General features: G+C 47.1%; 51 protein-coding genes (1 of these 51 cut by a window edge). 24 read left to right on the top strand and 27 right to left on the bottom strand.

Translation table 11 applies throughout. From position 1 onward, the window contains the following. Together B2U56_RS01435 and B2U56_RS01440 are read left to right on the top strand one after the other, a co-directional pair. Positions 1-826, top strand: an 826-nt coding sequence (locus B2U56_RS01435; RefSeq protein ID WP_286951783.1) for a succinylglutamate desuccinylase, incomplete at its 5' end; no start/stop codon positions are given. A gap of 56 nt (positions 827-882) precedes the next feature. Further along, complete coding sequence (locus B2U56_RS01440; protein WP_286951785.1) at positions 883-2,526, top strand: dipeptidase; 1,644 nt, start codon at positions 883-885, stop codon at positions 2,524-2,526. A gap of 63 nt (positions 2,527-2,589) precedes the next feature. Here B2U56_RS01440 and B2U56_RS01445 read toward each other — a convergent pair whose 3' ends face one another. Further along, positions 2,590-3,261 carry a hypothetical protein gene (locus tag B2U56_RS01445; RefSeq protein ID WP_213700134.1) on the bottom strand — a complete coding sequence of 224 codons (672 nt, stop codon included), beginning with the start codon at positions 3,259-3,261 and terminating at the stop codon, positions 2,590-2,592. Positions 3,262-3,383: 122 nt separating this feature from the next. Between B2U56_RS01445 and B2U56_RS01450 the strand changes: the two genes are divergently transcribed. Continuing rightward, positions 3,384-4,757: an MATE family efflux transporter gene (locus tag B2U56_RS01450; protein WP_286951788.1), complete on the top strand. Its 1,374-nt coding sequence runs from the start codon at positions 3,384-3,386 to the stop codon at positions 4,755-4,757. 5 nt (positions 4,758-4,762) lie between these two features. After that, on the top strand, positions 4,763-5,368 hold the full coding sequence (locus B2U56_RS01455) for a DedA family protein (RefSeq protein WP_286951790.1): 606 nt from the start codon (positions 4,763-4,765) through the stop codon (positions 5,366-5,368). Between the two features lie 25 nt (positions 5,369-5,393). Here the strand turns inward: B2U56_RS01455 and B2U56_RS01460 are convergent, their stop codons facing one another. From B2U56_RS01460 to B2U56_RS01475, 4 genes are read right to left on the bottom strand one after another with little or no spacing between them, the layout of a single operon-like run. Further along, on the bottom strand, positions 5,394-7,181 hold the full coding sequence (locus B2U56_RS01460) for a thioredoxin domain-containing protein (RefSeq protein ID WP_286951793.1): 1,788 nt from the start codon (positions 7,179-7,181) through the stop codon (positions 5,394-5,396). A gap of 40 nt (positions 7,182-7,221) precedes the next feature. Next, complete coding sequence (locus B2U56_RS01465; protein ID WP_213700138.1) at positions 7,222-7,527, bottom strand: AzlD domain-containing protein; 306 nt, start codon at positions 7,525-7,527, stop codon at positions 7,222-7,224. Next, a complete protein-coding gene (locus B2U56_RS01470; protein WP_286951796.1) occupies positions 7,524-8,231 on the bottom strand; it encodes an AzlC family ABC transporter permease in 708 nt (235 codons plus the stop codon). Before B2U56_RS01470 ends, B2U56_RS01465 begins: the two co-directional genes overlap by 4 nt. A gap of 12 nt (positions 8,232-8,243) precedes the next feature. After that, positions 8,244-8,867: an HAD family hydrolase gene (locus B2U56_RS01475; RefSeq protein WP_213700141.1), complete on the bottom strand. Its 624-nt coding sequence runs from the start codon at positions 8,865-8,867 to the stop codon at positions 8,244-8,246. A gap of 163 nt (positions 8,868-9,030) precedes the next feature. On the opposite strand from B2U56_RS01475, the gene B2U56_RS01480 reads away from it, so the two are divergent. From B2U56_RS01480 to B2U56_RS01490, 3 genes are read left to right on the top strand one after another with little or no spacing between them, the layout of a single operon-like run. Beyond that, positions 9,031-10,122, top strand: coding sequence for a homoserine dehydrogenase (locus tag B2U56_RS01480; protein ID WP_286951798.1), 1,092 nt, complete (start codon positions 9,031-9,033; stop codon positions 10,120-10,122). A gap of 41 nt (positions 10,123-10,163) precedes the next feature. Beyond that, on the top strand, positions 10,164-13,106 hold the full coding sequence (locus B2U56_RS01485; protein ID WP_286951800.1) for a PD-(D/E)XK nuclease family protein: 2,943 nt from the start codon (positions 10,164-10,166) through the stop codon (positions 13,104-13,106). Then, on the top strand, positions 13,081-16,605 hold the full coding sequence (locus B2U56_RS01490) for a UvrD-helicase domain-containing protein (protein WP_286951802.1): 3,525 nt from the start codon (positions 13,081-13,083) through the stop codon (positions 16,603-16,605). The genes B2U56_RS01485 and B2U56_RS01490 overlap by 26 nt, the downstream gene beginning before the upstream one ends. 4 nt (positions 16,606-16,609) lie before the next feature. Here B2U56_RS01490 and B2U56_RS01495 read toward each other — a convergent pair whose 3' ends face one another. Beyond that, positions 16,610-17,509 carry a YitT family protein gene (locus B2U56_RS01495; RefSeq protein WP_286951804.1) on the bottom strand — a complete coding sequence of 300 codons (900 nt, stop codon included), beginning with the start codon at positions 17,507-17,509 and terminating at the stop codon, positions 16,610-16,612. 138 nt (positions 17,510-17,647) lie between these two features. Here B2U56_RS01495 and B2U56_RS01500 point away from each other — a divergent pair, with 138 nt between their 5' ends. Beyond that, positions 17,648-17,884, top strand: coding sequence for a hypothetical protein (locus B2U56_RS01500; protein WP_286951806.1), 237 nt, complete (start codon positions 17,648-17,650; stop codon positions 17,882-17,884). Then, on the top strand, positions 17,868-19,772 hold the full coding sequence (gyrB, locus tag B2U56_RS01505; protein ID WP_286951808.1) for a DNA topoisomerase (ATP-hydrolyzing) subunit B: 1,905 nt from the start codon (positions 17,868-17,870) through the stop codon (positions 19,770-19,772). Before B2U56_RS01500 ends, gyrB begins: the two co-directional genes overlap by 17 nt. A gap of 77 nt (positions 19,773-19,849) precedes the next feature. Here gyrB and B2U56_RS01510 read toward each other — a convergent pair whose 3' ends face one another. Then, entirely contained in the window at positions 19,850-20,902 is a 1,053-nt protein-coding gene (locus B2U56_RS01510; RefSeq protein ID WP_286951810.1) for a dipeptidase, read from the bottom strand. A gap of 126 nt (positions 20,903-21,028) precedes the next feature. On the opposite strand from B2U56_RS01510, the gene B2U56_RS01515 reads away from it, so the two are divergent. Beyond that, positions 21,029-22,471, top strand: a complete 1,443-nt coding sequence (locus B2U56_RS01515) for a leucyl aminopeptidase family protein (protein ID WP_286951812.1) — start codon at positions 21,029-21,031, stop codon at positions 22,469-22,471. Here the strand turns inward: B2U56_RS01515 and B2U56_RS01520 are convergent. Continuing rightward, the gene (locus B2U56_RS01520) at positions 22,464-23,507 is read right to left on the bottom strand and encodes a P1 family peptidase (protein WP_286951813.1); all 1,044 of its coding nucleotides are present in this window, start codon (positions 23,505-23,507) and stop codon (positions 22,464-22,466) included. The two genes, B2U56_RS01515 and B2U56_RS01520, sit on opposite strands and share 8 nt — an antisense overlap. 103 nt (positions 23,508-23,610) lie before the next feature. On the opposite strand from B2U56_RS01520, the gene B2U56_RS01525 reads away from it, so the two are divergent. Continuing rightward, positions 23,611-24,453, top strand: a complete 843-nt coding sequence (locus tag B2U56_RS01525) for a M55 family metallopeptidase (protein ID WP_286951815.1) — start codon at positions 23,611-23,613, stop codon at positions 24,451-24,453. An 81-nt stretch (positions 24,454-24,534) separates the two neighbouring features. On the opposite strand, the gene B2U56_RS01530 is transcribed toward B2U56_RS01525, so the two are convergent. The 11 genes from B2U56_RS01530 to B2U56_RS01580 form a co-directional block, all read right to left on the bottom strand. After that, entirely contained in the window at positions 24,535-25,224 is a 690-nt protein-coding gene (locus B2U56_RS01530; RefSeq protein ID WP_013049030.1) for a GntR family transcriptional regulator, read from the bottom strand. A 177-nt stretch (positions 25,225-25,401) separates the two neighbouring features. Then, a complete protein-coding gene (locus tag B2U56_RS01535; RefSeq protein WP_286951819.1) occupies positions 25,402-26,400 on the bottom strand; it encodes a uroporphyrinogen decarboxylase family protein in 999 nt (332 codons plus the stop codon). A gap of 59 nt (positions 26,401-26,459) precedes the next feature. Further along, on the bottom strand, positions 26,460-27,650 hold the full coding sequence (locus B2U56_RS01540; protein WP_286951821.1) for a M20 metallopeptidase family protein: 1,191 nt from the start codon (positions 27,648-27,650) through the stop codon (positions 26,460-26,462). 63 nt (positions 27,651-27,713) lie between these two features. Beyond that, positions 27,714-28,808 carry a M24 family metallopeptidase gene (locus B2U56_RS01545; RefSeq protein WP_286951823.1) on the bottom strand — a complete coding sequence of 365 codons (1,095 nt, stop codon included), beginning with the start codon at positions 28,806-28,808 and terminating at the stop codon, positions 27,714-27,716. Positions 28,809-28,970: 162 nt separating this feature from the next. Then, complete coding sequence (locus tag B2U56_RS01550; RefSeq protein ID WP_286951824.1) at positions 28,971-30,500, bottom strand: ABC transporter substrate-binding protein; 1,530 nt, start codon at positions 30,498-30,500, stop codon at positions 28,971-28,973. A 95-nt stretch (positions 30,501-30,595) separates the two neighbouring features. Then, the gene (locus tag B2U56_RS01555) at positions 30,596-31,243 is read right to left on the bottom strand and encodes a hypothetical protein (protein WP_286951825.1); all 648 of its coding nucleotides are present in this window, start codon (positions 31,241-31,243) and stop codon (positions 30,596-30,598) included. A gap of 2 nt (positions 31,244-31,245) precedes the next feature. Continuing rightward, positions 31,246-32,232: an ABC transporter ATP-binding protein gene (locus tag B2U56_RS01560; protein ID WP_286951826.1), complete on the bottom strand. Its 987-nt coding sequence runs from the start codon at positions 32,230-32,232 to the stop codon at positions 31,246-31,248. Continuing rightward, positions 32,229-33,230, bottom strand: coding sequence for an ABC transporter ATP-binding protein (locus B2U56_RS01565; RefSeq protein ID WP_013049037.1), 1,002 nt, complete (start codon positions 33,228-33,230; stop codon positions 32,229-32,231). The genes B2U56_RS01560 and B2U56_RS01565 overlap by 4 nt, the downstream gene beginning before the upstream one ends. A gap of 11 nt (positions 33,231-33,241) precedes the next feature. Next, positions 33,242-34,114, bottom strand: coding sequence for an ABC transporter permease (locus B2U56_RS01570; protein ID WP_286951828.1), 873 nt, complete (start codon positions 34,112-34,114; stop codon positions 33,242-33,244). A gap of 14 nt (positions 34,115-34,128) precedes the next feature. Then, positions 34,129-35,052, bottom strand: a complete 924-nt coding sequence (locus tag B2U56_RS01575; RefSeq protein WP_013049039.1) for an ABC transporter permease — start codon at positions 35,050-35,052, stop codon at positions 34,129-34,131. 518 nt (positions 35,053-35,570) lie between these two features. Then, on the bottom strand, positions 35,571-36,782 hold the full coding sequence (locus B2U56_RS01580) for a hypothetical protein (RefSeq protein WP_286951831.1): 1,212 nt from the start codon (positions 36,780-36,782) through the stop codon (positions 35,571-35,573). 314 nt (positions 36,783-37,096) lie between these two features. Between B2U56_RS01580 and B2U56_RS01585 the strand changes: the two genes are divergently transcribed. The 6 genes from B2U56_RS01585 (at position 37,097) to B2U56_RS01610 (ending at position 43,331) form a co-directional block, all read left to right on the top strand. Then, positions 37,097-38,191, top strand: coding sequence for an Ldh family oxidoreductase (locus tag B2U56_RS01585; RefSeq protein WP_286951833.1), 1,095 nt, complete (start codon positions 37,097-37,099; stop codon positions 38,189-38,191). Between the two features lie 4 nt (positions 38,192-38,195). Continuing rightward, positions 38,196-39,527, top strand: coding sequence for a nickel-dependent lactate racemase (gene larA / locus B2U56_RS01590; protein WP_286951835.1), 1,332 nt, complete (start codon positions 38,196-38,198; stop codon positions 39,525-39,527). After that, entirely contained in the window at positions 39,511-40,467 is a 957-nt protein-coding gene (eda, locus tag B2U56_RS01595; protein ID WP_286951837.1) for a bifunctional 4-hydroxy-2-oxoglutarate aldolase/2-dehydro-3-deoxy-phosphogluconate aldolase, read from the top strand. The genes larA and eda (B2U56_RS01595) overlap by 17 nt, the downstream gene beginning before the upstream one ends. Before the next feature lie 329 nt (positions 40,468-40,796). Beyond that, complete coding sequence (locus B2U56_RS01600; protein ID WP_286951839.1) at positions 40,797-41,810, top strand: methionine ABC transporter ATP-binding protein; 1,014 nt, start codon at positions 40,797-40,799, stop codon at positions 41,808-41,810. Continuing rightward, positions 41,803-42,465 (top strand): methionine ABC transporter permease, encoded by a 663-nt coding sequence (locus tag B2U56_RS01605; RefSeq protein WP_286951840.1) that lies wholly within the window; start codon positions 41,803-41,805, stop codon positions 42,463-42,465. The genes B2U56_RS01600 and B2U56_RS01605 overlap by 8 nt, the downstream gene beginning before the upstream one ends. 65 nt (positions 42,466-42,530) lie before the next feature. Continuing rightward, positions 42,531-43,331, top strand: coding sequence for a MetQ/NlpA family ABC transporter substrate-binding protein (locus B2U56_RS01610; protein ID WP_286951841.1), 801 nt, complete (start codon positions 42,531-42,533; stop codon positions 43,329-43,331). A gap of 90 nt (positions 43,332-43,421) precedes the next feature. Here the strand turns inward: B2U56_RS01610 and dgoD are convergent, their stop codons facing one another. The 8 genes from dgoD to B2U56_RS01650 all read right to left on the bottom strand — a co-directional run bounded on the left by dgoD (position 43,422) and on the right by B2U56_RS01650 (position 51,578). Beyond that, on the bottom strand, positions 43,422-44,573 hold the full coding sequence (gene dgoD / locus B2U56_RS01615; RefSeq protein WP_286951842.1) for a galactonate dehydratase: 1,152 nt from the start codon (positions 44,571-44,573) through the stop codon (positions 43,422-43,424). 15 nt (positions 44,574-44,588) lie between these two features. Beyond that, on the bottom strand, positions 44,589-45,617 hold the full coding sequence (locus tag B2U56_RS01620) for a sugar kinase (RefSeq protein ID WP_286951843.1): 1,029 nt from the start codon (positions 45,615-45,617) through the stop codon (positions 44,589-44,591). 17 nt (positions 45,618-45,634) lie between these two features. Continuing rightward, positions 45,635-46,297, bottom strand: coding sequence for a bifunctional 4-hydroxy-2-oxoglutarate aldolase/2-dehydro-3-deoxy-phosphogluconate aldolase (gene eda, locus B2U56_RS01625; protein ID WP_286951844.1), 663 nt, complete (start codon positions 46,295-46,297; stop codon positions 45,635-45,637). Continuing rightward, positions 46,297-47,085, bottom strand: coding sequence for an IclR family transcriptional regulator (locus B2U56_RS01630; protein WP_013049051.1), 789 nt, complete (start codon positions 47,083-47,085; stop codon positions 46,297-46,299). Before B2U56_RS01630 ends, eda (B2U56_RS01625) begins: the two co-directional genes overlap by 1 nt. A 26-nt stretch (positions 47,086-47,111) precedes the next feature. After that, positions 47,112-48,386, bottom strand: coding sequence for a TRAP transporter large permease (locus tag B2U56_RS01635; RefSeq protein WP_286951846.1), 1,275 nt, complete (start codon positions 48,384-48,386; stop codon positions 47,112-47,114). 1 nt (position 48,387) lies between these two features. Continuing rightward, complete coding sequence (locus B2U56_RS01640; RefSeq protein ID WP_213700711.1) at positions 48,388-48,873, bottom strand: TRAP transporter small permease; 486 nt, start codon at positions 48,871-48,873, stop codon at positions 48,388-48,390. A 109-nt stretch (positions 48,874-48,982) separates the two neighbouring features. Next, positions 48,983-49,978, bottom strand: coding sequence for a TRAP transporter substrate-binding protein (locus B2U56_RS01645; protein WP_286951979.1), 996 nt, complete (start codon positions 49,976-49,978; stop codon positions 48,983-48,985). Positions 49,979-50,099: 121 nt separating this feature from the next. Next, positions 50,100-51,578, bottom strand: coding sequence for a UxaA family hydrolase (locus B2U56_RS01650; protein WP_286951847.1), 1,479 nt, complete (start codon positions 51,576-51,578; stop codon positions 50,100-50,102). 275 nt (positions 51,579-51,853) lie between these two features. Here B2U56_RS01650 and B2U56_RS01655 point away from each other — a divergent pair, with 275 nt between their 5' ends. The 7 genes from B2U56_RS01655 to B2U56_RS01685 form a co-directional block, all read left to right on the top strand. Next, positions 51,854-52,663: a phosphate ABC transporter substrate-binding protein gene (locus B2U56_RS01655; protein WP_286951848.1), complete on the top strand. Its 810-nt coding sequence runs from the start codon at positions 51,854-51,856 to the stop codon at positions 52,661-52,663. A 133-nt stretch (positions 52,664-52,796) separates the two neighbouring features. Beyond that, positions 52,797-53,666 carry a phosphate ABC transporter permease subunit PstC gene (gene pstC / locus B2U56_RS01660; RefSeq protein ID WP_286951849.1) on the top strand — a complete coding sequence of 290 codons (870 nt, stop codon included), beginning with the start codon at positions 52,797-52,799 and terminating at the stop codon, positions 53,664-53,666. Next, a complete protein-coding gene (gene pstA / locus B2U56_RS01665) occupies positions 53,663-54,514 on the top strand; it encodes a phosphate ABC transporter permease PstA (protein ID WP_286951850.1) in 852 nt (283 codons plus the stop codon). Before pstC ends, pstA begins: the two co-directional genes overlap by 4 nt. A 24-nt stretch (positions 54,515-54,538) precedes the next feature. Further along, complete coding sequence (gene pstB / locus B2U56_RS01670) at positions 54,539-55,297, top strand: phosphate ABC transporter ATP-binding protein PstB (RefSeq protein WP_286951852.1); 759 nt, start codon at positions 54,539-54,541, stop codon at positions 55,295-55,297. 37 nt (positions 55,298-55,334) lie between these two features. Beyond that, entirely contained in the window at positions 55,335-56,024 is a 690-nt protein-coding gene (gene phoU / locus B2U56_RS01675; protein ID WP_213700469.1) for a phosphate signaling complex protein PhoU, read from the top strand. A gap of 1 nt (position 56,025) precedes the next feature. Then, the gene (locus B2U56_RS01680) at positions 56,026-56,724 is read left to right on the top strand and encodes a response regulator transcription factor (protein ID WP_213700470.1); all 699 of its coding nucleotides are present in this window, start codon (positions 56,026-56,028) and stop codon (positions 56,722-56,724) included. Beyond that, on the top strand, positions 56,721-57,671 hold the 5' portion of the coding sequence (locus tag B2U56_RS01685; RefSeq protein WP_286951854.1) for a sensor histidine kinase. It continues 813 nt past the right edge of the window; 951 of the gene's 1,764 nt are visible here — the first part of the coding sequence; it begins with the start codon at positions 56,721-56,723; its stop codon lies beyond the right edge, outside the window. The genes B2U56_RS01680 and B2U56_RS01685 overlap by 4 nt, the downstream gene beginning before the upstream one ends.

Genomic DNA, 57,671 nt, shown 5'->3' on the forward strand with positions numbered 1-57,671 from the left:
CCGGAGCGCTTCCACCTGCACTCGTATGGGCGAAGCCTATCCTGACTTTTACCATGTAAAGACCCCATGGGGAATAAAGCGTTTCCGTATGGGAGACCGGTGTACCAACCCCCTGGACTCGTGGCCTGACCCTGAGGTCTACCTCCACTACCCAAGCCGCCAGATGCTGGCCTATATGGATATACGGAATTTGAACCGGACGTGGCCTGGACGGCCCAATGGAGCTATCACCGAGCGCACGACATGGGCAATGACACAGCTTATACGCCGGGAGAAGGTGGATATGGCCGTAGACCTTCATGAAGCGGAGCTCGAGTATCCAGTGGAAAACACCATCGTAACCCATGAGAAGGGGCAATCTGTTGCGGCCATGACCTCCATGGTGCTCACGGCGGAACTCTTCGAAGTGCCCCTGAGCATGGAGTTCTCGCCTCAGGCCCTTCACGGCCTTTCCCACCGGGAGATCGGTGACCATACGGACGCCATGTCTCTGCTGGTTGAGGTGGCGGAACCCATGATAGACCGTATCCGGGGCATTACAGATGAATATCTGCTCATGACTGGCCGGGACGAGTTTGTGATGAAGGCCGGAGAGCACAAGTTGCTCTATGCTCCCATCGACGAGCGGGGCTGGCCCATCGATGTGCGGGTGGGGCGTCATTCCTCGACCTTCCAGAAGATGCTTGAATTCTATTCACTGGAAGCTCCTGACCGCGCTGTCATTATCTCAGGGGTGCCGGGCTATACGGAGGTTATAGAGAACACATTGGGGACATATTTCCATGATCCAAAGCAAGCTCCGCCTGAGAAGGTCTTCTACGATTAGTGAAAAGATAATTGGTTTTCGGAATGGCACCACTACTAAACAAGGAGGGAAAGAGTATGAATTCCAGGATGCTCAGGATAGTAACAACTGTGGCCCTTGCTATTTTCCTCACCAGTACACTGGCGTCTGCATGCACCACCATTATGGTGGGGAAAAAAGCATCTGTTGACGGATCTGTCATGGTAACTCATACGTGCGACGGCTGGTATGATAACCGTGTCAGGGTCATCCCCGGCGAAACTCATAAAGCAGGAGAAATGACTCCTGTCTATAAAGAAATATGCCATGGAACCCGACCAGACAAACCCCTGGTCGAGGTTGGAGAAATTCCTCAGCTCGAAGAAACGTACACCTATTTCCACGTAGGGTATCCCTTCATGAATGAACATCAGCTCATCATAGGCGAAGATACCTGGAGCGGACGGGATGAGAACTTCTGTGACGCTGGCTGGATGATGATCGAGCAGCTTGAGGTCTTCGCACTTCAGCGCGCCAAAACAGCCCGGGAAGCGATCCAGGTTATGGGCGATCTTGCTGAAAAGTACGGCTATGGCGATGGCGGCGAGACTTTGACCGTTATCGACAAAAATGAAGCCTGGATGTTCGATATTTGCGGCCCCGGTCCCCTTTGGACCCCTGAAAGCGGCAAGCCCGGCGCCATATGGGTTGCCCAGCGCGTGCCCGATGATTGTTTCACCGTAACAGCAAACCGTTCCCGAATTGGCGAAATCCACTGGGATGATAAAGAAAACTTCATATATTCTTCCAGTGTAAAAGATTTCGCGAAAGAAATGGGCTGGTGGAAAGAGGGCGAAAAATTTGTTTTCCACAAAATATACAATCCTGTCCCCTATGGGACTCCTTATTACCAGCAGCGCCGCGAGTGGAGAGTCATCAGCCTTCTTGCCCCCTCCCTCAAGATCGAAGAAGATGCGGCTGAAATGTATCCTCTAATGATAAAACCTGACAAGAAGATTTCTGTAAGGGACCTTATGGCTGTGAAGCGGGATTACCTCGAGGGGACTCGCTTTGATCTCACCCAGGGAATAGCAGCCGGCCCCTTCGGAAACCCCAACCGCTACCCAACTCCTAGTAGTGTACGACCAGAAGACAAACAGAACGTTGACTGGACCCGGGCTATATCCATGTTCCGCTGCTCCTACAGCTTCGTAGCTCAAGCACGGGACTGGCTGCCCGATGCTATTGGCGGCATATTGTGGTTCGGAGAAGACGCTCCTCATTCCACAGTGTACATGCCTATTTACGCTGGCGTAACATCCCTACCAAAGAGCATTACTGAGGGGAAACGGGCAGAATTCGATAGGAACTCCGCATGGTGGGCATTCAACTTTGTTTCCAATTGGGCTGATCTCAAGTTCAGCTATATGATCAAGGATATTAAAGAAGCCCAGAAGGCTTACGAAGACGAGTTCTTCATGTACCAGACAGTTGTAGATGAAGAAGCTGCAGCCCTCTACAAAGAGAGTCCTGAAAAGGCCAAGGCCTACCTCACGAAATACACGAACGACAGCATCAACAAGGTGGTTGACGGCTGGTGGAAATTGAGCTGGAAGCTCGTCGGCAAATATTCTGACGGATATATTACCTACCCCGACGGGAAGCAGGATTCTGTAGGATACCCTACAGAGTGGCTTAAGGCTGTTGGTTTCGGAATAGAGGAATCCGAACCCAAGAAATAGGTTTCTACAGATCAAAAAGGGGCTGCAGGAATGTTCAGCAGTCCCTTTTTGATTCCCCAAATATTATTTCGCTAATTTCACTATTACCCCCAAGGGGGTAGGGAAAGGTTCTTCAGGAGAAGGACCTACAGCCTCTCTGGTTTCGTCGAATTCCATTTCATAGAGAAGGCGGCTGATCTCAAGATCCAATGGATCATCGGTTTCGTAGGGAATAGCGAAGCGCAAATACCCAAACTGTTCGGCAAAATAGCTGAAACTCAGATTGCCTTTTTCTTTCATCATGGCCGCAATCAATTTTGCCAAAAACTCCTCGTCATCGAAAAAAGGAGTGGAACTGGCAAGAACAATCGCTTTAAAGCTGCCTAAAAGCATGGACCTGTTCCTGAAATTGCAAAGAGACACCCCTGCCCGAATGGCAAAATCTCCTTCTGTTTGACGGGCTACAAGATCCTCCATGGATTGAGAATAACCGAACACTGCCGTAAATCCTAAAGACAATCCTTTTCCCCGCCCTGGAATGATCATACAATCCCGAAGGAATGGCCCGGCAAAGCCAATGCGTGGGCTGGAGAGGCAAAAAAGTTCACTTCCAAGGGACAAGGAAAGAGATGCCAGAGCAACAAGTTCACCGCTATAAAGATGGTTCACCGATACGGGCCGATAATCCATCCCCATTGGCAGCCACGACGCGATATCCAAATCAAGATTAACGTTCCAGTATGGAAGGTTCTTCATCGTTCACATACCCCCTTCCCGAGAAACAATTTGTATAATATAACGCACTAGCCTTGTCTCCACAAGCGCTGAATTACTGGTCTGCTATACTTAAAAAAATCTTTTGAAATAGGAGGACCTAGATGGCTTACGAATCATCTTTTCTTGAGAAAGAATCTGTTATTCGACTGATTCCGAAGCTATCTTTCCCCGCCATGGCAGGAATGATCGCCCAGGCTCTTTATAATGTCGTGGATGCGATCTTCGTTGGGCGGGGCGTTGGGATGCTGGCCGTTGCCGGAATATCCATCGCTTTCCCCATTCAAATGATCATTATGGCAACAGCTCAAGTTATTGGAGTTGGCAGTGCCTCTATTATCTCACGAAGTCTCGGTGAAAAAAATAGGGACAAAGCAGAAAAAACTTTAGGGAATCTTATGGGCGCAACACTAGTTTTTAGTGCTATAGTGGCAACTCTTGGACTTTATTTTCTGGAACCGGTCCTTCGGATTTTCGGAGCTACAGATGCCATTCTGCCCTTTGCAGCCGCTTATATGAAAATATTGTTTCTGGGATCTGTCTTTTTTGCCTTTTCCATAGCCTGCAACAATGCTGTTCGCGCTGAAGGTAAAGCTTCCTTCGCCATGATAACCATGCTCATTTCCGCAGGGGTTAACATTGTTCTTGATCCCATATTCATCTTCGGGTTTGGAATGGGCATTCAAGGAGCCGCTATTGCTACTGTCATCGCTCAGACATCTTCTGCCCTATGGCTAGGCTGGTATTACATTAGAGGGAAAAGCGAAGTTCCCTTCCTGTTCAAAAACATGCGGCCTAACTATAAGATTCTATACGAAGTGACAGCAATAGGCCTGTCCGCATTCCTCAGACAGGGAGCCGCAAGTATTTCACTGGTGGTCATCAACCGCCAGCTTGCCTTCTGGGGTGGCGATGCTGCCATAGCTGCCATGGGGATACTCCTTCGAATAACCCAGTTTGCTGTCATGCCTGTTTTCGGCCTTGTCCAAGGGCTTCTTCCCATAGTAGGGTACAACTACGGTGCAAGACTCTTTTGCAGGGTTACTACAGCCATGAAGCTTTCTATTGCTATCTCTTCAGTCATCTGTACCCTATCGGGATCCCTTCTCTTTTTTGCTCCCCAGATACTGATCTCTCTATTCACTAACAATAGAGAGGTTATGCCTCTTGGAATCAGCGCTTCCAGATATATGGCCGTCGGCTTTCCCCTTATAGGGTTTCAGGTCATGGCTTCGGGTTTGTACCAGGCCATTGGCAAAACTGTTCCTGCCCTCTTTTTATCCTTGCTTCGGCAAGTATTGATCCTTATCCCCCTCGTTCTTTTCCTTCCGTATTTTTACGGATTGCTTGGGATATGGACAGCTTTTCCCATTTCTGACATACTAGCCGCTATAATAACGCTGGTTCTTTACAGAAAGGATATAAAAAGGCTTTCAACTCTCTGCGCAGAAAAGGCACAGCTGAATAAAGGAGAATAGATTCCATGCTTGAAGCTGCAGTAACATGGCTTGTAATAACAATTGGCAAACTCGGATACTTAGGCATAGTTTGCCTCATGTTCCTTGAGTCTTCCTTTTTTCCCTTCCCCAGTGAAGTCGTAATCCCCCCTGCCGGGTATTTAGCCTTTCTAGGGGAAATGAACCTTTTTCTTGTAATTTTTATGGGAATTCTGGGAAGCATTCTCGGGGCGCTCTTTAATTACTGGATTTCCCTCCGATTTGGACGGCCATTCTTTCAGAAGTATGGACGATATTTCTTTATCAGCGAATCAACCCTGGATAAGGCTGATGTTTTTTTTGCCCAACATGGCCACATCAGCACTCTTATCGGCCGCCTGCTGCCGGGGATACGACAGTATATATCCCTCCCCGCAGGTCTTTCTCGTATGCCCCTTTTTCCTTTTTGCCTTTTCACAGCCATTGGCTCTGGCCTTTGGGTTGCTGTTCTCGCCTTTGTAGGATATTGGGTTGGGAATAATAAAGAGCTAGTCTCCCAATATCTTCATAATGTCACTATTCTGGCTATTGTTCTCTGCCTTCTATTGGGAGGGCTTTATGTCTTCCGTGTGAAGCAGAAAAAATCCCGGTAGGCAAGAATACACCCCAGTACAGGGACTACTCGTCACTTAATGCAAGAGTTGCCATAAGAAGATGAGTATACATCGCAGGAACCTGTTGAACGCTTTGAGCAAAAGCTTCGCCTATACCACGAGCCATTTCATAATATTCTTTATTGCCCGTTCTCTTATTGAAGCGCAACAGATTCATCATGGCAACGGAATTTCCGGAAACCATAACGCCATCTTCCCCACTCCACGGTCTGAAGAAAAGAAGCTCATCTAAGCCCGAGTTCATAAAATATCCGCCCCGTTTCGGGTCGTAAAAAATATCATTCATGGAACGAAGAAGCCTCATCCCTTTCTCACCATAGCCCTCCTCCCCTGTTGCTTCTTCCAGCTCTAAAAGAGCTCTGATGAAGAAGGAATAATCGTTGAGCAACCCCGGAATATGGCCTTTGCCGCCAGCCACAGAGTGGTAGACTTCTTTTTCTTGATAAACAGCCTTTTCCAGGAGAAAATCAACTGCAATTCGGGCTGCTTCTATGAATTGTCTTTCTTCAAAGATCCGCCCAGCAAAGGCCAGGGCCTCAATCATCAAGGCGTTCCAGTCCGTTAGAATCTTTCTGTCACAGTGAGGCCGTACTCGCCTGTTTCTCGCTTCAAAGAGCAGGGCTCGGGATTTTTGTAGGCTTTGATCCAGTTTTTGAAGCTCAATATTATATGTGGCGGCAAGTTCTTCAAGTGAAGCCGAGAGAGCCAGGACATTGCCTTCCCCATGAATGTCATAGGCCTGTAAAAAAAGCTGACGGTCCTCTGAAGGCACCAGCCTGCGGATCTCCTCTTCTGTCCACACATAAAAACGTCCTTCCACTCCTTCACTATCGGCATCCTCCGCTGCAAAGAACACTCCTTCCGGGGATCGCAGGTCTCGCAGAACATAAGCGGCTATTTCAAAGGCTATTTTCTTGTATATATCCCTGCCTGTCATTTCCCAGGCCGCTGTATAGGCCTTGAGAAGAAGAGCCTGATCGTAAAGCATTTTCTCGAAATGGGGGATCTTCCACTCTCTATCTGTAGAATATCGGGCAAATCCGCCTCCCACATGATCCCGTATGCCCCCCACAGCCATACAGTCAAGTGTTTTCTCAACCATTTTGATGGCCTTTTCCTCTTTAAAAATCTTGCCGTATTCAAGTAAGAAAAGAAGAACGGGGGGCATTGGAAACTTTGGAGCTTTCGAAAAACCACCCCACAAAGGATCAAAGTTTCGGCTCAATTCCTGAAAAGCCTTCTTTGCTGAGTTTCTGTCAGGGCATGTCCCCTTTTGATTAGCCATCCCTTTTTCAAGGGCATTCATAATGCTTTCCGCAGACGTAAGCACATCCTCTTTTTGCATCAGCCAGAGCCATTTGACCCGGGGAACCATGTCCATAAGGCCGGGGATCCGGCCCGAAGTTTCTTTAGGGATATAACTTGCGGCAAAGAAAGGTTTCCCATTGGGTGTGAGAAAAAGGTTCAATGGCCAGCCGCCGCTCCCGTTCATAATCAGGCTTACTGCCATACAGACATGGTCAATATCAGGGCGTTCTTCCCTATCGACCTTTATGGAAACGCAGGCATCATTCAGAAGCTGAGCCACTTCTTCATCGCTGAAGCACTCTTTTTCCATCACGTGACACCAATGGCAGGTGGAATATCCTATGCTGAGGAAAATAGGCTTATTTTCTTCCAGTGCCTTTGCAAAAGCCTCTTTACCCCAGGGATGCCAATCTACAGGATTATGGGCATGTTGGAGAAGGTATGGGCTTTTTTCAGTAATTAATCTGTTCTCCTTATTTTTCATCACAACACCTCTATTGGTTCAACAAACGACAAGACTACTGTCAAAATAAGCTCAACGTCACGTATGCGGCAAAAATAGCCGCAAGGACTGACAGAATCAATCCTCCTCGAAACCACGAAAAAAGGGCTGCCGTACCAATGCCCGCTAACGTAGGCATCATCATTTCAGAAGATGATTCTACTATTCCCCTCACAATAAGGACACCGAGGGCCGTGTAGGGAATAGCGAAGAGAATTTTTCTCATAAAAGGGGATACCCTCTTTTCAGAAAGGGCCAAAAAGGGGCACAGCCTGGGAATATAGGTCACCAAAAGCATCCCGGCAATAAGAGGCAAAGAACTTTTCATATCTTATCTCCTTCACAGGAGTCTTTTAAAAGGAAAGGCCCTGCAGTGGAGCTTATGATGATGGCTGTAATAAGTTTCCAGCCATCTGGAAAAAACTTCAAAGCGTCAAGGGCAATATAAGTGAAACCAGATAGGGCAGCGAGAGTAAGGGCTGCCATTGACTTTTTGATTTCTGGCGTAAGTATGGCTGTGAACATGGCATAGAGACCAACTCCAAGGCTGATTTGGACTGTTTCGGGCAAAATTGTTCCCACCACATAGCCTGTCGCTGTTCCCCCTATCCACGCTCCGTGGGAAATTCCATTTAACGCCAGCAAAAATGCAGAGGTAAGCTTGCCCTCTTGCAAAGACGCTACCGAAAATGTTTCATCTGTAATGCCAAAGGCTATAATGGGCAGCCATTTCTTATTTATATTATTGAGACGGGCAGCCAGGGAGGCGCTCATCACCATATGACGCAGATTCAAAAGAAATGTGGCTAAAACAATGTCTCCTGTGGCTATGCCTGCCCTCAGTAGATCAAGAGCCATAAACTGGCTCGCTCCAGCAAACACGAGGATGGAAAAGAGGCAGTTCTCCCCAAAAGGCACCCCTACATTACGGGCTAAAAGCCCAAAGGCCATGCCGATAGGAAAGTATCCTATCACGATAGGGAATCCTGCCTTAAGCCCATCATAAAGGCCTTTTTCTTGTAGTTTGTTCATCTCAAGGAGCCTCTAAAAAAGAGAGAGGATGTCCTCTATTTTGTCGAAGGTGCGCCATGCCCCTGAGATTTCAAGTTCACGAGCTGAGAAATTACCCGTTGTCAAACCTATACCCCGTACTCCTGCGGCCACTGATGTCATCATGTCGAGGTCAGTATCCCCTACATAGAACACTTCTTCGGCTCCTGCGCCTAGAAGTTCCATGCTCTTGTTCAAGATGTCCGGAGCAGGCTTTGGATGTTCCACATCCTGAATGCCTATAATATGCTCAAAAAAAGCATCCAGCTTCTGAGACTCTACTACCGGACGGGCATTCTGACGATTCGATGCCACTGCGAGGCGGATTCCTTTATCACGCAGGGATTCTAAAAGAGGGAACGTGCCAGGGAAGACCCGAATTCCAGCATATTCCTGCTCAACAAAAAAACTTCGGTACTCTGTAAGCCATTCCTCTTTAAACTCACCCCAGAGGTGTAACCATGAATCTCGAATGGGCATCCCTATGGTCTTCAAGACTTCTTCTCTCGTAACATTACGCAACCCATGTTCCCTTGCAAGACGATTCGTGCTATTGGTAATGGCATAGCTGCTGTCTGCCAGGGTCATATCGAAGTCAAAAATAACAGCTTTTACCACGTTCATTCCACCTTACTTTAAAGAATTCTTTTACATAACATAAGAAATCTTTTTGATTTCAGAGCATACTACCCTAACCTAAGGGAAAAATCAAAAATTTTCTTTATCTCTCAGACTTTGTTTACTATTATAGGCTTAAGTTTTCTATAAGGGGGGACTTCTAATGTCATACAAAAAAATAAAACCATTAAGAGCACTTTTTATAGGATTTGGCCATGTGGGCCAGCAAATTGCCAGAATCCTCACCAGAGAAAGGGATAATTTTCCAGGTCTTGCCTCCCTTGACCTCAAGACCATCGCCATTATTGGGAGGTCGAAAGGCAACCTGGTCAATGAAAAAGAAGGAGTGGACCTCCGAAAAGCCCTCGACGAAGTTGAAGAGATGAAAACATTTTCCTCGTCGAACCCTGACAGAAGAGACATTTCCGCACTAGAAGCCGCACGCTCCCTTGACTATGACGTTCTCATCGAGCTTTCCAACCTCTCAATCGAAAACCGGGGGGAACCGGCAATAAGCCATATTCGATCAGCGCTGGAAAGAGGGCGCCATGCTATAACGGCCAACAAGGGACCTGTGGCCTTTGCCTACAGCGAACTCAAGGGTCTTGCGGAAAAAATGGAAACTTCACTCCTTTACGAAACTACTGTTATGGATGGAGCTCCAGTCTTTAACATGGCACGTTGCTGCCTGAAAGGGTGCACTGTCAAAGGAATTGAAGGGATTCTTAATTCTACTACTAATTTTGTTCTTTCCAGGATGGAAGAGGGACAATGCATGGATGATGCCGTAAAAGAAGCTCAGAGGATAGGCATAGCGGAAGCTGATCCAAATTACGATCTGGAAGGATGGGATTCGTCAGCAAAGATCTCGATTCTTGCCAACGCCCTCATGGGAGCATCCATATCCCCCTTCCACGTAGACAGAAAAGGCATTGCCGGTCTGAGCACTGAGGATGTTGAAAAGACTCTGAATTCAGGAAAAAGGCTAAAACTCATCTGCAAGGCCTGGCTCGCGGGGAAGGATGTGAGAGCAAGTGTCAAATTAGAAGAGATTCCTTCGAGACACCATTTTAACCTGGTAATGGGAAGCGGATCTGTAATCACCATCGAAACGGATCTCATGGGACCCATAGTATTAACCCAGCAAAATCCCACTCTTTATGATACTGCCTATGGCGTATTGAGTGATCTTATGACTCTATCGTCCACCATGGAAACCGGTGTGCAAACAGACAGCATTAACTCTTTACTGTAGAATAAGAACGGTCTTAGCGAATTATTCTGGGAGGGTCATCTATGGTAAGTTTGCCCCGTATTGTTCTGTATCAGAGAATCTCAGAACTTGAAAGGGAATTATATACTGATGCTCAAAGGGAACTTTGTACGTTCTTCGTCCCCACAAGTAGAGACAGAAAAATATTGCAAGACATTCTTCTTCCGAAAAGTACGGCAGGGGACAGTTCTCCTATTATCTGGAGATGGGAAGATCTGACCCGCCACCTTGAAATACTTCTCGCGGCCAGTTGCGAGGAGTTGCGTTTTCGACGCCAGATCGACCCACCCGACCACTGGCTAATCGTTCGCTATATTTTACATGACTTCCTGGATGGACACCCTGAGAAAGAGCAGCTGCCTCCCGGAATTCGTCAGCCCGGATTTATTTCTACCCTAGGGGATCATTTCCGCGAATTGCTTCGAGAGGCTATCTCTCCTGAAATTCTGGGGAGGTCCCTCGGCTGCGACGCTTGCCAAAAAAATAATTGTACGAAAACTACCGCCCCAGAAGGCATTTTATGCCGGCTGTTTCATCTTTACGTTGAATATCTGGAAACCTGGCATCTTATGGACAGTGCCCAAGTCACCCTCATAGCCCTTGAGCTTCTTCAGAAAGGAGAGCCATCCCTCCTTCAGTGGATAAGGAGCCGCCGCTTCATATTTGTCGGCTTTCTCAGTTTCAGTTCAAGCCAAATGGCCCTTCTTTCTTATATGTCTTCAATAGGGGTGTCTATCTCTTTATATTCTCCCAACACCGGTATCGATGACTTTTACACTACAGTGGACCAATTCCCATCAGCTCTAGTGGAGGGAACCCGATCTTCGGGCCCCTTCAAGGCACTCCGCATAGTAGCTGGCTCACCTCGAATGGAAATGGAGACTCTGGCTCGGGAACTGGTCCTCTGGAAAAACGAGAAGGGCTATCTGTCAGGCCAGGATATTCTACCTGCCGAAACTCCGTGGCAAAATATTGGCATGGTTTTTGACGCTCCTCTTTTACCTCTCGCGGAAGAGGTACTGCAGCGATATCGCATCCCTTATTCAATAAATGAGGGCCTCACGGTGGGACAAACTGCACTCTGGGATATAGCCCGTCGGATCTGGAATGCCGGTGAACATGGATGGCCTCTCGGAGAAACCTGGGATATCCTTCGCGAACCCTGTCTGGCAGGAAGGGAGATAGCAACTTCACCACCCGCTGATATCTTCACTCTTAATGAGAAAGAGTGGATCGGTTTCTTGGAGCACGCAGCTCCTGAACGAGGGTTAGACTCTTTTAAAAAGATGTGCCTTTTTGCAAAGACCATAAAAAAAGGCGGCACTCCCGTGGAAATACTATCTGCTCTTTATTCCCTGGCTGCAGAAAATCCCTCGTGGGGAAAAGAGCTTTCTCTCTGGGCTATGGACCACCCAGAGTTTGACGAATCTATCCGCCGTCTTCAGGCAGCATTGCGAGAGACAGAACATAAGGTTGAAAGTCTTGGAGAGCTTCAAGACCGTATTGGACCTGCGGGGCAGGTTCGGTTCTCCGGTTCTGAAGCCATCTCCTTTCTTCATCACTGGACATCTATGGCTACTATATGGCTTCCACCGGCGATAAAAGGGGCCCTTTCTCTGTTTATAGGAACTCCTCCAGTTCTTGAAAAAAACTCTCTCTGGATCATGCCAAACATCACTGCTTCCATCTGGCCGGGGAAAATGAGCGAATCCTCCCTTCTTCCCGACAGGCATAAATTGGCGCTGCATGACTTAACAGGTACGGAACGAGGGCACCTCCCCCTTTTAAAAGAAAAAAGAGATCAGAGGGAAGCTCTGTTCAGACGTCTCGTTGCCTGTGGAGAAGATCTGCTTATTCTCTCCTCTCCTTCAACAGATGCCCTAGGAAAACCCCTTCCACCCTCTCCATTCTTAGGAAAAGGGGTTTCTGAGAACTGGATATCCTTCCCTGACGACATGGCTCCTCTGGAGAGGTCACTCAGTCATCTCCTTCCTCAAAACGAAGAAACCATGGTGCAACATGTGGAGATAGGGGAAGACGCTTCGCCCTATGGAGGGATATTACGAGAACTGCCTACGTTCAGAGGTGATGCCCCTGAACCATTGAAAGGACATTTGAGCGCTCTGGACGATTATGAAAGTTGCCCCTTCCGCTTCGTCAACTTGAACGTGCTTAAAATAGAAGAGCCAGCCGAACCTGGACTGGATGTACGAAAATGCGGCAGCACCCTTCACCTTCTCTGGGAAAGGGTGTGGCAAGCCTATGAGCAGACGTCTCGCCCTCTTTCTTTATTGGCCCGACAGTATTGGGAAGAAACCCTGGAGGAAAGTTACCCTGAATTGCTGAGAGTTCCCCAACTTGCCAGACATAAGGAGTTACTTTTACAACAAGTGACAGGGCTGGCTGATCTTCAGCAATCCATGGAAAACAACGGCCTGGCAGGGCTCCGGCTTAAACAGTTCAGGGAATTGGATCTGCCTATTCTAATAGTGGACGGGGTTTCTTTCACTGGAAAGGCCGACCGCATTGAATACCTTCATGACGGAAGAATTCTTATTTTTGACTACAAGCTGGGAAAAAGTAACGGACGGAACAAAAGCTTACAGCTGGCGGCCTATGCCCTGGCCCTGCTGGAAGGGAAAGGGAAGAAAACGCACCTTCCGGTAACCGGCATATCAGGGGGCTTATACCTTTGTCATGGCGATACTTCTGTGGCAGGAGCCATTGAAGGGGAAGACCTCCAGAATATAACCGGGGGGAAAAATGGCCGAAGCAACAATGCCCTGGAAACGCTCTTCCTTGAAGCGCAAGGGGCTCTTGAACGCATGGCTGCAAGTCTGAAGACCGGCGTTTTCCCACCCTCCTATGGTTCGGAAACCTGTCGCTACTGTTCTCTTAATCTTATGTGCAGAAAAAGCGAACTTGGGGGCCGAGGTGAAAATGATGGAAATGACGAAAATGAATAGTGCTTTTACGCAGCTTCTAAAAGAAAGAACTCAGCCAGGCCAATTCAAGGCCATTACTGCTGACGCGCCTCTTGTAGCAGTGAGTGCGGGAGCCGGAACGGGAAAAACCTGGACCCTCGCCTGGCGTTTTATATGGATCCTCGTCACAGGAAGGGCCGACACAAACGAAATCCTTACTCTCACTTTTACAGAAAAAGCAGCTCTGGAAATGGCGGAACGAATAAAAAATCTGCTCTTACAACTTGCCATGGAACTACCGTCCCAAAAGGTTTTTTTTCAAAAGGCGGCAGATCGTATCGATGAGGGGTATATTTCTACCATCCACTCCTTTTCTATGAGGGTTTTGAAGGAGTGCGGCCTGGCAACGGAGCTGGATCCGGAATCGGGAACCGTTGCTCCTCCCCAGGAAAGTCTCTTCTGGAAAGAAACGGAAGAGGCCCTTGACCGATGGGATGGAGACTGGTTTGCCAAAAGCTCCTCCCCCCCATGGGCCCAACGGACCGCTAAGCTTTTCTCTGATCCTCTCTTTATGGATAGTGTCAATACTTTCGGACCAAATGCAACAGTGGATCTGGCTAAGAGCTCCCTCGCTCTTTTTGCCAGCCAGGGGGAGACTCCAGAAGACCTGTGGTTGTGGGGCTCAGACCTTTTTTCCAGAGATCAGGACGCTGTTGACACAGCCAAATTAACGCTCTTTAGGCGATGGGAAGATGAATGGCATCGCTTTCTTCAACCTGAATTGGGCATATTTTACAACCTGAACGAGCTGGGAGGGACTGGTAAACTATGCGGCAATGTCAGAAATCTCATAACCCGATGGCAGCAGCAGCCTTCTAAAGAGAATCTGCCGCACTTTATCCAAAGCCTTATAGAGGGGTTAAAGGGTGCCAGTGGAAAACTTGCTAACGAAATAGCCTTTCATCTGAAAGAACCTGTTTCCCAATATCGCAACCGCCTCATAAAAGAAGAACCTTGGATAACTGTCTTCACTCAGGGATTTGATGAAAAGGAACAGGCATATCGAAGCTGTCTTCTTAGTTTTTCCGCCATTCTCTGGCAATTATGGGATGAATTCCGACGAAGAAAGAACCGTCTCTCTTTCGACGACATGATTCGCTATGCCATGGAAGCCCTTGAACACAGTCCTTCATACGCAGAGCGTTTTAAAGAGATCCTTGTGGATGAGTTTCAGGACACCAACCCTCTCCAGGACCGTCTTATCCAGGCAGTACGAAGCCATAGCCAGCGCCTTTTCATTGTAGGGGACCTGAAACAATCAATCTATCGATTTCGCCATGCAGACCTCTCTCTCTTCGGTTCATACATCAAAAAAGCTAAATACGGACCTGGAGACTATATCCTCCTCGACACAAGCTTCAGAAGCAAAGAAATTCTTGTTCAGGAGGTAAACGATCTTTTTTCTTCAGTCTGGAAAGATGGTCTAGGGCAGGAATTGCCCCTTCCCTTCGAGCCCCTGGAAGTCCCTCACTATCTTTCTACCCATGAGCTCCGTCAGCAATGTACCGTAGATCCCTTCCTCACCTATCTCGAAGGAGGCAAGGAAGGCGAAAAGATACGTGAAGCACGGCTTCGCCAGATTAGGCGGATCGCCCTTCTTTTCTCTCAATATTACGAAGAAAAGCGAACAGTCTGGGATAAACAGAAAGAATGTCTCCGTCCAGTGCAGTGGAAGGACATGGCCATTCTTGTGCCCTCCCGGACAAGCTGGTTCCCTCTTCTAGAAAAGATATTTTTTGAGGAATTTCAGCTTCCCATATACTTTGAAGGAAGTACAAGCTACTTTTCAAGAAGCGAAATACAGGATCTCATAGCCCTTCTCAACTTCCTTGACGACCCTGGAAAGGAACTGTACCTTATGAGCTTTCTCTCTTCACCCTTATCCTCTCTTTCTCTGGAAGAAGTCAGGGATCTTGCCCTCGATGCACCTAAAGGATACCGCCTCCAGGCTTTTCAGGAAAAATGGCCTCATCTTGCGCGGCAAATAGATGACTGGCGTTTGATGGCCCATTTCCTCGGGCCGTCTGCCGTTCTGGCATCCTTTCTTGAGAAAAGCGACTCCTTCCTTAGAGCTTTCCCGGCGTGGAAAAGACGCGGCGTGGCAGCGAACATGCGAAAAGCTATCGATATGGCCCGAGAGTTTGAGGAAGCTATTGGCACAAGCCTTCCCGGCTGCGCCTCTTATCTGAGGGAGGCCATGGAAAGACAGGAGAAGTTTGCGGAACCCGATGTTTCCAACGAGAAAGAAAACGTCATCAGAGTAATGACCGTCCATGGCTCCAAAGGACTGGAATTCCCGGTGCTGGCTGTTCTCGGTCTCGAAAGAACTAGCAGTGAAGGAGAGAAAGGAAGCCTTATGCCATCCCCCAAAATGGGCGTTGCCCTCAGCCATATTCCTGGCGAAAGGAACTCTGGGCAAGCTCCCCTGGCCTGGTCCCTCTCACGCCTTTTTGAAGAACAGGAAGAATATGAGGAATGGCAGCGTCTTTTTTACGTGGCATGTACACGAGCTCAAGATAGCCTCATCTTGTGCGGCCATCTTCCATGGAGAAGGGGCGGATATTCACCGGGGGATCGTTCTTGGCTGAAAATGCTGCTGTCTTGGAATCCCGAACTGCTTCCATTGATAGACGAACCGGCTGCTAAGGCAGGTGTGGCTAAAGAAGAGAGAGAACGCTCTCATAAGTACAGCAGTGTTCCCCTCCCTTCTTCTAAACAACAGTATCTGGCAAGAATCAGCGCCACATCTTTTGCTCTTTTTCAATACTGCCCATACGCCTACCGCATGAAACACCGTCAGGGCCATGAACTGGTCTGGGAGCAGCCTGGAGAATATCCCTCAGAGGGCGGCGCAGATGTGGGAAGTCTGGTCCACTATCTGCTCTCCCAATGGGATTTTGCATCTAAACCTCTTGAGTCTTTCTTTCCTGAAGAGGAGAATTGGGGTGCTTTCACAGAAACACTGCCGGGGAAACTCAGGGCCGTGTGGAAACGCCCCCGAGTACCCTCACATATCTACTCCTGGCTCCTCTCTTTTCAGCAAGGGGCCATCGTCGGCAGAATCCTTAAAAATAACCTGACCGTCAAGAAGGAGGTCCCCTTCCGAGCAGATTTAGTCAACGGCCCGACCATGGTTGGAGCCATTGATCTTCTGTGGCACGAAAATGACATGCTGTTTATTCGGGATTTTAAAATAACCACTATTTCCCAGGTTCCAGAAAACCTTTACAGAGACCAGTTAGCCTTTTATGCCCTGGCCATGAAAAAAACCCTTTCTGTGCCGCTAATCTCTCTCGGTTTCTGGCATCTGAGGGAAGGAACAGAAGAACTTCTTTCTTCTTTAGAAAGGGAGGACTGGGATCAGATAGAAGGAGAGGTCAGAAAAATGGCCCGACAGGCCCTATCCGGTCCCTTTAAACCTGTTAAAGGCCGCTGTTCTTTTTGCCCTTTCAAAGGGGAATGCACATGGCCCCATAAATAGGCTGCTATAGGTTTTCCCAGCTCTTGAATCCTTTGCCCAGAACTTCTGATGCATCATTGACAGACATAAAGGCTTTGGGATCCTTTGCGGCCAGGAAGTGTTTCAATGTTACCATTTGCCGGGGCTCGAGCAGAGCCAGCAACACGGTTCTCTCCTGCCCCGAGAAACCGCCCTCTCCCTGGAGCAACGTAACTCCCCTGCCAAGATCCTTCGTGATGAACTCAGAAATCTCATGGGGATAATTCGTAATGATAAACACCTGCTTGCGCCGGTCAAAAGAACGGGACGTATTATCCACCACTATACCGTAAACATAGAGCGCGGCTACTCCATAGATTGAAGCCTGAATGCCAACAATGAAGGCAGAAAGACCCAGTATTAACGTATTAACACAAATAGAAAACTGCCCCATTTCAATTCCGTAACGCTTACGTAACGCCATTCCCGGAATATCTATTCCGCCGGTAGATCCACCTGCTCTGAAGATAATACCCGTTCCGAATCCCTTGATAACACCTGCAAGAACCGCCGCCATAAACTTATCCTCCAAGTTTAGCTGAGGTATAAACTCAAAGACCTTAACTAAAAAAGCAATAAGGGAAACAGAGTAGCCTGTCCAAATGACAAAACGAGGGGATAGTTCCCGCCATGCCCAGGCCATCAGGGCGCCGTTAGCTGTGAGAAGCACCCATGCCGGAGAAATTCCCCATATGTAGTTGGAAAGAACAGAAAGTCCCGCTACGCCGAGGTCGGGGAAACGATTTGGCATTACAAAAACCACCATGGCAAAAGCTATAAGCACATCTCCCGCCGTAACGGCAAGAAAGGTCCGCCACTCTTTACGAATACCAAAAACTAAACGAAAAAAAGATTCTTTTATAAATCCTTGAAAAAAGCCTTTCAATCACCATATCCTCCTTACTCTTTCATTTATTCTAGAAATGAGCAATCACTGTAACGCAGAGTCTTTGCAAAAGCAATAGACTTCCATATTTGATATAATAATAGGGTTGCAACAACAGAATAGAAAGGATGTGAGGCCGTGTTCATACCCCTGGAAGGTCAGGGAATCATTTCCGCAGAAAGAATCGTCGCCATTGTTCGCCACGGGGACGAAACGGCCATTTACATGAAAGACGGATCTGTAACCGCCACCGGCTTTAAACCAGAAACCCTGTCTAGACGATACCGTTCTTTCGTAAAAGAATCAAGGCGTAAAGCTTCTGAATTTAAGCAAAAGCTCCAAGGAGGAGGTTCCATATATGACAACATCGGCTAAACAGTACACGGCTAAAGATATTCAGGTGCTCGAAGGCTTGCAAGCTGTTCGGAAACGCCCTGGAATGTACATTGGAGACACAGGGCCCAGAGGCCTTCATCATCTCGTGTACGAAGTCGTCGACAACTCGATTGACGAAGCCATTGCCGGCTATTGCGATAAAATCTCTGTCGTAATCTATGAGGATGAAAGTGTTTCAGTAGCGGATAACGGGCGAGGCATCCCCACCGAACCCCATCCTTCAAGCGGCCGTCCTGCCTCTGAAGTGGTACTTACTATTCTTCATGCTGGGGGCAAATTCGACAATCAGGCCTACAAAGTGTCTGGCGGCCTGCATGGAGTGGGAGTTTCTGTGGTCAATGCCCTCTCAGAATGGCTCGAAATCACTATTCAAAGGAATGGTCTGTCCCGTACTCAGCGTTTTGAGCGGGGGGTACCCGTTACAGATCTTTCGGAGGGTGAACCTTCAACCCAGACAGGAACATATGTGAGGTTCCATCCAGATACAACGATCTTCGAAGAAGTAAGGTTTTCATCAGATATTTTATCAGGCCGTCTGAGGGAAATGGCTTTTTTAAACCCAGGCCTTGCCATAACTCTGGAAGACCGCCGCTCTGGCAAATGTGTAGAATTCCACTACGAAGGCGGCATTAAAACCTTTATAGAATACCTGAACAAGGGGAAGAGCCCTCTCTTTCCGGAACCAATCGTAATTGCCGGTGAAAAAGACGGCGCTTCTGTCGAAATGGGAATTCAATACAATGACGGCTACCTGGAGCGCATATTTGCTTTCGCCAACATGATCCATACTATTGAAGGCGGAACCCACGTCGCAGGCTTTAGAACTGCTTTGACCCGCGCTGTCAACGAAGTTGCCCGTCGGGCCAAGATCCTTCGGGAAAAAGACGAGAATCTTTCTGGCGAAGACCTTAAAGAAGGGTTGACCTGCGTTCTCTCTATTAAGTTGTCCAATCCCCAATTTGAAGGACAGACCAAAACGAAGCTGGGGAACAGCGAGATTAAGGGCGTCACGGACTCTGTCGTCTACGAGGGCCTCCTCGCTTATCTGGATGAACATCAGGAAGTTCTGAAGCCGGTGGTGGAAAAGGCTATTCGAGCCCGACAGGCAAGGGATGCCGCAAAGAAAGCAAGAGAACTGGTGCGAAAGACAGCCATGACCGGAATGAACCTTCCGGGCAAACTGGCTGACTGCTCAAGCAGAGATCCTCACGTCTGCGAAGTGTACATCGTTGAGGGAGATTCTGCTGGAGGCAGTGCCAAACAGGGACGGGACAGAGGTTTCCAGGCCATCCTTCCTTTACGGGGAAAGATACTGAACGTAGAGAAAGCCCGTTTTGATAAAGTGCTGAGCAATAACGAGATCAGAACTATCATTCAGGCTCTGGGATGCGGCATAGGAGAAGATTTTGACCACAGCAAGCTACGCTACAACAAAATAATTATCATGACAGACGCTGACGTTGACGGAGCCCACATCAGCACGCTTTTGCTCACCTTCTTCTACCGTTACATGCAAGACCTTATTGATAAAGGGCATCTCTATCTTGCCCAGCCTCCCCTGTATCGCGTACAGCGGGGGAAGAATGTCACCTACTGTTATAGCGAGAAGGAACTGCGGGACATTGTCGATTCCACTCCTGACTCAAGAAGAGCCTCAGTGCAGAGATATAAGGGTTTAGGCGAAATGAACCCCGACCAGCTCTGGGAAACAACCATGGATCCCCAGAACAGGGTCCTCAAGCGGATAGAAGTTGAGGATGCAATGCTGGCGGATGAGTACTTCAGTATTCTCATGGGCGACAAGGTTGAGCCCCGCCGCGATTTTATTGCTGCCCATGCTCACGAGGTAAGGAACCTCGACATCTAATATTATGAAATGATTATGGTCAATAAAGGGGCGCTCTGAACAGAGCGCCCCTTGGTTTTTATTTATTCAGCTGCACCTCAATGGATTGTTTCTTCCAGAAACCTCATGAAATTACCACCTATGATCTTTACAACCTCTTCTTCACTGTATCCGCGGGCCAGCAGCTCCGCCGTAAATTCTACACATTGGCCATATCCTTTGATGCAATCATAGTTAAGGTGGGGGCCAGGTTTTGAGAAATCCCTCATCTCATCGCAAAAGTCAAAGCCAAGCCCTATATGTTCTATCCCTACAAGGTTTCGAATATGGTCAACATGGTCAGCGAGATCTTTTTCATTGAGAAGTTTTTTTTCGGGGTCTCCAACAAAGGAACTGCACACATTCATCCCCATAACGCCTCCGCGGGAAGCAAGCCTTTGTATAAAGGCATCAGGAAGATTGCGCATGGTGAAAGTGAGATTTCGGCAATTTGAGTGGGAAGCCATGACTGGCCCCTCGTAAAAGGCAAAAAGATCTTCCACTCCCTCATCGTTGAGGTGGCTGATATCAATGTACATTCCCAAGTCTACGGCCTTACTCACTACTTTGAGCCCCAAATCTGTCAGGCCGCCTTTTCTGCCTTCCTGGACGGGGCTGAAAAAACATCCGTCAGCAGCATAATTTCTGCGACTCCACGTAAGGCCTGCTCCACGAACCCCCAACTCATAAAAGACTCGCAACAGGGAGAGGTCGTTCCCTATTGGTTCAAGACCCTCAAAAGAAAGAAGAATGGCGAGCTCACCCTTTTTATGAGCCTCTTTGATCTCCTTTGTATTGCGGCAAATAGAGAAAAGCCCAGGACTCTCCTCGATTTCTGAATAAAGGGCGCTTACAAGATCAAGGGCCCGGCGAAGGCCCATCTCTGGCAGAAACTCATCTGGGATAAAAAGGGATGAAATAACAAGCCCCACACCACCCGCCCATAATGAGGGGAGATAGTCTTTTTCTATCACGTGGGTTTTTCCTTCCTGTCGTTTTGCCAAAACAAGGGGAAGCAAATCGAAGTGGGCATCCACAACAAAATTATGCTTATGGAGTTTTTCTGCCTGCTTTAAACAAAAAGTCATATCTTTTTTTGGGCAATCGTTCATAAATAATGCCTCCGTTTTTATAGGTACATGGCTAGGGATGCGAAGTGTTTTTCCCTTAAATTATAGCCCCTCTCGCAAACATTGTTGTATAGTATGTTTATATTATGTTCATTATGGAGGTGCGTCATGCAATTAATCAATGACCCATCACTCTTCAAAGGTCAGCCCCATGTTCGAGGTTTTATGCTTTTTGAAGACACGGATCTCCCTGAAGAGATAACATCATACAGCCATTTAGCCTCTCAGTGGCGCAAAAAAGGCTTTCTTCAGTTCGTCCCAAAGGTAAAAGAACCTGAACAGTGGATTGCCGTTATCGGGTTAGGAAAAAAACCTGATAAGAAATCGGCACAAAACTCCCTCTGCCGGAACATGACCGCAGAATTCGTAAGAAAAGGAACGGCTATGCAGCTCTCATCTTTCATTCTCGACTTGCCGGAAAAGCCGGATGCCTGGGTAAGCAGAGCCATAGCAGAAGGAGCAGTTCTTGGAAATTACCGCTTTACCAAATATCGCACCACCGATCCTTCCCCGGCTGCTCAATGTGAACGTTTTTGTCTTTGCAATGGCGACGCTAGGGCCATGAACCACGGAAGACTTGCGGCAGAAGCTCAGGTTTACGCCCGCAATCTGGCGAATGAGCCTGGGAACGTTATTTCCCCCCTTACTATGGCTTCCCTTGCTAAAGAGATAGCGACACGTCACGGCATGGAGATTACCGTATTTGATGAGCATGAGATTCAGGAAAAAGGTCTTCACGCTCTTTGGCATGTTGGAAAAGGGTCTAAGACTCCCCCGCGACTTGTTCATATGGAGTACAGGCCAAAAGGAACACCCCTGGGGAAAATTGCCCTTGTAGGGAAATGTGTCACCTTTGATAGCGGGGGACTTTCTCTTAAAACAAGTGAAGGCATTATGACCATGAAGGGCGATAAGTCCGGCGCCTGCAACCTATTAGGCATAATGAACATTCTGCCTGAACTGAACTGCCCTTACGAAGTACACGGACTTTTTGGCGCAGTAGAGAACATGCCCGACGGAAATGCCTATAGGCCTGACGATATTATTAAAGCAATGAATGGCAAAACTATCGAAATAAAGAACACCGATGCTGAGGGGCGTGTTACCCTTGCCGACATGCTGGCCTACACTTCCACTCTCAAACCCGATGGAATAATAGACATGGCAACTCTCACAGGAGCAGCCACTGTAGCCTTAGGCAACTATACTGCCGCCCTGATTTCCGACTGGGATGATTTGAGCGCGGATATTTTAGAAGCCGCAGAAAAGGCCGGAGAAAGATTTCACCGCTTCACTATGGATGATGAAAAACTTAGGGAGCAAATAAACACACCCAATGCCGATGTGGCAAACACTGGCGGCCGAGGCGGCGGAGCCATAACTGCCGGAATGTTCTTAAGAGAATTCGTTGATCCCCAAATCCCCTGGGTCCATATGGATATCGCCTCTGTAGATTACTACGACAAGGATTTTGATTGCTATGCCTTTGGCGCTTCAGCCTTCTCTCTCAGAACATGTCTTGAATATCTTATGAAACCTGTCTTTAAATAAAAAAAGACGTGTACTCTTTCAGGGAATGACGCATGTTCCCGTCTCGCCCTCTCGTGGGCTCTGAGCAGATCATGGAGTTGAGAACCGCTTCTTCCGCGGCTTCCACCACAGCCCTGAAGACCATGTCCATATTATTTTCGTTGAACATCTCAAGAGCGCAGACCGGGGCCGTTTCATAGTGAAAAAATCGATTGGCGGTAGAAAAAGCTAAAGCTATTTCCCCGCTTCCATTTCCTATATAGGTTCCTGTTCGTGTAATCCCGACGGAAGAACGGCGGCACAGTCGTTTCAGCTGCCGTTCTGTCATGGGGATATCTGTGGCAATAACAACAATGACAGAGCCCCGATCTTCCTGGGGCGGTTCAATAGAGGCTATCTTCTGCCCTACTTTACGGCCATCCACCAGCAAATCTCCCATTTCTCCAAAGTTGGAAAGAACAAGAACGCCAAGGGTAAAAGCCGCCCTCTCAACCTGGATGATTCTGGAAGCAGTACCTATGCCCCCTTTCAATTGATAACAGGACATACCGCATCCAGCCCCCGCAGCCCCTTCTTCAAACTCCCTGTTTGCGTTGGCTATAGCTGTCAGTACATGTTCTTCCCGTACGTGAAGTCCCTGGATGTCGTTAAGAAAACCATCGTTACACTCGCAAACCACAGGATTCACCGTGCCGGTTTCCCGGCCGATATCACGGTTATCTTTTAGCATATAACGAACGAGAGCTTCAGAGACGGTGCCGGTATTTAATGTATTGGTGAGGAGAATTGGCGTTTCGATAGTGCCCATTTCCTCTATTTGAATGAGTCCCACTGACTTCCCAAAACCATTGATAATGTGACACGCAGCAAAAAGCTTTTCTCTAAATAAATTCCCGCCATGGGGTATCACCGCTGTAACCCCTGTGTTTATGCCTTCTCCCCTAAGGGTGCAGTGCCCTACCTTTACTCCCGATACGTCTGTAATGGAATTGAGGGCTCCCCGTTTCATATGACCTACATGAATGCCATAATCGGAGATACGCTTCTGACCAAGCATCTCTTTCCTCCCCTTTCCAGGCAAAATGGCGAATGTAGTACTCGCACCAGATGGGTACCACGTTTATAATCATTAACAGACATTATAATATATTGTTATAGAGGTGATCTCTTTGAAAATCTATATCAGTGTAGATATGGAAGGCGCCACTGGAATAGTAAGCTCTCTTCATGTAGAGGATAGTGCCCCGGTGGAATATGCTTTTGGGTGCAAAATGCAGCTCCATGACCTGCGAGCGGTAATAGATGGAGCCCTGGAGGCAGGAGCTACAGAAATCATTGTAAACGATTCTCATGAGCGTATGATCAATGTGGACGTTTCTTCACTCCCAGAAAAAGTCCGCCTTGTTTCAGGAAGCCCTAAAGCCCTCGGCATGATTGAGGGAACTGAGGGCTGCGATGGCATCTTCTTTGTAGGGTATCATGCTATGGCTGGAACGTCCGGCGCCATTCTAGACCACACCCTTTCAGTCAACACAGTCTTCAATGTCAAGCTCAACGGCACACCTGTGGGAGAAACAGGGCTCAACGCCGCTGTCTGCGCAGAAAAGAACATTCCTGTAGCCCTCGTTACGGGGGATAAAGCCGTTTGTAGGGAAGCTCAGAGGCTTCTTGGTGAAGATATTACAATCTGTACTGTAAAGGAAGGGCGATCGAATAGCTGCGGCACTCTCTTGCCCCCCTGCGAAACATATCCTCTTTTAAAAAATGCGGCTAAAGAAGCCGTATCGTCCATTCGTGCCCGCAAGGCCCCTGTTCTGAAGATCTCTTTGCCCTACTCCCTCGAACTTACATTTAAACATACTCGCCAATGTGACGAAGTATCCTATATTCCGGGAGTCAATCGCATTGATGGACGAACTGTGATGATGAAAGGTGAATCCATGGAAGAAATGAGGCGATGGATAAGTGCGGCAACATCCCTGGCAGAGTCTGTCAGACTTTAACCATACTTTTTTCGTTTCAATTCAGATTGTCCGGCTTCCTATAGAACTGACACTCTGCCGCGAGCACTCATTTTTAGCACTTTAGTTCTCTGGTGTGACGATGGGCTCCTTTCCTAGTCTCTGGAATAGCAGTTCATACAAATTATCAACGTCTTTTTTTCTCAGACACTGGATAAGCCTTTCGTGGCTTTCCACACTGGCTTTCATCTGCCATTCTTTATAAAGCCACCTGTGAAAAGAACATCCAATCTGGTAGGAAAGGTTTCTAAGCATCTTTTTGGTCCAGTAGCAGTCATCTTTTGCCAGTGAATGAAGATGCATATGAAAGGCCATTTCCTTTTCGGCAAATTCAAAACCTTTCTCATCACCCTGAAGAGAGCTCTCCATTATCATTCGCAATTCTTTATTCAGGGCCTCTGCCCGGTCTAACTCTTCGTCGCTAGGCCCTCCAAGGGCAATTATAGATTCGAAAAGGCTATGTTCAAGGAGGGTGCGCAATTTGTTGATTTCGAAAAATTCCTGTTCACGAAAGTCAGCAACAAACCATCCTCTGTATTTAACAGAAACGATCAACCCTTGCTCTTCCAGCTCCTTCAAAGCTTCACGAATCGGCGCTCTGCTTATCCCCAATATTCGTGAAAGCTCTCTCTCGCTTACTTGATCGCCGCAACACAAGGTCCTGTTTTTAAAGATCTTATCCCTGATATGGGAAATGACAAGGCCTTTTAGCGGTTTCCCTGCATTGGAAAGACTGTTCTTCTCTTTTACCATGATCCCTTCCTCCATTTTATTTGGCCAGAAAAGGATAGATCCGCAGCATGACAGACTTGCCCGCCTGCCCCTAGAAACCATCCCAGACAGCGGACAAGTCCTGTCGCCTTATCAGAAATATCTTTTTAAACACAGCCTTAAATTTCGAGAAAATAGACCTTACAGTAACATCGACTTCTATTGCCTGACAGTTTCAAGCACTGTTCTATATACCAGTTCAAGGCGCTCTTCCGGTGTAGAAGGATCTATAACGCAGCCTGGTCCCAAAATTACTCCTTTTCCATCGCTACGACCAGCTACTTCTCGAACTTCCGCGACCACTTCTTCATTATTTTTGCTAAGCCATTTTTCACCCCAGCTCAGTCCTCCAACAAAGACCTTGTCGCTATAACCACGAACTTCCTCCATGGAGGGACCATCGTCCCGGTCGTGCCAGCTAAGAGCCTGAACGGGATAATCCTGTACCTCCCGAATCATAGCGTTCGCACCGTGGAGATGCAAAACATTAAACCAGGTGGAATTCTTAACGCCATTCAATACCTCTAAGTCATATTTTTTTACGAAGGCATCATGGGTTTCATCATCGATAAGATCCTTTGTGGACATTTGAGTGGCGAAGAAAAGGCCGTCAGTTCCAAGAGCAACTGTAGCTTTTACAAACTCAATAGTTGTCGCCGTAATGATTTCAAGAGCTTTCCTGACCCTTTGGGGATCTTCAGCAATATGCTTTACCAAAAGCTGTGGGCTGCTCAACTTGACAGCAGTTGTCATGGGGCTGAAAACCGTCTGTAAAAAGGGAATTTTTTCGTCCATCATTTCGAAAAGGATGCGCTGGGCTTCCAGAACTATGGCATATTCACCGGCAGTTCCTGAAACATAACGAATGTTGTCCCAATCAGAAACCTTTTCGATCACGGGCTTTTGCGCCACAGGGGCATCTACAAAACCAGGAAAAACATTAAGATCCATCCCGTAGTCAATGGTGGAGTACATTCCAAAAGGCATGAACTTAATGAAATCCAAATCATACTTCTTCTGATAGGTAAGGCTGAGCTCAGCCAGACGTCGAGGATGGCGATCCCTGTTGGGAAAATGCATCCACATACTATAAGGAAGTCTATCTGTTTCCTTGAAAGCAAGCGTACTTTCAATGCGCTGCCTGTGTGTCATTGGCATTCTATAAAACCTCCTGCATTAAATTAAAATTTAGAATCTGCAAATAAAGAATTTTCACCTTACTGGTTCATATCAAGCACAAACTGTACAAAAAGAGCAGCCCCGTAAGGAAGAGCTTCTTCCGGAAAGACAAAATTGCCGTTATGGTAAACAGGATCAGACTCATTCGGTTTCCTTATTCCCAGGCGGGCGAAAACCCCCTCTGGAACGATTTCGAGATATCTGGAAAAATCCTCAGAACCCATGGCAGGAATATCAATGTGTTTCACCCTATCTGATCCCACCACTTTTTCCGCGCTTCCACGAACTATCTCTGTAACCCTGGGGGAGTTTGCCAATGGCGGAACACCATAATGGTAATCAAGCTCTGCCTTACATTTGTAAGTAGAAGCTATATTTTGAACGACGTCTAAAATACGCTTTTCTATGGAGTTTCTCGTCTCTGCGCTCTGACAGCGGACAGACCCGGAAAATTCTACTGCTTCGGGGATAATGTTCTTTGCCGTTCCTCCATGGATCTCACACACAGAGATCACGACGCTGTCTATGGCATCTATCTGCCGGGTAATGATGCTCTGGATTGCCATCACAGAATTCGAAGCTGCCAGAATAGGATCGCAGCCAATTCGGTGAGGATAGGCACCATGAGCGCTTTTTCCAGTTATCTTAACAGTGAAGAAATCAGAAGAGGCCATGGCAGGCCCTCCTCTAAGGGCTATTTCTCCCACATCATAGGATGGGTGCCCGTGGAGGCCCAGAATATGGTCCACCTTGGGATTCTCCAGAACGCCCTGCTCGATCATATACTTCGCTCCACCAAGATTTTCTTCTGCTGGCTGAAAGAGAAGCTTCACCGTTCCTGAAAAATGTCCTTTCAGGGATACCAGCACTTTGGCAGCTCCCATCAGCATTGCCGTATGGCAATCATGACCGCAGGCATGCATAACGCCCGGAACAACAGATTTATCTGGCACATCAGCTGTTTCCTGAATTGGAAGGGCATCCATGTCGGCGCGAAGAGCTGTAACGATCTCTCCACCAGATTTTTCTCCCTTTATGATCCCAAGCACTCCCACGTTTTTTTCAAGGGGGATCATCTCTATTCCCATGGTCGACAGCTCAGATTTTACAAATGCCGTAGTTTCATATTCCTCCATCCCCAGCTCGGGATGTTTATGGATTTTGCGTTTTACATCGACTATATACTCTTTTATATCGAGGGTTTTTTGAAGTATTTCTGAAATCAACACTACCCCGCCTTTCTAAAAATACTGTGTTTCCTCATATGGCAAGGCCCTCTTTGCGCTGCCTAATTACAAAACCTGAAGATGTTTTGGATAATGGTTTATGATTTCACGGCCTGACTCTGTCAGCATGACCAGGTCTTCAATACGAACCCCGAACTTGCCTTTAAGATAGATACCGGGCTCAATGCTGAAGCAATTTCCTTCTACCAGGGGAACATGGTTGCCCTGGGAAATATAGGGAGCTTCATGTCCGTCCATGCCTATACCATGTCCCAATCGATGGTTAAAAGAATCCCCATAGCCGTATTCTGTTATGATGTCCCGGGCGGTCTTGTCTATTTCGCTTGGAATCGCGCCGACTGCCACCTTTTCCTCTGCCGCCAGCTGAGCCTCAAGAACTATTTCATATACTTTCCGCTGCTCTTCTGTGGGGGCTCCTACGAAAAAGGTCCTCGTCATATCATGGCTGTAGCCATCATACCATCCGCCACAATCCACCAGCACAATGTCATTCTCCTCAATGGCACGGTTATTGTCCCTTCCATAATGGGGCTTTGAGCTGTTGACTCCCGTAGCAACACCAGGGACTCGCGGCTTTCCGCCATGAGATTCGTGGAAGTTCATAATAAATTTTATGATTTCGTCTTCATAGAGACCCGGACGAAGATAAACTGCAAGGGATTCCATCATCTTATCGTTCATAGCTGACGCTCTTCTCATGAGCTCTAACTCTTCTTTGCTTTTTATGGAACGCATGGGAGAAAGAAGGGAAAAACCATTGACACACTGTACATTAAGTCCCTCTACTGCTTCAATCATGTCACCAGCTTCAATGCCCCTCGTAAATGCGATTCTCAGATGTCCGTCCAGCCCTACAAGCTGAAGCCCCCGTCTGAAAGCACCCTGAAACCAGTCAACGTCATTCCACTCCAATATGTGCATTTCTTCCCTGACACTCTCTACATCATCCCTATGAAGAGACGGGCAGAGGAAGAAACTTTCTCCTTCTTTGGAAATTAATGCGCCTTTCAAGCGGGAATCAGACCGAAAATCAAGGCCGGTTATATACTTCAGGTCGGAAGATGGGGCAAGAAAAACTGCATCAAGTTTTTGCTCATTCAGTATTTCAACCAATTTTTGAAAACGCTCTTTATGTAGCATAGATTCCTCCCCCTTATCCAAAAATTCGGCGCTAGCGAAGTTCTGGAATGAATTATGTATCAGCGGCATGGGTATTGGGCAGCCTGCGTTATAACCACGGCAGCCCCGTCCTTGAGAATATCTCTTCTCTGGGACGGGGCCAGTAAGAACCTGTGAGTTCGCTTAGTCTTTCAAAGAAAGGTTGCCCAAATAGTTGATCTGGCCATCGGCGAGATCTTCAACTCCAACAAGGTCTCTTCTTACACCGTAAAGCTCGCTTGGTACGGCAAGGGGAACGATTGGATGAAGCTCGTTCAATCCATCCCATACATTCTGAAGAAGTACAACTCGATCGGCTTCATCAACGGTTGTGTTGACCTTTTCAAGAAGAGCGTTCATATCTGGATCATTCAGACGGGCCCAGTTTGCAGAACCGATGCTGCCGGCATGGAAAAGAGTCAGCCAGTAATCTCCGGCGTTACGGCTCGTCTGCATTCCCCACTGGCCTACGTACAGGGCATGCTCGTTACCGTTCATTTTCGTATTGAATGCCCCTGCTTCAAAGATCTGAATGTTCGTTTTGATTCCCACCTGGGCAAGCATGGACTGAATGACTGTGGCTCCGTTTACTCTGTCTTGGAAGTTGCTTGTCCAGAAATCAAGGGTCAGCCCGTCAGGATATCCAGCCTCAGCAAGAAGAGCCTTGGCCTTGGCGGGATCAAAGGGATAAGGCGCAGCGTTCGCAGGGGTGAAGGTGCTCGCGGGCACCAGCGGACCATCAGGCTGTACTGCGTTGTTCTGGTATACAACTGCGCAATAGGCTTCTTTATTAATGGCATACTCTATGGCAAGACGCACCCTTGGATCATCAAGAGGCTTCTTATCTGTGTTCATGCCAAGATATTGAAGTCGAAGGCCCGGGGACGCAACAACCCTAACTTTTTCAGATTCGTTCAGACGCTGATACTCACTTGGAGGAACAGCATAGATCATGTCAACTTTGCCGGTTTCAAGGGCGATCACTCTGCTGCTGTCATCTGGCAGGACAAGAATGTTAAAGTTTTTGAAGCCGGGCTTCTTTCCGTGGTAGTCTTCAAAGGCAGTGAGTTCAATGCGCTCACCCTTGACCCAGCTCTTGAATTTGAAGGGGCCGGTCCCCACAGGGTTTCTGAAGTAGTCGGCACCGCCCTCTTCAACAGCCTTCTTATTGAAGATACTCGCATAGGGGTGTTTCATCGACTCAAGCCATCCGCCTACGGGACCAACGGTCCTCACGATGACAGTGTGCTTATCAATGATCTCGAAGCCTTCTGTGTCAATCTTTTTGCCTTTGGACCCAGCGTGCACAGAATCAGGGGAAGCGGCACGAGTCAAAGAGAAAACGACGTCCTCGGCAGTGAACTCTTCACCATTATGGAACTTCACACCTTTTTTAAGATAGAATTTGTACGTGTGGTCGTCCAGGACTTCCCAGCGTTCGGCAAGAACGGGCACAAGCTGCTTTGTTTTTCCATCCACTGTTACCAAAGGCTCATTGATATGCTTGGCAACGGCAAAGGACATGGTGTCCGTCGCCTGATGGGGATCAAGGCTCTTGGCATCCCCGGGAAGGCCGAGTGTGAATGTTTCCATCACTGCGGCGAAACCAGTTGTTGCGATTAACGTTAATACCGCTACTGCTAACAATAACCGTAAACAAAATTTTCCTTTCACTTTCCGTCACTCCTTATACGAAGATATGTGTGATGCCTTTAAATAAAAGAATTACCACATTGAACACTACCCAGCCTTCTTTTTACTGGGAGATATCAATCAAACTTGTCAGCGCCTTCGTCATCAATGGACGCGGAAGAATTGCCTCCTCCGCGGAAACGATCAAATAGCCTCGCACGCCCAAAGGCGAGAGCCTGTTCAAAGGTGTTCTGGTCGGGGCAATAGATCCGCATAAGGGTTTTTTTCGTCCCCTTAAGGAATATCACTTGAAGACCAGCCGCCGGTTCGAGAGCATGTATGCGCCCCCAGGGAACCATTCTTGTTACACTTTTTGCGGCATTCAGAACTGGCTCAATAGGAAAAGGACGCCAATGCATGCTTTCTCTAAACGAACCCGGGCCCTTTCTTATGCTTTCGCAAAAAACGCCCTCGCTATCAAAGCGAAACAAGGCTACATAACGATTTTGAAAGATCAGAAAACTGATAACCAGAAATGCCCCAATTATAAAAAGGGCGAGAAAACTGGCGAAGCCGACTGCAGCACTGATCTGGATTCGATTCAACGTTTTGCCAAACAACAGTTGCAAAAAGATCAAAAATACAAATGATCCTGCCCATAGGATTGCCAAAACCATCCCCAGATCCATCAGGATAAGGAGATTTGTTCCAATGGGAACCCCTGCAAACCATCTGAGCGTTTCGCTACTTTCAGCAGAACCCTGTTGCTGTGGCTTCCTTGTCATTGTCAACTGTTATTTTTTAAATTTCTGGCAAAATGACAGGAAACGAAATGACCGGGATCAATTTCTGTAAGTTTCGGGGTCTCGTTCATACAAATCTCCTGTCGATATGCGCACCGGGGCGCAAACCTGCACCCTGGCAACGGATTGATGGGACTGGGAACGTCTCCCTCAAGGAGGATCCTGTCCTTTTTCCCATCCAGGTCAATAACGGGAACCGCCGAAAGCAGCGCCTGGGTATAAGGGTGAAGGGGATCCTTGAAAAGGATAGTATTGCCCGCCTTCTCCACCACCTGCCCCAAATACATGACTGCCACTTCATCTGAGACATATCGCACCACGCTGAGGTTATGGGAAATAAAGAGGTAAGTATAACCTCGCTCCTTTTTAAGGTCTCCCAGCAAATTCAGTATTTGAGCCTGGATACAGACATCAAGGGCCGATACCGGCTCGTCAAGAACGATAAACTCCGGGTCAAGGGCAAGGGCACGAGCTACACCGATACGCTGACGACGCCCCCCGTCAAGTTCGTGAGGAAACGATGTTGTGAGACGTTCGGCCAGACCGACAGTATCCATAAGCTCCTTCACCTTATTGTCAACTTCTTTTCGGCTGCCGCATGCCTTATTGATCAGCAAGGGTTCCGCAATAAGCTGTGAAACCGACATCCTGGGATTCAGTGAAGAAAAAGGATCCTGAAATACTATCTGGGCCTGCTTGTGAAACTCTCTTTTCTGAGCATTATTGAATTTCAGAGCGTCCTGCCCCTTGAAGAGAACTTCGCCGCCAGTGGCTTCGATTAGACCGATAACAACCCGTCCAAGAGTAGACTTTCCACACCCTGACTCACCCACCAAACCAAGGGTCTGGCCTTTATTTATGGTAAGGGTTATATCGTCAACGGCATGTAAAAGTCCTTTGCTAACATTGAAATATTTTTTCAAATTCCTTATGTCAAGAAGAGTTTCGGACGTCTGTATTTGCTTTGTCATTGCCTTGTCCCCCCATTCATCCCCAAGGGGAAGAAACAATCCACAAAATGATTTGGCTCATACTCTTTCATCCCGCACGCCTTTTCATGGCAAATATCCTGGGCATAGGGGCAACGGGGAGAAAACCGGCATCCTTTGGGCAAATCCGTAGGATCCGGCATGAGCCCAGATATAACGGCGAGCTTTCCACCTGGCTCGCTATCTAGTTTGGGTACGGCATTAAAAAGTCCTTGCGTATATGGATGCATGGGCTTGCTATAAAGCTGTCGAATATCAGAGTATTCCACCAGACGCCCCGCATACATAATGGCCACCTCGTCGCAGATTTCCGCCACGATGCCAAGGTCATGAGTAATGAGCAGCAAAGAAGTATTGACGATTTTCTGAAGATTCTTTATCAGATCAAGAACCTGGGCCTGAATAGTCACATCCAGAGCTGTCGTAGGCTCATCGGCGATCAGAAGGGTTGGTTCACAGGCAAGGGCGATGGCGATCCCCACCCGCTGGCGCATGCCTCCGGAAAACTGATGAGGGTATTCCTTTCCCCTCTCCGGGCGAATTCCCACAAGAGCCAACATCTCATGAGCCCGTTTCCGCACCGCTTCTCCCTTAAAGTCAGAGTGAAGTGAGATCATTTCCATAATCTGCTCTTCCACTGTCATAATAGGATTGAGAGAAGTCATGGGATCCTGGAAAATCATGGCAATCTTGCTTCCTCGAATATCCCTTTTCTCAGCCTCTGTCATCTTCATGACGTCTTGGCCATCAAAAAATATCTCGCCATTGGTAATCTCTCCCGGAGGGGACTGAATCAGCTGGAGTACGGCAAGGGCTGTTGTTGTTTTACCTGCTCCAGTTTCACCCACAAACCCAAGGGCCTTTCCTCTACGAAGAGAAAGATTTAAATTGTTCACTGCATGCACTATTCCGGAGTCTGTGTTAAAACGTACGGAAAGATTGCGAATATCCAGTAAAGGAATGTTGTTCTTATCGCCCATTCTTATCCTCCTTACCGTTTCTGTTTAGGATCAAGAGCATCGCGCAGCCCATCGCCTATGCAGTTCAAAGCAACAATAGTGACCATTATCGCCAAACCGGGGAAGATGCTTAGATAGGCGCTGTTCCTCAAATACGGACGAGCTGTCGAAAGCATTCCGCCCCATTCAGGGTATGGAGGCTGAATCCCCAGACCAAGGAAACTTAGAGTTGCCGCGAAAAGTATGGCATTTGCAACGCTAAGGGTCGATTGAACAATAAGGGGAGCCATGCAGTTTGGCAAAATATACATCATAATAATGCGGAAGTGGCTAGCCCCCATGGCTCTTGCGGCTTCAATATATTCCATGCCCTTTATTGAAAGCACCGACGCTCTCATGAGACGAGCAAACCTTGGTATAGACGTAATTCCCACAGCTACCATAAGGTTGAACAGGCCTGGCCCAAGGGCTGATGAGATTACAATCGCCAATAGTATGGTGGGGATCGCAAGCTGAACGTCCATTATGCGCATTAAGACGTTGTCTATTCTCCCTCCAAAATAACCAGCTATCGCGCCTATGGCGCCGCCTGCAATTAAAGAGATGGAAACCGCTATCAGTCCAACCTGCAGCGAAATTCTGGAACCATATATCAACCGGCTAAAAACATCCCGGCCAAACTCATCTGTTCCAAGAAAATGTTCCGCGGAGGGAGGCTTGCGGATCATCATGTAATCCTGATCGGCATATCCGTAAGGTGCAATTTGTTCTGCGAATATGGCCATGAATATAAGCACCAAAAGAACAGCAAGCCCAATCATTGCAAGATAATTTCTGCGCAACCGAATAAAAGTATATCTCCACATTGTGTTGTTTTTCATAGAGTTGCTTTTTGATGACGACATTGCAATTCTCCCCTCTATCTCACATGGATCCGAGGATCAACAAAAGCGTAAAGAATGTCCACAGCAAGATTGATCAGGCAGAAGGCAACGGAAATAAATAGCACCCCGCCCTGAATAATAGGGTAATCTCGCATGTTGATGGCCTCCAGCATGAGCCTTCCTACGCCAGAGATGGAAAAAATCGCTTCTGTAATAATCGATCCGCCTAGAAGCATGCCGAATTGCATACTGATGATGGTGAGGATCGGGATCATGGCATTGGGCAAAGCATGGCGGAAAATTACCACGCTCTGTTTCTGCCCCTTTGCTTGAGCTGTACGAATGTAATCAGAGTGTATGACTTCCAGCATGCTGGAACGGGTTATTCTGGCAATAATCGCAACAGCCGAACCAGAAAGGGTAATAATTGGAAGAACCATTTCGCTAACAGTGCTGAACCCCATGGAAGGAAGCCATCCGAGGTGCACTGAAAAGGCCAGAATGAAAAGAAGCCCTGTCCAAAAAGTAGGCATTGAAACCCCTAAAAGGGTCAACAGCGTTGTAAGACTATCGAGAAGGGAATACTGGCGTATAGCACAGATCACTCCCAAGGGAATCCCCACCAGGGTGCTGAAGGCAACTGCCCAGAAGGCTAGTTTCATTGTTACAGGAATACGCGAAGCCAGCTCAGAAGAAACTGAGCTTTTCATAACATAGGAATAGCCAAGGTCAGCATGGAATACGGCATTATAAATATAACGACCTAACTGGACCACGTAGGGCGCGTCCAGCCCATGCTCTGCATTGAAGGCCGCGATGGTCTCTGCGGTTACCTCCTGGCCAAGAGCAATCCTGGCCGGATCACCCGGGGTAAAGTAAAGGATAGTAAAGAGAATAACCATAACGCTTAAAATAACTGGAACAAGCAATAAAATCCTTCGAATCACATACTTAAGCAAAGGCGCTCCCCTCCTTACAAAATATAATTTTCGTCTAGGAAGAAATTACATTTTTTCTCTATAACTTTATCTGCTGGCGAAGCAGTCTTATAAGCCCTCCGCGAGAGCGTTTTGTGAAAATCAACACGATCATATAAAAACCTTCCTATTCGTAAAGGAGATATCTCCTTGGGCGAAACGGGTTTTATAAAACGATAGGCAAACTACATAAGGAAGGCTAAAAAGAATTCAACTAGAACCCCTTTACATGGGGCAGGGAACCAACGAAACAAACTACATGATGTTCGGCTACTAATTTTTCAAAGTTCACTTGTGATAGAAGCAATCTTCGATTTTTTTGATAGAACTTGTCGCAATCTGTCTTTAACACACCGTGGTTTTCTAATGTCTAGCATATAAAAAAGGTAATCTTCTGAAGGTCGACCGGTCGACCACCAGAAGATTACCACCAAATTTTATGCTAGTCAATCTACACTTCTTTTTTTGATGAGCTCCTATAGGTCAGAATACCATGGAGGCTACGCCTTATCCGGAGCATTTTCCCATAACCACTTATTAACATCTTCTCTACTCTCTATTTCACCTTTGGCAGCTGCCTGGCGCAACCCTGTTTTTAGCAACCCCACCAAAGGTCCTTCTTCAAGCCCCAGCACTCGTTTCAATTCTTTCCCATCTGGGAGAAAATCAATACATTTAAGCCTCAACACAACACGATTGTACGTCAACAGATTTTCTCGCCATACATCTGTAGGCTTTCCCGAAGACGATAAGAACGCATGGGAAAGGTCAAAAAGTTTTCTTATTATATCTTCTCCCAAAGAATCGTATACAGCTATTGCTCTGTCCAAGGGAAGAGGCTCAAGAAAAAAAGGAAGATTCTTAATGAGAGCAACAATTTCTTCTCTGCTGACAGAAGGCCACGACCAACTCAGAAGCAATTCATTTACAAAATCATAATTCAAATGCTGAAATAAGGCGGCCACCTGAACAGACTTGTCTCTCCTCTGTTCCTGGGCAGACTGGAGCGAGAGGAAGGAATGGAGAAGACAGTCTCCCTCATAAATACTTCCGGCCTCCAGACGCTGCCCCCAGAGCTTTTCAAGAAAGGGAAAGAAAACAGCCATTAAGCCATGGCTTCTTACAAATCGGAAAAAAAGAAAACCGTCGCCATCAAATGCCCTCGCAACTTCATGGCCTATACGCTCTTGAGATACGCCCGTAATATGAGAAGCAAAATTTTCAACGGCAAGTGAGGAATCACCATCGATCCTTAATCCATGAGTAGAAGCAAAACGGCATAAACGAAGGGCACGTATGGGATCATCCTTTAGGCGATGCAGGGGATTACCATTAAACCGGAGAATCCCTTTTCTTAAGTCTGAAAAACCATCAAAGGGATCGTAAATATGGCCCTTACTGTCAAGTGCCATGGCATTTACTGTAAAATCTCGCCGTGCCAAATCCTCCTCAACAGGCTTGTTTCTCAGAGGAAACACGTCAAAAGCCTCCCTATTGAAAGATATGACCGCCGTTTGCTTCTGAGCTTTTCCTACAATAACCGCCCCTGGGAAAACTCTCTGGATCTCCTTTTCTCCGCCAGAAACTGCTAAATCCACATCTGAAACAGACTGTCCTAAAAGATAATCACGAACTGCCCCCCCTACAATCCAGGCCTTAATCCCTTCTTTTTCAAAAAAACGAAGGAGTTCCAACGCATTAAATAAAGACACCTCGTTACCCCCCTCCTCCAGCAACATCGCTAGAAAAAAGAAAGACTCTCTTACACTAAAAGAGGACAATGCTATCTTATTCGAATATTGGAAAAACAACATTAAAAATCTCCCCAAAATGGTGCCAGGTCTTGAAACTGTGCATTAGTGTACAGTTTCAAGACCTGGCACCATAATACGAACCGATATTCCGCCTAACGGATAACTTTCCTTGACTTCTCCCCCTTTATTCTCTTATATAACTAGTATCGGATCTAAAATTTCAGCATAAATAATGAAGCTCTATATTTATAGAAAGAAGAGGTGTCACCCCTATGTCTTCCCTGTATAAACGTGTTGATTATCAAGCGCTGATTAACTTCTCTGCCGATGTGCTGCAGAGGATAGGATACCCGAGAAACAAAGCTGAAATTACAGCTAAAGTACTTGTAGAAGCAGACGCACGAGGAGTTGCTTCTCATGGTGTAACCCGCCTCAAGGTCTACAAAAACGAATTGGAAAGCGGCCATGTAAAGCCTCTGGCAGACCCTGAGATTGTTTTCGAAACCCCTATATCAGCCGTTATTGACGGACACTATGGTATTGGATCCCATATTTCTCAATTTGCTATGAAAATTTGTCTTGAAAAAACCCGCAAAAATGGTACTTGTTACGTTTCTGTTCGTAACTCTAATCATTTCGGAATGGCAGGTCTTTGGGCCGAAATGGCTTCAAGTGAAGGGTTCGTTGGGAGTGCTTATACCAATACCATCCGATGCGCAGTGCCAGCCCTGGGCCGTCAGCGAATGCTTGGAACAAACCCCATAGCAGTTTCTATACCCACAGATGAAGAAGAGCCTTTCCTTCTTGATATGGCAACAACAACAGCAGCTCGTGGGAAACTGGGTGTCTATAAACGCCGGGGTAAAGATCTTCCTGAAGGCTGGATAATAGATGAAGAAGGAGAACCCATCTCTGATGCACAAGCCGCAACAGACCTTCTGGCTGATCCTACACGGGAACTTGGAGGTCAAGTATTTCTTGGCGGTTCCGGCGAAGAAATGGGAGGACATAAAGGGTACGGGATGGGGCTTTTGGTAGAACTCCTATGTGCTCCCCTTTCCATGGGCAGCTGGACACGCGACGTTTTCCAGACTCCTGACGCTAATGTATGCCACTTCTTCTCCGCATTCCGTCTCGATCTGTTTGGAGATCCAGCACCCATAAGAACCTATGTGGGAGATATTCTTCGCGCCCTTCGAAACAGCGCTCCTCTTCATGGGGAATCCCAAGTATATACCCACGGCCAAAAAGAAGCTGCCCGCCGAAAAATCGCCCTAGAAAAAGGAGTGGAGATAGACGAGGCCACATGGTCTATGCTCAACGGCCTCGCTAGAGACTTCAATTTTGCTTCTTTAGAAGAACGGTGAGGGCATGAACATTTCAGTTTCCTTCACTTATCCTGATTTTGAGGGTATTTCTATCCCTGAAGAAAATCTTGTGGCTATATTAAGTCCCGCTTGTCCTCCGAAACCCTTTGCAGACGATATGGATGCCATCAATCGAGGTTTAGATTCTCCAATAGGGGCTCCTCGGCTAGAAGAATGTGTAAAAGCTGAACAGAAGATACTGATCCTTGCAGATGACAACACACGTAACACTCCAGCACATATTATTATTCCGGAAGTCATTAAACGGCTTAAAAAAGCGGGAATCCAATCCAAGAATATTTCTATTATGGTTGCCCTTGGAACCCATCGCCCAATGACAGAAGAGGAACTGGAGAAAAAGTTCGGTTCACAGATTCTTCAGAATTTCACAATCCTGCAACATGCCTGGGACGACCCTGATCAGCTTATAGAACTTCGTCCCACAGAAAACGGGACAGAAATATGGGTGAATAAAGCCCTTCTCGAAGCAGATTTTGTTATAGGGATAGGGCACATCACCCCCCATCGGGTGGTTGGCTTTTCAGGGGGAGCAAAAATTGTCCAGCCAGGTGTGTCAGGCGGAATTACCACGGGGCAAACCCACTGGGTAAGCGCCCTTTACGACGGCGAAGATTTTATAGGAAAGATCGACACCCCTGTCCGCAGGGAAATGAACGCCGTAGGGCTGGCTGCGGGTTTGAAATATATCGTTAACGTAGTAATGGACGGAAACGAAGAGGTCTATCGCTGCGTTGCCGGTGATCCAATAGAAGCCCACAAGGAGGGGTGCTCGGCCTCGAAAGAAATTTATGGGGCTCCACTACCATGTTTGGGAGACATAGTTATTGCAGAGTCTTTCCCGGCTGATGCTGAACTCTGGCAAGCGGCAAAAGGCATCTATTCCGGAGATTTAGCATTAAAAAAAGACGGAATTTTAATCCTTGTTACACCTTGCCCCGATGGTGTAGCACAGGGACATCCGGAACTCACTGAAATCGGGTATCTTCCCTTCAAAGAAATTAAACAAATGGTTGATGAGAAAGAAATTGACGATCTTACGCTGGCCGCCCACATTTCCCATGTAGGGCGCATCGTTCGTGACAAGGGGAGGGGGATACTTGTTTCTCGCGGAATCGATAAGGAAACCACAGAAAAACTGGGGCTCCTTTGGGCTTCCACCCCTCAGAAAGCATTAGAAATGGCCTTTGAGCTTAAAGGTTCTGACGCTCAGGTCGTGGTATTAAAAAATGGAGGAGACATATTGCCTCTACTCAATTCAATGATTAAGAATGAAAAACAAAAGAAAGAAGAGGATACTTATGAGTACTGTCCTTAACACTATTGGAAGATGCGGTCTCGTACCTGTTATAAAACTCGACAGGTCAGAAGATGCCCTTCCCCTGGGTGAGGCCCTCATCAAAGGAGGCCTTCCTGTAGCAGAAGTAACCTTCCGCACAGATGCCGCAGAAGAATCTATAGAACAACTTACTTCCCACCTCTCTGACCTTCTTGTTGGAGCTGGAACCATACTTACAGTTGATCAGGTCAAAAAAGCAGTAGATGCCGGGGCAAAGTTTATTGTCTCTCCTGGTTTTAATCCTACAATAGTGGACTACTGCATTGAGCATAAGATACCTATTACGCCAGGCGTCAATTCTCCATCTCAAGTTGAAATGGGGCTTGAACGGGGGCTTTCTGTGCTTAAGTTCTTTCCGGCAGAAGCATCTGGTGGAGTCTCTATGCTCAAAGCTATGGCTGGGCCATACAAAGACGTTAAATTTATTCCCACAGGAGGCATCAATGCAGAAAACCTCAACACCTATCTAACATTGCCCATGGTTCACGCCTGTGGCGGCAGCTGGATGGTAAAAAGCGATCTCGTAGCGGCTGGCGCCTTTAACCAAATCGTCACACTTGTACGGGAAGCAGTATTTACGATGCACAATTTTTCTCTGATACATATAGGCATCAATGAAAACTCTGAGGAAGAAGCTTTACAGTGTGCCCAGATATTTGAAAAACTCTTCAATATGCCTGTGAAAAATGGCAACAGCTCTGTTTTCGCTGGGAAGTCTTTCGAGATCATGAAGTCCCCCTATCTTGGCAGCAAGGGACACATTGCCATTAAAACAAACAGTGTGGAAAGAGCGGTAGCCTATCTGAAGACTTTTGGCGTAAAGACCCTTCCTGAAACAGAAAAGAGAAAAGACGGCAAGCTCAAGGTGGCTTATCTTGACCTTGAAATCTCTGGTTTTGCTATCCATTTGGTAGAGTAAAAGGTCTTCTTTATAACTGTTTCGCAACACTTTCTGATGACAAATAACTGACACGTTATTTGACAGGCGTGTAAATTTCAGATATCATATGCAACAATTTGCGTACCACAATTAAGGAAGGGAGGAGCCACCATGCAAAGTAACAGCAGAACAATCGCAATTATGGTTCAGAACAGCATGATGATGTGCATGTGCGGCGGCCCTCCTGACGTGGTCGACGCAGCTTAGTGCTGTCGTCCATTGACTTTCAGGCCGGGGCCTTCTTACAGAGGGCTCCGGCTTTTTTTGTTGTCATCTTAAGATTAGCTTTATATCAGGAGATGAAGTATATGATCAGCATCCAGAACCTCTATAAGTCCTACCCTTGTGAGGGGGGCGATTTTGAAGCGCTACGAAACATTAGTATTAACATTCTATCAGGAGAGATCTTTGGAATCATTGGCTTGAGTGGAGCCGGGAAATCCACATTGCTCCGCACTCTCAACCGACTGGAAGAACCCAGTTCTGGCTCCATATGCATTGGGGATACTGACATTACGCAGCTTTCTACACCTGAGCTTAGAAAGCTGCGCCGACGCGTAGGCATGATCTTCCAACACTTTAATCTTCTTACATCCCGTACTGTTTTTCAAAATGTCTCCTTTCCTCTAGAGATAGAAAAATGGGAAACGGACGCCATTTCTAAAAGAGTAACGGAGGTACTCGATCTCGTGGATCTTTCAGACAAGGCTCAAAGCTACCCTTCCCAGCTAAGTGGTGGGCAAAAACAGAGAGTTGGAATTGCCCGGGCCTTGGCCAACAACCCCAGCCTGCTTCTTTGCGATGAAGCCACCAGTGCCCTTGACCCTAAAACGACTCAGTCAATTTTGGCCCTTCTCGATGAAATTAACCGGAATCTCGGCATTACTATTGTTCTTGTCACCCACGAAATGGGAGTTATTCGCCAAATTTGTCATCGAGTCGCCGTCTTAGAACACGGACAGGTTGTAGAACTGGGAGCTGTAAAGGATGTTTTTATGAAACCCCAGTCAAAAACGGCTCGAGAGTTTTTATGCCATCTCCCAAGGACAACCTATGATTTTGAAAACCTCCCTCAGGAAAAAGGCAAGCCTGTAGCAATCTTTGCCTTCAATGGTGAAATGGCAGAACAGCCCGTCATATCCCAGGCCATTAAAAAAAGTGGCGCTGAGATCAATATTCTTTCTGGAGAAATCGACCACCTGCATAGCAGCCGCATTGGCAATCTCACGGTTCAGCTAAAAGGCAGCCCCGCAGAGATCAGCACGGCCCTTTCCTTTATTAGATCCAAAAACGTAGAAGTGGATGTGGTTTGGAATGGATAAATTGGTTGCACTTATAAATCTTCTGGCAGCTCCAACCCTCGAAACGATCTATATGGTCATGTTCTCAACCCTTTTTGCAACGCTGCTCGGATTCCCCATAGGAATTGCCCTTGTTGTAACAGAAAAGGGCGGATTGATTGAGAACGAAGCGATATACAGAATTCTCGACGGCATTGTAAATGTTTGCCGCTCTTTCCCCTTTATTATTCTCATGATCGTTCTCTTCCCCTTCTCGCGCCTGATTGTGGGAACTACTATCGGCACCACTGCCTCTATTGTTCCCCTCTCTATTGGAGCCGCTCCCTTTGTGGGACGAGTTGTAGAAAGCGCCTTAAAGGAAGTGGAAAAAGGGCTTATCGAAGCAGCCGTGTCTATGGGAACCCACCCAAAGGACATTATTTTAAAAGTTATGGTACCAGAAGCACTCCCTTCTCTTATTCTTGGAGGAACCTTAACCGTTATCAATATCATCGGCTATTCGGCCATGGCCGGTGCTATTGGAGGCGGCGGACTGGGCGACCTGGCCATTCGCTACGGTTTTCACCGCTTTCAGACAGACGTTCTTATAGCGGCTGTCATCGTTATTATCGTGCTGGTTCAAGTAATTCAGGTCATCGGGAACAAAACAGCTCTCTATGTCGCCCGTAATCGCTGATCAGCACACTGCGCGCAGAAAAAACAAGCTACATTGCACAGAAATATGAACTGGAGGAATGAAAAATGAAAAGAACTGTAGGTCTTTTACTCACTCTCACAATACTCGCCATATGGGCAGCTCTTATTCCTAATGCGGCAGCGGCAGAAGAAGTGATCAAAATCGGGGCAACCCCTGTCCCTCATGCTGAAATATTAAAGGTCATCAAAGATGACATTGCCAAAGAAGGGATCAAACTCGAGATCATAGAGTTTACTGACTATGTAAAGCCCAACCTGGCACTGAATGATAAGGAAATAGATGCCAACTATTACCAGCACCTTCCCTATCTGGAAAACTTTAACGCTAATCACCATACCAAACTTGCGGCTATAGGGACTGTTCATGTAGAAGCCATGGGGTTGTACTCTGAAAAGGTGAAGCATATTGACGAGCTGAAAGAAAAATCCCTTATCGCTGTCCCCAGTGATAGTGTGAATGGTGGGCGCGCCCTGCTCCTTCTGCAGGCCAACGGTCTTATCACCCTTTCAGACAAGGCGGGATTGGAAGCCACAGAGAGAGACATTGTGGAAAATCCCAAAAAGCTCCGCTTCAAATCCATTGAAGCAGCTCAGCTGCCGAGGATACTTCCCGACGTGGATGGCGCTGTCATCAATGGAAACTATGCGTTGGAGGCAGGATTTAATCCCACAGAGGATGCTGTTTTGCTGGAAGGCAGTGAATCTCCTTATGCGAATATAGTTGTAGTTCATGAAGATTCGAAGGATGACGAAAAGTTTGCCATTCTGATGAAACATCTAAATTCTGAGAAAGTGGCCCAATTTATTCTTTCAACATATAACGGCGGAGTTACCCCTGCTTTTTAGAGGGATGCAGATAGTTCAAAAGGAGGCTGCCGGTGAATGACAGCAGCCTCCTTTTGTATACCAATGCACAATTTCAAGACCTGGCACCAATTACCATTCGGCGATGGTGCCATCTTCTAGCCTCCATACAGGGTTTTTCCAATTCATATTTTCATCGGTCTTCTGACGAACCACTTCTTCATTAATGGAAACCCCCAGGCCTGGGCCTTTAAGCAGTTTTATATAACCATTTTCATATTCAAAGAGTGCCGGGTTTTCGAGATAGTCAAGCAGGTCCGCACCTACATTGTAATGGATGTTCAGGCTTTGTTCCTGAATGATTGCGTTTGGCGTACAGAAATCAACTTGCAGGCACGCAGCCAGGGCTATGGGGCCCAGAGGGCAATGGGGGGCCAGAGCCACATCGTAGGCTTCTGCCATAGCGGCTATTTTGCGCACTTCCCAGATTCCGCCGGCGTGACTGAGGTCAGGCTGAATAATATCTACCGCCCCATCGGTGAGAAGAGTTTTGAAATCCCAGCGCCCAAAGTTCCGTTCCCCTGTGGCAATGGGCATAGTTGCATGACGGCGCAGTTCCACAAAGGCCTCGCGATTTTCTACCAGCACCGGCTCCTCAACGAACATGAGCCGGTAGGGTTCAAGCTCTTTCATGAGAATTCTAGCCATAGCCTTATGTACCCGTCCATGAAAGTCAAGGGCTATGTCTATTTTTTGTCCTAATGCGTCTCGAATAGCCTGAACTCTGGCAAGGACTTCATCCACCTTTTCATAAGAGTCGATCCAGCCCAACTCTTCGGTGGCATTCATCTTTATTGCCGTCATGCCAGCGTCATACTTCGCTTTGGCTTCGGCTGCCACGTCAGAAGGCCTGTCCCCACCGATCCACGAGTAAACTCTGATCTTCTGACGCACTGCTCCGCCAAGCATTTTATAAACGGGCAAACCGTAGATTTTCCCGGTAATGTCCCATAGAGCCTGTTCTATACCGGAAATCGCGCTCATGAGTACGGGGCCGCCGCGATAAAAGCCGCCCCGGTAGAGAACCTGCCAGATATCCTCAATTTCTGTAGCATCCCGGCCGATAAGATATTCTTCCATCTCCCGAACAGCAGCTGCCACTGTAGAGGCTCTCCCTTCAACTACTGGCTCTCCCCATCCCACCACTCCATCATCAGTAACAACTTTTAAGAAAAGCCATCGCGGTGGAACTTTAAAAAGTTCGATACTCGCTATGCGGCTCATAAGAGGTCACCTCTATTAGCGCTGTACGCGCCCGCTGGCATCGCCGCCAGCCAGAGTCAAAGCATCTTTCACCGTAACTCTATTGAAATCTCCATAAATAGTATGTTTCAGTGCTGAGGCCGCCACCGCGAACTCCAAAGCCTCCTGAGGTGTTTTGAAGTTATTGAGACCATATATCAGACCAGAACCAAAAGAATCGCCGCCGCCGATGCGGTCTACTATATGGCGGATTTCGTACTTTTTGCTGACATGGACTTCTCCTCGTTCAGCAAGGATAGCTGACCAGTTGTTCCAGTCCGCGCTGATACTTTCACGCAGACTTACGGCCAGATATCTCACTTTGGGGAACTGTGCGAGCATTTTCTGGCTCAGGGCCCTATATTTATCTATATCCAGGGATCCCGAGGTCACATCCACATCGGCTTCGATGCCCAGACATTTCTGACAGTCTTCCTCGTTAGCGATAACAAGATCCACATAGTTCATGAGCTCAGGCATAACCTCAAGGGGAGTTTTGCCCCATTTCCACAACTTATTGCGATAGTTGAGGTCGCATGAAACAGTAATGGTTTTTTCTTTACACTTTTTGAGGGCTTCAAGGGTTACATCGGCAGTCCCTTTGGCAATGGCGGGGGTAATGCCAGTGACATGAAACCACTTGGCCCCATCGAGTATGATATCCCAATCAAAATCTCCAGGTTTTACCTCGGCAATAGCTGAATGGGCTCGATCATAGATAACCTTGGAAGGGCGCATACATGAACCGGTTTCTGTGTAGTATATGCCAAGGCGATCCCCGCTCTTCCGTATAAAGCGAGTATCGACACCAAAACCTCTCAGTTCATGAATAACACCATCACCAATAGGGTTGTCAGGAACAGCTGTTACAAAAGCCGCATCTTCACCATAATTAGATAAGGCAACGGCCACGTTAGCTTCGGCACCGCCAAAAGTAGCCACAAATTGCGGTGTCTGGAGAATTTTTTCGCGGCCTGGAGGAGTAAGCCTCATCATAATTTCACCAAAGGTAATAAACTTTGCCATAACCGAACGCATCCTTTCTATTTCAAACCAGCCCGAATTCGGGTAATTTCATGTAATACTTTCTCTACTGCCTCTCGAACAGCCTCGTAACTGCCATCTGTACCTGCAGGCTTAGTGAGAGCACTTCCCAAACCAACAGCAAAGGCTCCGGCCTTGAACCATTCCTCCATATTCTCGAGAGAAACACCGCCAATAGGCATTATATTGGCATAAGGAACCGGTCCGTGTACGGCTTTAATGAATTTGGGGCCAAGTACGCTGCCAGGAAAGGCTTTCACTACGTCAACACCAAGTTCCAACGCATGCATGAGTTCTGTAACTGTCCCTATACCTGGCATTGCAGGCAAACCATAACGGTTGCAAGTGCAAACAACGTCATCGCTAAGACTTTGGGACACAATAAACTCTGCGCCATTGGCAATACACATTCTGGCTGTAGCTTCATCCACAACGGTTCCCGCCCCAACAAAACATCCCTGTCCTCTATGGCGCTCGGCAGAAGTGCGCATAATGTCGAGAGACCCGGGAAAGGTCATGGAAACTTCAACGGCTTTCATCCCCGCGTCAAACATGGCGTCTGCCATGGCAATTCCTTTTTCCACTCTCTCTGTACGGATAATACCCACGACACCTTGTTCTTCTATAGCTGAAAGAATTTCATATTTCCTAATACGGATCATTACCATCCCTCCTTAGTAGTTTCTAAATGACGTCGATTGATTCGAAGGGAAATTTTTGCAGTTTCCTGCGCCAGTTTCCGCCCCACCAATGCAGCCTGTTTATCATCAAAGCGATAGGCTGGTGCGGAAACGCTTACTGCTCCCAGGGGGAATCCATTTCTGTCAACAATAGGTGCAGCCACGCAGCGAATTCCTTCTTCGTTCTCCTGGTTTTCTTCGCTATACCCTCGCGTTTTATATATTTTTAATAGATTCAATAACTCTTTAGGATCGGTGATCGTATTCGCTGTCCTACTTTCAAGGGGTGTTCTTTCTAAATAGATTTCAACTTGGCCTGCAGGAAGAGCCGAAAGTATCGCTTTCCCCCCAGCAGTGCTATAGAGAGGAAGTTCCGCTCCCACCTTCGATCTCATCAACAGCGGACTTGGACTCTCAAGTTTTTCCAAGTAATAGGCTCGCCCGCTTTCGAAAACAAAAAGATGGATCGTCTCGCCTGAATAATCTCTCATGATCTCTAGGATGTCACGAGACATTTCCAGCAGTCCTGACCGCTTATTGTAGCTTGCTGACCACTTCACAACCGCTGGTCCTATTTGATAGCGCCCATAGGGATCTTTTATGAGAATATTGCTATCGACAAAGGTTGCGAGAATTCGATATGCTGTTGTTTTCGAAAGTTTTGTAGCATTCGCTATTTCTGTTAACCCGACAGGTTCAGGCCTATTAGAAAGATCTTCTAGTACGGCAATCGCTTTTTGAAGAACCTGCACCCTATTTTTCTCAGACATGTACTATCACCTCTCCGCCTCTCATCTTACATTAAAGAAGGCAGCCACAACACGATTTGTGGAACATATGTTACGAGCATCACAACGATAAAAAGAGCTACGTACATGGGGACAAGAGATCGAACCAATGATACCAGTGACACTTTCGATATGGAGTTTGTCACATAAAGGACTGTCCCTACCGGCGGTGTGATTAGCCCGACACAAAGGTTCGTTACCATAATGACACCAAAGTGTATGTCGTCAATCCCGTAACTTCTGCATACAGGAAGGAGAATTGGAACAAGAAGAAAAAGAGCTGGGGTCAAATCAATAACCATCCCCACAAGAAAAAGCAGAACGTTCAGGATAAAAAGGAACATGAGCTTGTTTTCAGTAATGCTCATGATCACTTCAGTAAGAAGCTGGGGAACCTGAGCCACAGCGAGGAACCACGTCAATGCCATAGCTGATGCGCACACCAACATGACTACTCCTGTATTAAGGGAAGCACCTTTGAGTATTTCCGGATAGTCAGACCATCTCACATCATATAGGAAATATGACACAATAATAGCATAGACAACAGCTACTGCTCCGGCTTCTGTAGCTGTGAAAATACCGCCGAGAATGCCTCCTAAGATAATGACGGGAAGAATTAATGCCCAAACCGTTTTTCTAAAAATCCCTAAAAACTCCCCAAAACCTATCCGCTCACCCACAGGGTAATTATTTTTGCGAGCTATGAAATAAGAAACAGCTAAAAGGGCAATTCCTATAAGAATTCCTGGAATCGCGCCGCCAAGAAAGAGCTTAGCAATAGAAATCTGAGCAATAGAGCCAAGAATGATCATGGGTACGCTGGGTGGAATAATTGGGCCAATAACAGAAGAAGCAGCAGTGATAGCCGCAGAGAATTCTTTGTCATACCCGCCTTTTTCCATCATGGGAATCTCAAGAGAGCCCAATGCGGCAGCGTCAGCAACAGCAGAACCACTAATTCCCGCAAAAAGCATGCTGGCAACTACATTAACATAGGCAAGCCCGCCTTTTACCCGACCAACGAGAGCGTTGGCAAAGAGCAAAATATCGTTGACCAGTCCCGCTTTGTTCATTATTTCGCCAGCCAGCATGAAAAATGGGATGGCCAAAAGTGTATAGACATCAACACCGGTGATCATACGGCGAGCGAGAACCATAGGCTCAAAAGTTCCCGTCACAAACATAAGGGCCAATGTGGAAAGGCCTATTCCAAATCCGATGGGAACGCCAAGAATAGTCAACCCCAACAAAGAACCAAGAAATGCTAATAAAACTACCATATCAGGCTTCCTCCACTTCAGAACACCAAATACGTGCTATCTGACGAGCCATTTCAAGAAGCATCATCATTGTGGCAAAGGGAACGGCCGAATACTGCCAAGCCACCGAAATAACGAGAATAGATGTTTTCTGCACATATATTCTGGAGATGTAATCAATTCCTCCCTTAAGAAGGATGAACAGAAAAGTCGTAATCAGCAGGGCTATGGTTATCTGCAACCCCTTCCCTGCCGAGCCCTTGGTGCGCTCAATAAGAACATCAAAAGCAGGGTGCAGACCAATTTTTAATCCGGAAGCGATAGCCATAAAAGACATCCACACAAAAGCAAAACGGCTTACCTCATCGACCCAGGGGAAGGCCATATGGAAAAAACGGAAAATAACGTTTGTAAAGACCGAAAACACCATAACCCCGAGCATAACAATCGCTATACCGTCAGCCAAACGATACATATAACGATACAGGGCATTCATAAAACTCTTCATAATACGAACGAGCTCCTCTCGCCATGTTCTTCCTTAAAATTAAAATCCCGGCAGAAAGGAGCCTGCTTCCTGGAAACAGATCTTTTCTGCCGGAAAAATTACCTACTGCTTATTTTTCAAACTTTTTGCCAATCTCTCTGATCTGCTCAACAAATGGGGCCGCTTCGGGGCAGCTCTTTATATAATCTGCAATGATTGGTTCTGTACTTTCAATGAAAGGTTTTAGATCAGGATAGGTGACTTCAAGACCTTTATCAATGGTTTTCTGCAACACCAGTTCATCTTCTTCTCTTGTCCGCTTGTCAATCTCCGCGATGGAAGCCATAGTTGCGTCATAAACAATGGTCTGTTCCTCTGCTGTAAGTTTGTCCCATACCTTCTGATTGATGACAAAGTACTGGAATCCAAAAATATGGTTTGTCATGGCTACATACTTCTGAACATCGTACCATCCAGAGTAATATGAAGTCATAAGGGGGTTATCCTGGCCATGAACAACACCCTGCTGCAACGCTGTAAAGACTTCGCTCATGGGCATGACAACTGTGCTGAAGCCAAATCCCTGCATCAGTTTAATGATAACCTCGCCCTGCCATACGCGCATTTTTATACCCTTACAATCTTCAAAAGAGTTAATGGGCTTCTTATTGTTTGAAATAGCTCTGAAACCTCTCGGGAAAGCTCCAAGAATTTTAACGCCGAGGGGCTCAAGGCTTTTATAGATCTCTTCCCCGATAGGACCGTTAAAGACTGCATCTGCATGTTCATAGCTATTGAACATATAGGGAAGCTGAAGCAATTTGAACAAATCTACGGTGTTTTCCCAAAGATTCCCTGTAAGAGCCATTTCAATGGTTCCCAACTGTACTCCCTCTACGAATTCCTGCTCGGCACCAAGCTGGCTGTTAGGAAATATCTGCACCTTTAAAGAACCATTACTTTTAGACTCAATATCCGCTTTAAAGATATCATTAAGCACAACGTTAGCGGGGTGATCCGCTGGGAAATAATTAGCGATCTTCAATGTCGTAGCTGCAAAAGCCATGGATGAAAAAGCAAAAATAAAAAGAGCTGTCAAAGCTACTGTACGAACAACACGTTTCATCTTCACAACAAACAGCCTCCTCAAAAAATTTTTTAAGTGTACCGTTCTTACTGTCCGATCAAGCCAATGCGTGATTCTACTCTTTACACAATACCCCGGGAAGCAGCTCCCCCTTTCGTTTTTATAAGATCACTCCATGTTTAAATAAGCCGATCTCCCCTATATTTAAATGTTCATTAGAGGTTTCCCGGCCATTGGCCACTTCAAATACAAGATCAATGAGATCGCCAAGAAGAGCTTCCAACTCCTCACCTTCTAAAAGGCGTCCCCCATTAAAATCCATCCAGCTTTTCTTCCTTTTATAAAGGGATGAATTGGTTGCTATTTTCACTGATGGAACTACTGAACTATAGGGAGTCCCCCGACCGGTGGTAAAAAGGGTCAAAACAGCTCCGCTTGCCGCTAGAGAAGTTACAGAAACAGGGTCATTTCCAGGGCTGAAAACAATATTCACACCTGAACGGCCGTAGCACTCTCCGTATTGCAAAACATCCGTAACTAAACCGGAACCAGTTTTTTGCACAGCACCTAGGGATTTTTCCTCAAGAGTTGTAATACCTCCCTCTTTGTTTCCAGGAGAAGGGTTTTCATATACAGGCTGGTGGTAAGAAGTGTAGTATTCCTTGAACCAATTGATCATTTCCACAAACTTTTTGAAAACATCTTCTTCTTCAATTCGGGAGGTCAGAGTATCCTCCGCCCCGAACATTTCAGGGATTTCTGTAGCGAGCAGAGTTCCCCCCCAGAGGGTCAGATAGTCTGAAAAAAGACCAACCAGAGGGTTGGCGGTAATACTTGAAAAGGCATCGCTGCCGCCGCACTTTACCCCAACGACCAAATCTGACAAAGGACATTCCTCTCTCGTAAAACGTCCCCTCTCCGCCAACTTGTCAAGACGGGAAAAAAGAGCTTTTTCGTCATCTGATTCTTCTTGAAGCACTGTATATTCAACATTAAAATGATGGGAAAGACGATCTTTCATATAGGATATCTGCAAATTTTCACACCCCATCCCCACCACTAACACCCCTGCGGCATTGCCATTAAAGGCCAAACCTGAAAGAGCCTGCAAAGTAAACTCAAAATCATCGCCTAGCTGGGAACAACCGTAGGGATGGGCCAGCACCCTTACCCTGTCGATCCACGCCGGAACCCTATATTGAGGAATAAGATTTCGCAAAATATCGTTAATGCAGCTTACTGTGGGAATGACCCAAAGTTCATTGCGGATACCAACTCGACCGGTAGGACGGCGATATCCCATAAAGCTTCTGGTTTGAAAGGGAGTTTTTACTTGAGGAGAAACGTAATTCCATTCAGCTGGCCAATCAACTCCGAGGGCTGTTTTCAGGTTATGGGTATGAACCCAGTCACCAGCCCGTATATTGCACAATGCCACCCCTATGGGATGACCGTATTTTATAACCTTCTCTTGAATTGCCATATCTTTCAACGCAACCTTGTGGCCCGCGGGGATCCTTTCATTCACAGGAATAGAAAAACCCTCATCCAGTACAAGAATGTCACCTTTACTTAGTTCGTGAACTGTCACAGCAATGGTGTCCTCTGTCCTCAACCTTACTCCTTGAAAAGACCTCATCTTCATTGCCCCCTGCTCTTTTCCGCAATGTGGACTTCTTAGCCGTAATGCGAACCACTACGTCTATTAAGCCATGGTTGTACATAAAAAGCAAGGCCTTCCAGAGCCATTTATAACGGTTTTGATTTTTGCTTTGTATACCAATGCGCAAATTCAAGACCTGGCACGATTTTCTTAACGTTACTGTTACAAAGACGAAACATGGGCGTTACAAAGGGCCTTTATACTGTGAAATAACATCGCTGATATGTTAAATACAAGGAGGTTTTCAGGAAATGAAGAAATTTATAGCAGGAGCAATTCTCGTTGCAACTCTCGCCGTGAGCGGAACCGCATTTGCAGCAGAGCTCGTCATCAAAGGATCCACTACAGTTCTTCCCATCGCACAATCGGCCGCTGAGAAATACATGACGGCCCATCCTGAAGTAGCCATTACAGTTTCTGGCGGCGGCAGCGGCAACGGTATTAAGGCCATTATCGACGGAACCACCGATATTGCTGATTCTTCAAGGTTCATAAAAAATGAAGAAGTGAAGGCTGCCGTAGAAAAAGGAACCTATCCTGTTCCTTTCGGTATCGCCATGGATGCCCTGATCCCTGTGGTTCACCCTTCTAACCCTGTCCAGGACCTTTCTATTGAACAGCTGAAAAAGATCTACATGGGTGAAATAAAGAACTGGAAAGATGTGGGCGGTTCAAACAAGCCCATTGCTATAGTGAGCCGTGACACAAGTTCCGGAACCTACGAAACCTGGGAAAGCAAAATTCTTCAGGGTGAGCGGGTAGACAAACGGGCGCTTATTGTTGCCTCTAACGGAGCCATGGTGCAAACGGTGGCAAAAAATGAGAACGCTGTAGGTTATATAGGCCTTGGCTACCTCAATGACTCTGTAAAGTCCCTTAAAGTTGAAGGAATCTCTGGAAACAAAGAAAATGCGCTCAATGGAACATTCCCTGTATCCCGCTACCTTTACATGTTTACAAAAGGATGGCCCTCTGGGGATATCCTCAACTTTATCAACTTCGTTCTGAGTGACGAAGGGCAGAAATTAGTTGGAGAAGCAGGCTTCGTGCCTATTCGATAAATATAGATAAACCCGACCCTCCTCCTATATGGCACTGTCAGCTATAGTAGCACCTCAGGAATTCGCCCGTCCCCCCGGTGGGCGAATTCCTGCCTGGCATAGAAAGAATTAAGAAAAGGGAATAGTGATATCCATGAAAAAAGAACAAGCACCTGGCATAATCATTATGTCCATATCATCTATGGGCATTTTTATCATATTGTTTATTCTTTTTTTCTTGATTAAGGAAGGACTTCCAGTTCTGAAAGAAGCCTCTCTTTTATCAATAGTGACAGGCTCTGACTGGTATCCCACAGAAACACCTCCAGCCCTGGGCATGCTGCCTCTTATAGTGGGATCGGTAGCCGTTACAATTCTTTCGTCCTTGCTCGCCCTTCCCATAAGTCTTTTTATAGCTATTTTTATTTCAGAAATTGCCTCTGAGAAAATGCGTAACATTTTAAAGCCCATTCTGGAGCTGCTTGGATTTCTCCCGTCCATTATTCTTGGTTTTCTTGGCATGGTTCTTATCGCCCCGTGGCTTCAGGCCAATTTCACCATTCTTTCTGGCCTGAATCTGCTGAACGCGTCTATACTCTTAGGTTTTCTCATCATTCCCATTGTGGGGTCCCTTGCAGAAGAAGCCCTTTCAGCCGTTCCGTTGGAACTTCGCAACGCTTCCTATGCTCTGGGCGCTACGCGGTGGGAAACCGTCAGCAAAGTTGTTTTCCCGGCAGCCCTTCCCGGCATTCTCTCCGCCTGCCTTCTTGGGATAATGAGAGGGATGGGAGAAACCATGGTGGTACTTATGGCGGCAGGTGGAGCTGCCATTATTCCAGCTTCTCTTTTCGATCCGGTACGCCCACTCACATCAACCATTGCGGCCGAAATGGGAGAAACCCCCGTGGGCTCCCCCCACTACCACGCTCTCTTTTTTGCGGGGCTTATTCTTCTCATTATTACCCTGGCCATCAATCTTCTATCGAGCTGGATCGAGAGCAAAAGGAGAGTGAGACCCTCATGACAAGACGGAGAATTGTTGATCGCCTTATGACCTTTATGCTCTGGGGAGCCGCGACTCTCTTGGTTTTTCTGCTGCTGGCCATAATCCTCTATATCTTTATCAACGGCTATGAGGCCCTTTCATGGAGCTTCTTGACAGAACCGCCACGGGATAATATGACCCGAGGTGGAATCAGCACCCCCCTCATGGGAACCTTGCAGCTTGTTGTAGTTTCTATGCTTTTCTCCCTTCCCGTAGGCATCGCCACGGGCCTCTACCTCGCCGAATACTCCCGGAAAGGACGGTTTACCGCACTTCTTCGCCTGGCTATCCGCTCCCTTGCCGGTGTTCCTTCGGTGGTCTTTGGCCTTTTTGGCCTATCTCTTTTTGTCATCCTGTTAAAGTTTGGCTCATCGCTGCTCTCAGCGGGACTGACATTGGGGTGTCTGGCATTGCCCCTTATCGTAACGGCATCAGAACAAGCATTTCTTGCGGTTCCCCAGGATTATCGCGCCGCCTCCTACGCCCTTGGCGCATCAAAGTGGCAAACCATCTGGAAGGTCGTTTTTCCTGCCGCCTCCTCTACCATCATTACCGGTGGAATTCTAAGCATCGGACGGGTTGCTGGGGAAACCGCTCCCATAATCTTTACAGGCGCCGCCTACTTTACCCCCGGAGTGGCAAAAAGTGTTTTTGATGAAGTCATGGCCCTGCCATACCATATTATGGTTCTTGCTACTGAAGGTACCAATATTACTCTCACAAGGCCCATACAATATGGAACCGTTCTGGTGCTTTTAGCTTTTGTACTCGGCATCAGCGCCATTGGTGTGATTATGCGAACCCGCCTGAAACAGAGCGGGCGATAAATTGCGAGCAAGGAGTCGGTAACAATGGAAAAATCCCAGCTTATCGTTTCAAATCTAAACCTTTTCTATGGCAAAAACCAGGTGCTGCACAATATCAATATGGATATTTTCGGGAAGACCGTAACAGCTCTTATCGGCCCCTCAGGATGCGGGAAAAGCAGTTTTATCCGCTGCCTCAACCGGATGAACGACTTTATACCAAACGTCAAAGTTGAGGGGGATATTTACCTCGAGGGAAAAAACATCTACTCTGGCGCAACGGATGTCATCGCGTTACGCCGGCAAGTGGGCATGGTCTTTCAGAAACCTAACCCGTTCCCCATGGCCATTTACGATAATGTAGCCTATGGCCCTCGCCTTCAGGGCATCAAGTCTAGAGAAAAACTTGATGAAATAGTGGAACGAAGTCTCATTGGAGCCGCTCTCTGGTCGGAAGTAAAGGATAATTTGAAATCATCGGGACTTGGCCTTTCTGGAGGACAACAGCAGCGTTTATGCATTGCCAGGGCAATTGCGACAGAACCGGAAGTTTTGCTCATGGATGAGCCTACAAGCGCTCTTGACCCCATGGCAACAGCCCGTATTGAAGAACTTGTGAGAACCCTCAAAGAAAGATACACTGTAATTATCGTCACCCACAACATGCAACAGGCTGCCCGCATCTCAGACTATACAGCCTTTTTTCTTATGGGGGAGCTTATAGAATATGGTAAAACACCAAAGCTCTTCACATCTCCTGGCGATAAACGGACAGAAGATTATATTACGGGTCGATTCGGTTAAACTTAAGAGGATCCCTTTGGGAAGGAAGTGACTGTTTATGAATCAGATTAACGCTCGGAGACAAATAGAAACAGAATTGACAGAACTTATCCGAATGGCCATACGACTTGGCAAAATGTCCGAGGAATCCCTTACCAGGGCAGTTTGGGCCCTTAAAAATCAAAACGCCGATGTGGCCCGGGAAATCATTAAAAGAGATGACGCCATAGATGATCTGGCTTCAGAGATCGATATGGCTTGCATGCAGTTTACCGCCCGTTTTCAGCCATTGGGAGAAGACTTGCGCACCGTTTCCTCCCTCATGCATATAGCCGTAGACCTCGAGCGATTAGGGGACTACGCCAGCAATATTTCAAAAGCTGCCATAGAAGTCGCCGATAAAGAACTTATGAAGCCTCTTATAGATATTCCACGCATGGTAGATATCCTTTCTGAAATGCTTGAAAAATCCCTAGAGGCTCTTGAAAGTAAAAATGATGCCTTGGCTTACAGAGTCTTTCCCCTTGATGACATTGTGGATGACCTTGAAAAACAGATTATGCGAGAACTTCTGCTTCTTATGATGGAACGTCCGCAAAGAATAGAACAGGCTACTCTCCTCCTCAACGTAGCGAGAACCCTGGAACGGGCTGGGGACCATATTACAAACGTGGCAGAACGGGCAATCTACATTATCACCGGCAAAACTATAAAGGCTTCGGCTTATAGACGACCGAAGGAGCATTGAAGTGAGCGGCGATCGAATTCTTATTGTAGATGATGAAAAGGGAATACAGGATATTGTTTCGCAGGCGCTGAAAAGACGGGGATACGAAACAATATGCGCCAGCGATGGAGACTCTGCTCTTGATCTTGCCTTCGTCGCCCATCCAGATCTTATTATCCTCGACCTTATGCTCCCCCGTATGGATGGCTGGGAAGTCTGCCGCCGTCTAAAAAGCAACAAAGAGACAGCCCTGATCCCCATTATTATGCTCACCGCCCGCCGGGATGAGATGGATGTAGTAGAGGGGCTGGAACTTGGCGCGGATGATTATATGAAAAAACCTTTTTCCCTGGCAGAACTTGTAGCCCGCGTGGGCGTATTGCTGCGCCGAACCAGAATGACTGAAGAAATAAGGCAGATCACTAACGGCGATCTTGTTATGGACATCGAAAGCCAATGGGTCATGCTGCGAGGCAACAGCCTCGATCTCAGCCCCACTGAATTTCGTCTTCTTGAACTTCTCGCCCACCGTTTCGGACGAACTGTAAGCAGAGACGAGCTGCTGGGAAAAATCTGGAACCTCTATGGAGGGGACACTCGCACTGTGGATGTGCATATTTCACGGCTTCGAAAAAAACTGGACGACAATAAACACCCGGCGCTCCTCATTCAAACGCTCCGGGGCAGAGGGTACAGGGTCACATGGGAGGATAAACCATGAAAACACTGAAAGGGAAAGTCACAGCCGTATTAACTTTTGTTACCGTCATCGCTTTTGCTGTCAGCTGGTTCCTCGTATCGGGAATAATGAAACATCACCTTGTTGACAGCGCTTTCGACCAGCTTAAAAACAATACAGCCGCACTCTCAGAAGTGATCCGGAATGAGGGATATAGCTCTTTTCAAAAGAACTTTAGCCAATGGCAGGAGATATTTGAAAGCCGAATTACCATTATAAACGCCAAAGGAAGGGTTATCCTCGATAGTGCCACTGACGCAGAAACCCTCGACAATCATCTGAACCGTCCAGAAGTCAGGCAGGCTGCGAAGGATGGGATTGGAACCACCTCAAGATACAGCCAGACCCTTGGAGCCCAGCTTGTCTATGTTGTTCGAAAAGTAGAAGGCGGGGAGGAAGATCTGTTCATTCGTATGGCCCAACCCATCAACGCTCTTCAAAAAGCCCTTTCCGATGTGCGCTATCGTTTTCTTTCATACATCATTATGGCGGCTTTTCTCATCCTGGGCTTTGAACTATGGATTGTACGCCGGTTCTTTGCCCCTCTCGAAAAGATCGTGATGGCAGCTCAGGCTATATCGGGAGGCAATGAAGCCCGCTTCCCCCTTATGGGCGACATGGAATTGCAGAGACTTTCCGACTCCCTTCAATACATGTCCTCTCGCCTGAAAGGGACCCTTGAAGAGCTGAAAATAGAAAGAACGACCCTTTCAACAATCCTATCTTCACTGCCGGTAGGAGTGATCCTTCTCGACAAAGACAACAGGTTCCGGTTCGTGAATGACGAGGCACGAAATCTGCTTGGAATGAAGGTGCCAGTGGAAGAGGGACAACCTATAGAACGGTTTCTAACCTGCGGCGATATCTACCCTTTGCTTAAAGAAGCAAAGAAGGGAATGGAACAGGTAATAAAGGTAAAAATACCCGAA

This window comes from Aminobacterium sp. UBA4987, from assembly GCF_002396985.1.
In the GTDB taxonomy this organism is placed as follows: Bacteria; Synergistota; Synergistia; order Synergistales; family Aminobacteriaceae; genus Aminobacterium; species Aminobacterium colombiense.

Excerpts from the sequence above, each read along its gene's own strand:
- B2U56_RS01440 (WP_286951785.1), top strand. The coding sequence starts at position 883 with ATGAATTCCAGGATGCTCAGGATAGTAACAACTGTGGCCCTTGCTATT.
- B2U56_RS01445 (WP_213700134.1), bottom strand. The coding sequence starts at position 3,261 with ATGAAGAACCTTCCATACTGGAACGTTAATCTTGATTTGGATATCGCG.
- B2U56_RS01450 (WP_286951788.1), top strand. The coding sequence starts at position 3,384 with ATGGCTTACGAATCATCTTTTCTTGAGAAAGAATCTGTTATTCGACTG.
- B2U56_RS01455 (WP_286951790.1), top strand. The coding sequence starts at position 4,763 with ATGCTTGAAGCTGCAGTAACATGGCTTGTAATAACAATTGGCAAACTC.
- B2U56_RS01460 (WP_286951793.1), bottom strand. The coding sequence starts at position 7,181 with ATGAAAAATAAGGAGAACAGATTAATTACTGAAAAAAGCCCATACCTT.
- B2U56_RS01465 (WP_213700138.1), bottom strand. The coding sequence starts at position 7,527 with ATGAAAAGTTCTTTGCCTCTTATTGCCGGGATGCTTTTGGTGACCTAT.
- B2U56_RS01470 (WP_286951796.1), bottom strand. The coding sequence starts at position 8,231 with ATGAACAAACTACAAGAAAAAGGCCTTTATGATGGGCTTAAGGCAGGA.
- B2U56_RS01480 (WP_286951798.1), top strand. The coding sequence starts at position 9,031 with ATGTCATACAAAAAAATAAAACCATTAAGAGCACTTTTTATAGGATTT.
- B2U56_RS01485 (WP_286951800.1), top strand. The coding sequence starts at position 10,164 with ATGGTAAGTTTGCCCCGTATTGTTCTGTATCAGAGAATCTCAGAACTT.
- B2U56_RS01490 (WP_286951802.1), top strand. The coding sequence starts at position 13,081 with ATGATGGAAATGACGAAAATGAATAGTGCTTTTACGCAGCTTCTAAAA.
- gyrB (WP_286951808.1), top strand. The coding sequence starts at position 17,868 with ATGACAACATCGGCTAAACAGTACACGGCTAAAGATATTCAGGTGCTC.
- B2U56_RS01510 (WP_286951810.1), bottom strand. The coding sequence starts at position 20,902 with ATGAACGATTGCCCAAAAAAAGATATGACTTTTTGTTTAAAGCAGGCA.
- B2U56_RS01515 (WP_286951812.1), top strand. The coding sequence starts at position 21,029 with ATGCAATTAATCAATGACCCATCACTCTTCAAAGGTCAGCCCCATGTT.
- B2U56_RS01520 (WP_286951813.1), bottom strand. The coding sequence starts at position 23,507 with ATGCTTGGTCAGAAGCGTATCTCCGATTATGGCATTCATGTAGGTCAT.
- B2U56_RS01530 (WP_013049030.1), bottom strand. The coding sequence starts at position 25,224 with ATGGTAAAAGAGAAGAACAGTCTTTCCAATGCAGGGAAACCGCTAAAA.
- B2U56_RS01535 (WP_286951819.1), bottom strand. The coding sequence starts at position 26,400 with ATGCCAATGACACACAGGCAGCGCATTGAAAGTACGCTTGCTTTCAAG.
- B2U56_RS01545 (WP_286951823.1), bottom strand. The coding sequence starts at position 28,808 with ATGCTACATAAAGAGCGTTTTCAAAAATTGGTTGAAATACTGAATGAG.
- B2U56_RS01555 (WP_286951825.1), bottom strand. The coding sequence starts at position 31,243 with ATGACAAGGAAGCCACAGCAACAGGGTTCTGCTGAAAGTAGCGAAACG.
- B2U56_RS01560 (WP_286951826.1), bottom strand. The coding sequence starts at position 32,232 with ATGACAAAGCAAATACAGACGTCCGAAACTCTTCTTGACATAAGGAAT.
- B2U56_RS01565 (WP_013049037.1), bottom strand. The coding sequence starts at position 33,230 with ATGGGCGATAAGAACAACATTCCTTTACTGGATATTCGCAATCTTTCC.
- B2U56_RS01570 (WP_286951828.1), bottom strand. The coding sequence starts at position 34,114 with ATGTCGTCATCAAAAAGCAACTCTATGAAAAACAACACAATGTGGAGA.
- B2U56_RS01585 (WP_286951833.1), top strand. The coding sequence starts at position 37,097 with ATGTCTTCCCTGTATAAACGTGTTGATTATCAAGCGCTGATTAACTTC.
- larA (WP_286951835.1), top strand. The coding sequence starts at position 38,196 with ATGAACATTTCAGTTTCCTTCACTTATCCTGATTTTGAGGGTATTTCT.
- eda (WP_286951837.1), top strand. The coding sequence starts at position 39,511 with ATGAGTACTGTCCTTAACACTATTGGAAGATGCGGTCTCGTACCTGTT.
- B2U56_RS01600 (WP_286951839.1), top strand. The coding sequence starts at position 40,797 with ATGATCAGCATCCAGAACCTCTATAAGTCCTACCCTTGTGAGGGGGGC.
- B2U56_RS01605 (WP_286951840.1), top strand. The coding sequence starts at position 41,803 with ATGGATAAATTGGTTGCACTTATAAATCTTCTGGCAGCTCCAACCCTC.
- B2U56_RS01610 (WP_286951841.1), top strand. The coding sequence starts at position 42,531 with ATGAAAAGAACTGTAGGTCTTTTACTCACTCTCACAATACTCGCCATA.
- dgoD (WP_286951842.1), bottom strand. The coding sequence starts at position 44,573 with ATGAGCCGCATAGCGAGTATCGAACTTTTTAAAGTTCCACCGCGATGG.
- B2U56_RS01620 (WP_286951843.1), bottom strand. The coding sequence starts at position 45,617 with ATGGCAAAGTTTATTACCTTTGGTGAAATTATGATGAGGCTTACTCCT.
- eda (WP_286951844.1), bottom strand. The coding sequence starts at position 46,297 with ATGATCCGTATTAGGAAATATGAAATTCTTTCAGCTATAGAAGAACAA.
- B2U56_RS01630 (WP_013049051.1), bottom strand. The coding sequence starts at position 47,085 with ATGTCTGAGAAAAATAGGGTGCAGGTTCTTCAAAAAGCGATTGCCGTA.
- B2U56_RS01635 (WP_286951846.1), bottom strand. The coding sequence starts at position 48,386 with ATGGTAGTTTTATTAGCATTTCTTGGTTCTTTGTTGGGGTTGACTATT.
- B2U56_RS01640 (WP_213700711.1), bottom strand. The coding sequence starts at position 48,873 with ATGAAGAGTTTTATGAATGCCCTGTATCGTTATATGTATCGTTTGGCT.
- B2U56_RS01645 (WP_286951979.1), bottom strand. The coding sequence starts at position 49,978 with ATGAAACGTGTTGTTCGTACAGTAGCTTTGACAGCTCTTTTTATTTTT.
- B2U56_RS01650 (WP_286951847.1), bottom strand. The coding sequence starts at position 51,578 with ATGAGGTCTTTTCAAGGAGTAAGGTTGAGGACAGAGGACACCATTGCT.
- B2U56_RS01655 (WP_286951848.1), top strand. The coding sequence starts at position 51,854 with ATGAAGAAATTTATAGCAGGAGCAATTCTCGTTGCAACTCTCGCCGTG.
- pstC (WP_286951849.1), top strand. The coding sequence starts at position 52,797 with ATGAAAAAAGAACAAGCACCTGGCATAATCATTATGTCCATATCATCT.
- pstA (WP_286951850.1), top strand. The coding sequence starts at position 53,663 with ATGACAAGACGGAGAATTGTTGATCGCCTTATGACCTTTATGCTCTGG.
- pstB (WP_286951852.1), top strand. The coding sequence starts at position 54,539 with ATGGAAAAATCCCAGCTTATCGTTTCAAATCTAAACCTTTTCTATGGC.
- phoU (WP_213700469.1), top strand. The coding sequence starts at position 55,335 with ATGAATCAGATTAACGCTCGGAGACAAATAGAAACAGAATTGACAGAA.